The following is a 56,145-nucleotide window of genomic DNA, read 5'->3' as shown; positions in this document are numbered from 1 at the left end:
CTTCCTGCCGTTGGAACGATTTCGAAAATAGCGCGTTCTCGCCCGTGGGGAAGTACCAGCGGGGATCAGGTGAAATGGCGGCGGCAAGCCGTTCAAGGGCAACGCAAGGAGCAGTCGATGGGCATGGACAGGGCTGGATTGGGGGGCGAAGCCATGATGTTGCGGGCTGCGTCGCGCGCGCCTTACCTGGAACGGGGAGAGGAACTTGCGCTTGCCATTCGCTGGAAAGAGAAACGCGACCAGCAGGCGCTCGATCGCATAGCAACCGCCCACATGCGGCTTGCCATCTCGATGGCAGTCAAGTTTCGTCGATACGGTCTACCGATGGGCGATCTTATCCAGGAGGGTCATGTCGGCCTGCTTGAAGCTGCCGCGCGTTTCGACCCGGATCGCGACGTGCGTTTCTCGACCTATGCCACCTGGTGGATCAGGGCGTCGATGCAGGACTATGTGCTGCGCAACTGGTCGATCGTGCGCGGCGGAACAAGTTCGGCGCAAAAGTCGCTGTTCTTCAATTTGCGCCGCATGCGCGCCCGGCTGTCGCAAAGCGGAGAGCCGGTCGGCGCATTGTCGGCCTACAAGCAGATTTCAGTCGCCCTTGGCGTGTCCGAGGCGGATGTCGCCCTCATGGATATGCGGCTGTCGGTGCCCGACACGTCCCTCAATGCTCCGTTGAACGTCGAAAACGATTCCGGTGAGCGCATGGATTTGCTGGTTTCCGATGCGCCGCTGCCGGACGAGCAGGTTTGCGAGACGATCGACATCGAGCGACGCTCCAGCTGGCTGCGCGACGCGCTGTCGGTGCTGAACGAGCGCGAGATGCATATCATCGCGCAGCGCAGGCTGAGCGAGAACGGAGCCACGCTCGAAGAACTTGGCTCGCTTCTCGGCATATCGAAGGAACGCGTGCGTCAGATCGAGACCCGCGCCCTGGAGAAGCTGAAGTGCGCGCTGGTCAAGGAAAACAGCGCGTTCTGCGTCTTCTGACTATCTGTCCGTCACGATCTTGACCTTGTCGCCCGCCGACAAGGTCGCGCCGGGGGCCAGCGCATTAAGCACCCGGAACAGGTCCAGCTTGCGGTCGACGCCCACCATGCTGGCCGCGAGCGAGCCCATCGTCTGGCCCGGCTGAACCGTGACAACGCGGATACGCAGCGGCTTGAGCGCCGCCTTCTCCGCGGCCGTCATGACGTGGAAGCTCGAGCTTACCGAACGGGCAACGCTGTCGAGTTCGGTGCTCGCGGTCGGGGCGGCAGTCAGCAGGCGATAGACCTGCGCGCCGGCGCGGATGACCATGATGTCGAACTTCCAGCCCTCGGCGCTTGCGCGCGCAAATGCTGCTTCATTGCCGTTGATCGTTTCCGCTCTGATGCTTGACGGGTCGAGACCCGCAACCCAGCCGCTCTTGATGTAGTCGGAAAGCGAAAGCTTGCTGTCGATGGTCACGCCGTCGAAGCGGATGGCGATGTTGCCGGGGCCTGTCGCGGTCACGGCGGCGGCGGTGTTGTCGATGACAAAACCCTGCGGCACGGCGAACGAGATGCCGAGCTTGGGATGCAGGAACGTCGTGCCGCGCACATAGCCTTCGTCGGGCGTATCGCCGAACAACAGGCCATCGATGCCGGCAAGGAAGGATTCGCGGTCACGCTGGCCGATGCCCGGCGCGCCGAACTGGCGGGCGTGACGTTGCGCCAGATCGATGCGCTGTGGCGCGTTGGGGTGGCTGGCGAGAAAGTCGAGGCTGGCGTCGGTGGCGCCGCTGACGGCGCGCAGGTCGCTATAGGCGGCCATCGATTGCAGGAAGCGTCCGGCGGCGAATGGATCGTAGCCGGCCTGGCCGCTCATCTTGATGCCGATGCCGTCAGCTTCGAGCTCCTGGTTGCGCGAGAATTGCGCCAGCCTGAGCTTGCCGCGGATAAGCGCTGCCTTGGCTGTCGGGCTTTCGCCGAGAACATCGGTGACGACCTTGGTCGCCAGAACCTCCTCGGCCTCCTTCTGCTGGCGCTGGACGCCATGGTTGGCGGTGACGTGGCCCATCTCGTGGGCGATGACGGCGGCGAGTTCAGCCGAATCGTTGGCGAGCGCCAGCAGGCCGCGGGTCACGTAGAGATAGCCGCCAGGCAGCGCGAAGGCGTTGACGTTGGGCGAATTGAGGATGGTGATGCGGTAGGTCTGGTTCGGGTTTTCCGAAACCGTGGTCAGGCTGCCCACCACCTTGGCGACCATGCGCTCAAGCTTGGGATCCGAATATTCGCCGCCATAGGTGGCGAGGATACGCGGATGCTGGGCCTTGGCGATTTCAGCCAGCTTGTCGTTGCGCGAAACGTTGTCGACCGTCACCGGATTGTTGGACGGCTGAAAGCCCGACTCGCGCAAATCTGTCGAATTGAGTGCCTGGCAGCCGGCGACAAGCGCCAACAGCGCTACGGCGACGGCTAGTCGCGTGTGGCGTGACATGCGCATTTCGGGACGGCCGTGGCGGCGGGTAGGCAGGGCAGTTTCCTTTCGGCATTCCTGGCAGAGAGCGAAGCAACCGCCGAATATCTAGCTTGGACCTAGCCACACTCTCCCGGCAGACTCAATAAGGCGTACTTCACCAGACTGGCGATTTGGCCGTAAATTATGTCGGCTTCCGGGCAATCTGGCGTGAATATGTCAGCGGTTTGCCTCGCCGACATAGCGCCGGAACGCCTCGGGTCCAGATTCGCCAAAGAAATCAGCGGTCTTGCCAGTCGCCGCAATGGCGCCAGCTTCGATGAAGACCATGTTTTGCGCGAGTTTTCGCGCATCCTCCGGCTGATGTGTCACGAAAAGCACTGTCATGTTGCGTTCGGCCTGAACGCTTTCGACAAGGGCGAGCATGTCGTCGCGGAGCGCTGGGCCAAGCGAAGCGAACGGTTCATCCAGCAGCAGGATCGGCCGATCGCGTACCAGCACGCGGGCGATCGCCACGCGCTGGCGCTCGCCGCCGGACAGTTCGCGCGGCAGGCGGCTTGCCATGTCGCCAAGTCCTACGCGGGCAAGAGCTGCCGCAACGTCCTGCCGGTCGGTTGGCGTCAGGCGCAGCGAGGGCGAACGGCCCAGCCCGACATTGGCGGCGACGTCGAGATGGGCAAACAGATTGTTTTCCTGAAACACCATGGAGACAGGCCGGCTGGCGGGCGGGAGGCCGGTTACGTCGATTCCGCCAATCAGCACGCGGCCCTCGCGCGGCGTTTCGAAGCCGGCGACGAGGTTGAGCAAGGTCGATTTGCCCGCGCCGCTCGGTCCCATCACCGCAGTGATCTCGCTGGACTCGAAGGTGACATTGAAGCGGACCATCGTCTCGCCGTAGCTGAACACGACATCGTCGAGTTGCACGGATGCGCTGGAAGTCATTTGGAAGTCTCTTTCCCGAGGCGATCGGCGAGCATCATGAGGGCCAGGCACAACATGCCCAGCATCAGCGCCAGTCCGGCCGCGTCGTCGGTTCGGTAGCTGCCCATGCGAGCGAGCAGAAGATAGGGCAGCGTCTGCACGGCGTCGGATCCGAACAGGGCGATGACCCCGAGGTCGCCGAGCGACAGGGCCGTCGCAAAGGCAAACGCCGTGGCAAGCGGGCGCCGGAGCACTGGCCAGTCGATCAGGCGCAGCCGGCTCCAGCCGGAAATGCCGAGCTGGGCGCACAGCCGCTCGTGCCGTTCCGCCGCCGCATCGTGTGCCGGACGGATGGCGCGGACGGCAAACGGCATCGCCATCACCGCGTTGACCGAGACGACCATGAAAGGCGCGAGCGCGAACACGTCGACGCTCTGGCGCACCAGCACGAACCAGCCGGCGCCGATCACCACGGGCGGTACAACCAGCACGAAGCCGGCGCCGGTGTCGGTCATGCTCTCGAGCAGGGTTTTGGGGTGGTTACCGCGAGTCGCCGCCAGCGCGCGTCGCGCCATGACCAGGGACAAGGAGAGCGTACAGCCGAGCGTTGCCGACAGCGTGGCAAGCGCGATGCTGGTCGCTGTAGCGCGATGAACGGCTGCCTCGCCGGCCAGCCGAACAAGGTCCGCCTTCAGCCCGGAGGCGACAGTCGCCAACATCGGCCCGCCGACGAAGCCGAGTGCAAGGGCGACGACGGCGGCATTGAGCAGCTTTTCGCCAAAGCCCGCCGAGATGTAGCTGCGGCGCGCCACTGACAGATTGGCGTCGCCCGTCGTGTTGGCGCCGAGCCGCAGCAGCGCCAGCACGACGGCAGCCGTCAACGCGATCTGTAGCAGGGTCAGGGCGACGGCGCGCGCGGGGTCGAAGTCGAAGCGAAGCGCCTGGTAGATGGCGACCTCCAGCGTTGTCGCGGCCGGGCCGCCGCCGAGCGTCAGGACGATGGTGAAGGAGGTGATGCAGAGCATGAACACCAGTCCTGCGATGCCGGGCAGGGCGGCGCGGATGGCCGGCCATTCAACCAGCCTGAAGCTGGCGCGCGCACCCATGCCGAGCTGGCTTGCCAGCCGCCATTGGTCGGCGGGGACGGTCTGGAGCGCTTCAAGCAGCAGCCGCGTCGCCAGCGGCAGGTTGAAGAAGACATGGGCAACGAGAATACCCGACAGACCATAGATGCCCGGCCAGGTTCCGCCGGTCAGCGCTGCCAGCGGTTCGGCGAAGTAGCCGGCGCGGCCATAGAGCGACAGGATGCCGAGCGCGGCGACGATCGCCGGCAAGGCCAGCGGTACGGCAAACAGGCGCAGGATCAGGCCACGGCCGGGAAAGGCGGGATGCCGCGACAGGGCGCGGGCGACGAGGATTGCCGGGCCGACCGACATCAGCATCGACAAGAGCGCCTGCCACACGGTGAAGCGCGCGACGCGGAACAGGTAGTTATCGAAGGCGGCCGCCGCGCCTTGCGGGTTGCGCACGGCCTCGATGCCGAGCCCGGCGAATGCACCGCCGATCAGGATGCCGATGGCCGCAAGCGCAATGACGCCGGCGGCGATGCGGGGGTCGGTGGCAGGTCTGGCCAAGGTTGCGCTGCCCCTCACCCTTACCCTCTCCCCGTGAACGGGGAGAGGGGGGCGCCGGCGTTGCCGCTTGTCCCTTCTCCCCGTTCACGGGGAGAAGGTGCCGGCAGGCGGATGAGGGGCAGCGCAGTCACCTCAGAGATAGCCTTACTTGCTCATCACGCCGAGCCACTCGTCGACCCAGGCCTTGCGGTTGGTGGCTACTTCGTCGGGGCTGAAGATCAGCGTCTTTGACGGCTTCACCAGTCTGTCGAAGGCGGGGTTGAGCGGCTTGTCGGTCTTGCCGGCGGGCAGCATCCAGTTGGTCTCGGGAACGGCATCCTGGAAGCCGGGGCCGGTCATGAAGGCCATGAACTTCTCCGACAGCGGGTTGTTGGCGCCCGTCGTGGTGATGCCGGCGACCTCGATCTGCAGGTAGTGGCCTTCCTCGAACGGCGCGGCCTGGTAGCGCTCCGAGTTCTCGGCGACCATGTGGTAGGCCGGCGAGGTGGTGTAGGACAGCACCATCGACGCTTCGCCCTTGGTGAACAGGCCGTAGGCCTCGCTCCAGCCCGGGGTGACCGTCAGCACGCGGCCCTTGAGCTTCGCCCAGGCCTCGGGCGCCTGGTCGCCATAGACCGACTTGACCCAGAGCAGCAGGCCGAGGCCCGGCGTCGAGGTGCGCGGATCCTGGATCGCGATCTTCTGCTCGGGGTCGCCCTCGACCAGTTCCTTCAGGCTCTTCGGCGGGTTCTTCAGCTTCTTGGTGTCATAGACGACCGCGAAGTAACCGTAGTCGTAGGGCACGAAGGTGTCGTCCTTCCAGTCGCCCGGAACCTTGACGTCGGCGCTGACCGCGCCGTGCGGCGCAAACAGGCCGGTCGCCTTGGCCTCGGCGGTCAGGTTGGTGTCGAGGCCGAGCACGATGTCGGCCCTGGTCGAGGCGCCTTCGAGCTTGACGCGGTTGAGCAGCGCCACGCCATCGGCGACCGACACAAAGTCGACGGTGCAGGCGCAATCGGCCTCGAACGCCTTCTTGACCTGCGGGCCGGGACCCCATTCGGAGGTGAAGCTCTCATAGGTGTAGACGGTCAGCTTGCCCTCGGCCGAAGCCGGGAAGGCCATGGCTGTCAGCGCCACGGCGGAAGTCAGGGACAGGATCAGCGAGCGCATCGGCGCCTCCTTCATGGGTGTTGAAAGGGAATTTGAAGCGCCGGGCGTCCGAAGCATCTAATCCCTCCGCCGGTACAAACCGGATCAGGTTCAGCGGGTTGGCAGGTATCATCCTTGCCTCTCAGCCGGCCCCGCTTGCGCGTGACAGGCACCCCGTTAGAGCGCTCCAAGGAATAGAGCCGGCGAAGAGGCCGCGCAAGCGGTAGTTTTACCGCGCCTGCCCGGCCTTCCGTTTCGGTTGCCGGGCTGGTAAGGCGCATGCCATGAGCCGTTTCACCATCCTTCTCGGCGGCGACCTGTTGCCGACGCCGCGCCTCGACCGACAGGTCGCGGGCAGCCGCGTCATTGCGGCCGATTCCGGCATTCGTCATGCGGGCGCGCTCGGGCTGATGCCTGAGCTCTGGCTCGGCGATTTCGACTCGGCGCCGGCGGAGGTGGACCCTGCCTTCGCAGCCGTGCCGCGCGAGGTATTTCCCGCCGAAAAGAACAAGACAGACGGCGAGTTGGCGATTGCGGTCGCCCTGGAGCGCGGGGCGACATCGCTCGTGCTCGTCGGCGCCTTCGGCGGTGCCAGGTCCGACCACGCCTTCCTTCACCTCACGCTGGCGCTTCGCCTGGCCGAAGCCGGCAGCGAAGTCCTGCTGACCAGCGGTCACCAGGAGGGCGTGCCGCTGCTTCCCGGCACCGCAAGCTTCGACTATGACGACGGCACGCTGTTTTCGGTGCTGGCCTTCTCAGAGCTGACCGGCTTGACCGAAGAAGGCGCGAAGTGGTTGCTCGACGGCGTCGACGTGCCGTTCGGCTCTTCGCTCACCCTCTCAAACGAAGTCCAGGGAACACTCAGGATTTCGCTCGGCAGCGGCCGCGCCCTGCTCCTCGCCCATCCCTTTCCTGCCTCGGAATTCTGATCATGGCGCCACCGCTTCTCAATCTCGACGGCATTCGCCTGACCTTCGGTGGCACGCCGCTGCTCGACGGAGCGTCGCTGTCTGCCTCTTCAGGCGACAAGATCGCGCTCGTCGGACGCAACGGTTCGGGCAAGTCGACGCTGCTCAAGATCGCCGCCGGCATGATCGAGCCGCAGGACGGCGAGGTGTTTCGCCAACCCTCCTCGACGATCCGCTACCTGCCGCAGGTGCCCGACATGGACGGCTTCGCCAGCGTGCGCGCCTATGTCGAAGCCGGCCTCGGGCCTGCCGACGATGCCTACAGGGCGACCTATCTGCTCGATCATCTCGGCCTGACCGGCGAGGAAAAGCCGGGCGACCTGTCCGGCGGCGAGGCGCGCCGCGCGGCGCTTGCCCGCGTCATGGCGCCGGAGCCGGACATCCTTTTGCTCGACGAGCCGACCAACCATCTCGACCTTGCCGTCATCGAATGGCTGGAAGAAGAGCTGATCCGCACCTCCTCGGCGCTGATCCTGATCTCGCACGACCGGCGCTTCCTCGAACGTGTCAGCCGCAACACGGTGTGGCTCGATCGCGGCCAGACGCGCCGGCTCGACCGCGGTTTTGCCCATTTCGAGGAATGGCGCGACCAGATCCTCGAGGAGGAAGAGCGCGAGCAGCACAAGCTCGGCCGCCAGATCGTGCGCGAGGAGCATTGGCTGCGTTATGGCGTGACGGCGCGGCGCAAGCGCAACATGCGCCGCCTCGGCGAATTGCAGTCGATGCGCCAGAAGTTCCGCAGTCATCGCGGCGCCGAGGGCGTGGCAACGATGGTGGCGAGCGATGCGGCGGAATCCGGCAAGCTGGTCATCGAGGCCAAGAACATCGACAAGAGCTTTGGCGAGCTGACGGTCGTCAAGGGCTTCTCGACCCGTATCCAGCGCGGTGATCGCGTCGGCCTCGTCGGCCCCAACGGCGCCGGCAAGACGACGCTGCTCAAGATGCTGACCGGCGAGCTGGAGTCTGATGCCGGCACGATCCGTCTCGGTGTCAATCTCGAGATCGCCACCCTCGACCAGAAGCGCGAGGCGGTCGATCCGAACGAAACACTGACGAGCTATCTGACCGACGGACGCGGCGAAAACCTCGTCATCAATGGCGAGCAGCGCCACGTCGTCTCCTACATGAAGGACTTCCTGTTCAAGCCGGAGCAGGCGCGCACCCCGGTGCGCGAGCTCTCCGGCGGCGAGCGCGCCCGGCTGATCCTGGCCCGCGTGCTGGCGCGCCCTGCCAACCTTCTGGTGCTCGACGAGCCGACCAACGACCTCGACATGGAGACGCTGGAGCTGTTGCAGGAACTGGTCGCCGGTTTCGCCGGCACCGTCATCCTGGTCAGCCACGACCGCGATTTCCTCGACCGCACGGTGACCAGCATCATTGCCCCCGACGGCGATGGCAAATGGATCGAATATGCCGGCGGTTACGCCGACATGCTGGCGCAGCGCGGCGGCACCAAGCTCGAAGACCGCAAGTCGCGCAAGGCCGGTACTGAAACATCGAGCGCGGCGCGCAGCGAGCCCGAGGCGCCAAAGGGGCCGGCCAAGAAGCTTTCGTTCAAGCAGAAATTCGCACTCGAAAACCTGCCCAAGAAGATGGAGGCGGTGACGGCCTCGATCTCGCGGTTGGAAAACCAGATCGCCGACCCAGCCTTCTACGAACGCGACCCGCACGGCTTCCAGAAGACCATCGCCGCGCTCGACAAGGAGCGGGTGACGCTAACCTCGCTCGAGGAAGAATGGCTGGAGCTGGAGATGCTGCGCGAGGAACTGGAAGGCTGAACCTCTCAGGCAGGCTCGCCGGCCGCCGCGCCAACGCCCAAGTCCGTTCGCAAGCCGACAAATGTGACGATCGATTCCGCGCTGGTCGAGGAAGCCAAGGCGCTCGGCCTCAACCTGTCGCAGCTTGCCGAGGAAGCGCTGGCCAAGGCGGTGTCGGAGGAGAAGTCGCGGCTCTGGCGCGAGGAAAACAAGGAAGCTATCGAAAGCTCGAACGAGTACGTGCGGCGCAACGGCCTCCCGTTGGCGAAGTACCGGATGTTCTGATGGCTCGCTTCGATCTGTAGCCGCTTACAGATCAGGATGGCTTCCTACTCGACGTGCAAACCCACCTGCTTGTGCATCTCAACACAAGGATCGTCGTTCCGCTGTTGTTGCCGCATGCAGCACCGCTGCCTGCGCCAAGGCTGAATCCCAGCTTTGACATCGAAAGTAAGCGCTATGTGATGGTGACGCAGTTCATGGCTTCGGTCCCATCGTTTGAACCAAACGACGTGGCCGGCAATCTGGGACATCATCACGACCAGATCGCGGCAGCCCTGGACATATTGTTCCAGGGCTTCTGACGCGGTCTCTGCCCGCGTCAGAGCGCAGTGACTGGCGAGGCTTAGCCGGCCGCCTTTTCCTGCCAGGACTTCATGGCGTCCTCGAAGACCTTTTCGCCGGGGATGCCCTTTTCCAGCGTGAACAAGGCACGGCGGCCCGACTTGTAGACAACGGGGACGTCGATCCAGCTCTGGCGGCGCAGAAGGTTCAGGTTGGCGTCCATGCCGGCCTTGGTGTCGTCGAGCGCAACGAGGAAGAAGCCGTCGGCGATCTTCGCGGGAATGCCGATCAGCGGATTGCCGGCATCCTGCTCGGAACCCTTCAGCGCGACGCGCAGGATGTTCTCGATGCCGCCGCCTTCGAAGCCTTCTGGCGTCAGGAAGATCATTTCGAGGATGTGGCTCGCCGGCAGCGTCTTGTCGGCGTTGCGGCGGATGGTCATGCGCAGCTGGATGTCCTTGCCCGGGATCGTTGCCTCGGCGCGGATCGCCGGCTCCGGCGGAAGGTCGCCGCCCGGCGATTCCTGAACCACGGTCCACACGACCGAGCCGGGCTCAGCCGAGCCCTGGGCCACGTTGGTGCGCTCTTCGTAGAAAATGGCCTTCTGGCCGACAGCCATGGGCGCCGTTTCTCCGGCCGCAGGCGTGGTTGTTGCTGACGCGGGCGGCGTGACCGGGACCGGTTCGGCCGGCGTCGCGGCTTCTGGCGCTGGCGGCGGAGCCTGCGTCAGGGCGGCAACGGACGTGCCTTCGCCAACGGTCGTGGAGCCACCGGCCGGACCCGGATCGACTTCCTTGCCGTCCTCGGTCATGCGCTGGGTGAACTTCTGCTCGCCTGTGGCGGGCGCCTGGGCGTTCTGGCCGCCGTTTGCCGGCGGGTTCGCCGCGGCATCACCTGCGGGCGCCGGCGTTTCGGCAGGCGTATCGCTGTCCGATCCGACAAATGCGTCACGGTTCGACCACAGCGCATAGCCGCCGGCGCCGACGACCACGACCGCGAGAGCAGCCGCGATCAGACCACCGCTGATGCGCTTGCGCGGCTTCTGCCGCGTTTTCTGGAAGGGATCGATATCGCTGGCTGCGGCCTGCGGAAATTCTTCGTCTTCGGCGGGCAGGGCGGGCTCGTCGTCATGGTCGTAGCTCGCCGCAAGATCGGGCTCGCGCTGCTGCGGCGCGGCTGCCGGGGGCGCAACAGGCGCGGGAGCGGGCTGCGGGACAACCGGCGTGACCGCGCGGACTGCCTCCGGTTCGGGTGCGCGCGGCGTATAGACCGGCTGGTTCTTGTTGCGATCGATCGACGAGAAGACGTTTTCGAGTTCGGCAAGCGGATCGTCCAGCACCGGCGCTGCCGTGTAGCCGGCCTCGACCGTGGCAATCGCGTCTTCCAGCGACTTGGTCTGGCGTTCGGCCACGGCTGCCGGCGGCTGCGGGTTCAGCGCAGCCAGCTTCGCCGCGATCGTTGAGCGCGCCTTGTCGTAGACGCGCGCGCGCATGGCAGGCGTGGTTTCGCCCATGCCGTCCAGCGTCTTCTTCAGAACCGCTACGAAGTCTGCCATTCTATCGTCGACCTATGTTCGTCCGAGGGCCGCGCAACCGCATGGTTCGCGGCCCAATTGTATGTGTCTAGTCTTCAAACGGGTCGGTCACAAGTATGGTGTCGTCACGTTCGGGGCTGGTCGACAGCATCGCCACGGGCGCGCCGATCAGTTCCTCGATGTATCGGACATACTTGACCGCCTGCGCCGGCAGGTCGTTCCAGCTCCGGGCGCCCGCAGTCGTTCCCTTCCAGCCTTCGAGGGTTTCGTAGACCGGCTCGACGCGCGCCTGCGCGCCCTGGCTCGCGGGCAGGTAGTCGATCAGTTCGCCATCGAGCATGTAGCCGGTGCAGACCTTGATCTCGTCGAGGCCGTCGAGCACGTCGAGCTTGGTCAGCGCGATGCCCTTGATGCCGTTGACGGCGACGGCTTGGCGGACCAGCACGGCGTCGAACCAGCCGCAGCGGCGCTTGCGCCCGGTAACCACGCCGAACTCATGGCCGCGGGTGCCCAAGAACTCGCCGACTTCGTTCTGCTGCTCGGTCGGGAAGGGGCCTTCGCCGACGCGGGTGGTGTAGGCCTTGGTGATGCCGAGCACATAGTGGATCGAGCCCGGTCCCATGCCCGAACCCGCTGCCGCCTGCCCGGCGACCGTGTTGGACGAGGTGACGAACGGATAGGTACCGTGGTCGATGTCGAGCAGCGTGCCCTGCGCGCCCTCGAACAGGATGCGCTCGCCGGCGCGGCGCTTGTCGTCCAGCACCTTCCAGACGCGGTCCATGTAAGGCAGGATCTGATCGGCGATGGAGGTCAGTTCGGCCATGATGACGTCGTGCGTCACTTCGGCGTGGCCGAGGCCGCGGCGCAGCGCATTGTGGTGCGTCAGAAGCCGCTCGACCTTCAGGGGTAGAGTTTCCAAATCCGCCAGATCCATCACCCTCACCGCGCGGCGGCCCACCTTGTCCTCGTAGGCGGGGCCGATGCCACGGCGCGTCGTGCCAATCTTGGTACCCGAATTGGAAGCGGCGTCCTCGCGGAAGCCATCCAGTTCGCGATGCAGCGACAGGATAAGCGCGGTGTTTTCGGCTATTTTCAGGCGATCCGGGCCGATCTCGACGCCCTGGGCGCGGATCTTTTCCAGCTCAGCCACGAATGCATGCGGGTCGAACACCACGCCGTTGCCGATGATCGACAGCTTGCCGCCGCGCACGACGCCGGAAGGCAGCAGCGACAGCTTGTAGACCACGCCGTCGACCACCAGCGTGTGACCGGCATTGTGCCCGCCCTGGAAACGCACCACGACGTCGGCGCGTTCCGACAGCCAATCGACGATCTTGCCCTTGCCTTCGTCGCCCCACTGGGAGCCGACGACCACCACATTGGCCATGATTTTTTCCTTCAGATTTCGCGCAGCAGGTCGCGAACAGTTCAAAATGACAGGCCTCTATAACGCCAAGCAGTTGGAAGCGCGACCTTTCTTTGCCCTTCGAGGCACAACAAAATGCCGCGTTGGACGCATTTACATGCCTTGCTTGGACACTTAGGCCGGATGCCAGACACATTGTCAGCGAGAGCCCGCCTGCATGTACCGAAACGCCTATGTCCTGTTGCTGCTGACCGCCCTGTTCTGGGGCGGCAACGCCGTATCGGGCAAGCTTGCCGTCGGCCATGTCTCGCCGATGCTGCTGACGGCGATGCGCTGGGGCTTCGCCGTCGCCATTCTCGGCCTCATCGGCTGGCCCAGGCTGGTCGTCGACTGGCCGGTGGCGCGCAAGCATGTGCCTTTGCTTTTCGGCCTTGGCGCGCTCGGCTTCACCCTGTTCAACGCCGCCCTCTATTCGGCGCTCAACCACACGTCGGCGATCAATGCCAGCATCGAGCAGGCCGGCATCCCGATGGTCATATTCGCGGCCAACTTCATCCTGTTCCGCATCAAGGTGACCATAGTCCAGGTCCTCGGCTTCCTGCTGTCATTGACCGGCATCGCGCTGACGGCGAGCCATGGCGACCTGTCGACCCTGGTCAAGCTGGACATGAATTTCGGCGATGCGCTGATGTTGATCGCCGTCCTCGTCTACAGCGGCTACACGGTGGCGTTGCGTTTCAAGCCCGATATCCATTGGCAGAGCCTGATGATCGTGCTGACCGGGTCGGCTTTCGTGATGTCGATCCCCTTCGTTATCTGGGAATACGCCGCCGGCCGCTTGATCGCGCCTGATCCGACCGGCTGGGCGCTCGCCGCCTATATCGTGATCTTCCCGTCGATCATCGCCCAGATCTTCTACATTCGCGGCGTCGAGCTGATCGGCGCCAACCGCGCCGGGCTGTTCATCAACATGGTGCCGATCTTCGGCACCATCCTGTCGGTGCTGATCATCGGCGAGGACTTCCAGCTCTATCACGCGGTCGCCTTCGCCCTTGTGCTCGGCGGTATCTGGCTGGCCGAGCACAGCGGGCGCAAGATGGCTGCGAGGCAGCAAAGGGAGCTTGGATACCTGCCGGACTGAGGTGGCTGGCCACGCGTTATTCAGCGGCAACAACCAGCTTCATGCGAATGTCTCCAAAGTGGGAAATATCCTGCTGCGGAAGATGAAAAGAAAAAGGCGCGGGGACAGCCGCGCCTTCCTTCGCCTTGGGAGGCTATTACTTCCGAGAGATTGCTCAGAAGCCGTTGACGTCGAACTGTAGGCGCTTGGCCGAGTCGATCGACTTGTGGTCGCGCACCTTGGCAAGCACGTCCTCCGGGAAGGGCGCGTCGAGATAGAGCAAGGCGATGGCGTCGCCGCCCGGGCGGTCGCGACCGAGCTGGAAGTTGGCGATGTTGACGCCGCTTTCGCCGCACACCGTGCCGAGCAGGCCGATGATGCCGGGCGCGTCGGCGTTGGTGGTGTAGAGCATGTGCTGGCCGACCTCGGCATCGAGATTGATGCCCTTGATCTGGATGAAGCGCGGCTTGCCGTCGGAGAAGCAGGTGCCGGCGATCGAACGGGTCATGTGCTCGGTCTTGACCGACAGCTTGATGTAGCCGTCGAACACGCCCGACTTGTCGCGCTTGACCTCGGCGACGATGATGCCGCGCTCCTTCACCATGATCGGCGCCGACACCATGTTGACGTCGGAAACCTGCGGACGGATCAGGCCGGCAAGGGCTGCGCTGATCAGCGCCTTGGTGTTCATCTGCGCGGTCTGGCCGTCAAACAGGATTTCGACCTCGGTGATCGGGTCTTCCGTAACCTGGCCGACAAATGCGCCGAGCACCTCGGCAAGCTTGACGAACGGCTTCAGCCGTGGCGCTTCCTCGGCGGTGATCGAGGGCATGTTGATGGCATTGGTGACCGCACCCTTGACCAGATAGTCGGCCATTTGCTCGGCAACCTGCAGGGCGACGTTTTCCTGCGCTTCCGAGGTCGAGGCGCCGAGATGCGGGGTGCAGACGACGTTGTCCATGCCGAACAGCTCGTTGCTCTCGGCCGGCTCGACCTCGAACACGTCGATGCCGGCACCCGCCACCTTGCCGCTCTTCAGGCCGGCGATCAGGTCCTTCTCGACGATCAGGCCGCCGCGGGCGCAGTTGATGATGCGCACGCCGGATTTCATCTTGGCGATCGACCCGGCGTTGATGATGTTGCGCGTCTTGTCGGTCAGCGGCGTGTGCAGCGTGATGAAGTCGGCACGTGCGAACAGCTCATCGAGCTCGACTTTTTCGACGCCCAACTCCTCGGCGCGATGCTCCGACAGGAACGGGTCGAAGGCAACGACGTGCATCTTGAGGCCGACGGCGCGCGTGGCGACGATCGAGCCGATGTTGCCGCAGCCGATCAGGCCGAGCGTCTTGCCGGTGATCTCGACGCCCATGAAGCGGTTCTTCTCCCACTTGCCGGCATGCGTCGAGGCATTGGCCTCGGGTAACTGGCGGGCGACCGCGAACATCAGCGCGATGGCATGCTCGGCGGTGGTGATCGAATTGCCGAAGGGCGTGTTCATGACGATGATGCCGCGCCGCGAGGCGGCGGGAATGTCGACATTGTCGACGCCGATGCCGGCGCGGCCGATGACCTTCAGGTTGGTCGCCGCAGCGATCAGCTTTTCGGTGACCTTGGTCGCCGAGCGGATGGCAAGGCCGTCATACTGGCCGATGACTTCGAGCAGCTTTTCCTTGTCCTTGCCGAGGTCGGGCAGGTAGTCGACCTCGACGCCGCGATCCTTGAAGATCTGGACGGCGGTGGTGGAGAGCTTGTCGGAAACGAGAACGCGGGGCATGGGCGTGTCCTTGATTGTCTGGTGTCTGGACTGCCCCTCATCCCCCTGCCGGGACCTTCTCCCCGTCTGGACGGGGAGAAGGAGGCTGGCCGCTACGTTGGCGACCCCCTCTCCCCGTACTTGACGGGGAGAGGGTAAGGGTGAGGGGCATGCAATACTTGTAGGTTGGCTCAGGCCGCAGCCTTGAGCGCTGCCTTCTGATTGGCGAAGGCCCAGTCGAGCCAAGGCATCAGGGCAACGAGGTCGGCAGTCTCGACGGTCGCGCCGGCCCAGATGCGCAGGCCGGGAGGGGCGTCGCGATAAGCGCCGATGTCGAAGGCAACGCCTTCCTTTTCGAGCGCCGTGACCATGGCCTTGGCAAAGGCCGCCTGGCCGTCCTTGTCGAGGCTGGCCACTTCCGGGTCGACGATCGACAGGCACACCGAGGTGTTCGAGCGTGTTTCCGGCGCGACGGCGAGGTTGGCGAGCCAGCCCGACTTCTGCACGAAAGCGTCGATTGCCGCGAAGTTGGCGTCGGCGCGGGCGATCAGCGCACGTAGGCCGCCCAGACCCTTGGCCCAGGTCAGCGCATCGAGATAGTCCTCGACGCAGAGCATCGACGGGGTGTTGATCGTCTCGCCCTTGAAGATGCCCTCGATCAGCTTGCCGCCAGAGGTCAGGCGGAAGATCTTGGGCAGCGGCCAGGCCGGCTTGTAGGTCTCGAGCCGTTCGACGGCGCGCGGGCTGAGGATCAGCATGCCGTGCGCGCCTTCGCCGCCCAACACCTTTTGCCAGGAGAAGGTGACGACATCGAGCTTTGCGAAATCGAGGTTCTGGGCAAACGCCGCCGAGGTGGCGTCGCAGATGGTCAGGCCCTTGCGGTCGGCGGGGATGAAATCGCCATTGGCGACGCGCACGCCGGACGTCGTGCCGTTCCAGGTGAAGACCACGTCGCGGTCGAAATCGACCTTGGCGAGATCGGGCAGCTCGCCATAGGCGGCCTCGAACTTGCGGACGTCTTCGAGCTTGAGCTGCTTGACCACGTCGGTGATCCAGCCGGCGCCGAACGATTCCCAGGCGACCATGTCGACGCCGCGCTCGCCGAGCAGCGACCACAGCGCCATCTCGACGGCGCCGGTGTCGGAGGCCGGAACGATGCCGATGCGGTAGTCGGCGGGAACCTGGAGAACTTCGCGGGTCAGCGCGATGGCCTGCTCGAGCTTGGTCTTGCCGACCTTGGCGCGGTGCGAGCGGCCGAGCGGCGCGTCGGCGAGGCCCTGAAGCGACCAGCCGGGACGTTTTGCGCAGGGACCTGAGGAGAAATTGGGGTTTGCCGGACGGAGTCCGGGCTTGGCGACGATCGTCATCGTGGTTCTATCCTTCCAGATAGTTGGCCCCTCGTTGGGGAGGGGTGGCCCACGGACGGCGATATGCGTTTAGCGTTCGGGCGTCAAGAGGAATGTTTCTGTCGCAAAGAGGACATGCTGCGATAGCGCCGTATGGGGGCGCCAGACTATGGGCCGCGATCGGCAACGCCCGAAGACTGCAAGCCCCGCTTGCTCGCCCGGCAGCAGATAGCCTGCATGCACCAGGTGGTCGTGCAGCAACTCGCTGACAGCATCCTGCCAGATGCCTCGCTCTGCCTGCCGCGGCGATACTCGTCCGCCGCGTCCAGAACGGCCGATGGAAACCTCATATGCACGGCCTCAGTCTCCGCCGGCCGCCACCCTCGGGATGACGCTGGCGGAGTTGGTACGTGTCCAATGCTCATCGTGGGCACTGGAAGATCAACTTGAGGCGCACGCCGATGCTTGTTTGGCGATGCAAATTAACGCAGAACCGGCATCGGCTTGTGGAACTTACATCAGGGGACGGGTTGTGGCCTACGTGTTCTCACTCGGTCCTCGATTTCAAGAGCGACTTGTCGCCCGTCCGGCAGCATTGACTGTGGCCTCGCTGGCGGCAATCGTCGGCATCTCTCTGGCCCTCGGATTCTACAATTACGACTTCCTCTACGGCGCCCATGCCGACGAACCGATGAAAGTGGCGCTGGTTGTCGACAAGCCCCACAACTATTTCCATCCGCCGTTGCTGATCGTTCTGGCAAGGCTGGTTGCCTGGTTTGGGTCGGCTTCCAGCGACCTCGAACGGCTTTGGGCCGGTCGCTTCGTCAGCGTCATGGCGATGGCAGCTGGCAGCGCGCTCTTCTACCTCGTATTGAAGCGTTACGCTGATAGTCTGCAGGCCTTCATCTGGAGCTGCGTTTTCGCGACCTCTCCGGCAATCGCGGTGCACGCTCACTTCTTCAAGGAGGATGCGCTGCTCGTGTTCGCTATCTGCCTTGGCCTCCATGCGCTGGCGCGGCTCGCGGAAAGAATGGATCTGCGAAACCTGGTTTATTTCGGCATTGCTCTTGGTCTTGCACCGTCGGCCAAGTATGTCGGTCTTCTGAACAGCGTCGGGCTGTTCGCCTTTGCCCTGTGGCACTGCCGGCCAGGCACGAGGGGCGCCGCAATAGTCGTCGTCTCGGCCCTCGCCACCATGCTTGCCGTTCTGCTTGCCTCCCTGGCGAGCGAAAGCGGGACCGGTCTTGGCGATGTGCTGGCGGGTTTGGCAAGGGAACTCAAGCACGCCGAAGACGGTCACGACCTCAAGGAATGGTTCTGGGCAGGCTATGGACTCACCCATCTGCGCCATCACCTGCTTGCTGGCATCACGGCGATGACGTTTCTGATCGGTCTCGGGGCAATCTGTCTCGCCCTCGCCAGGGACCGGAACCGGCAGGTCGCAGCCTTCGCGGCCGGGGCGCTCATTTGGTTGTTCCTGCTTGAGCTCTCGCCGCTCAAGATCGTCGGGCAGATGCGCTATGTGCTTCCAGTTGTCATTTACTTCCTGCTGGCCGCTGGGATTGCGAGTTCGTGCTCAGTTGCCTCGCGGAGCCGGGCCGGCGCCATGGCGTTGGCTCTGGTTGCGCTGACGGTCACCGCACATGCGGGCATTTCCTATGTTCGGAACATGAACCCCAGCAGGGACACGCGGACGAAGGCTGTCGAGTTCCTGACTGCCAGCGGCACGGTCAATTTCGTCTCCGACTATCCGATCGGTTATCCGGTGGCGCAGACATGGGACTATCGAACGCTGGCCTCGCATGACTATCTGCTGTCGCTTAGGTTCGAGCGCTATCTGCGTGGCGGCGAATTGAGAAGACAGGACGCGCAAGTCTACGCCCTGGCGTCGATGTACCATTGTCTCAACGGATATGTCGTCGCAACGTTTTCCCAGCTCTATGGGGACTACGGCTTCGTGGCGCCAACTGTGAAGATTTACGATCTCAAGCGTGGCGCTTCATGCATCCCGCCAGCCTGGCCGGCGTCTGGCTGGTGACGGCCTTGGCAAGTCCCGGCGCCCGCCCGGGGCATAGGTGCCAAATCGCCCCTCGCTCTCAGAGTTTGCTTCCCACGTTTTGTCTCGGCCGCAGGTAGCCGTTCGTCACAAGATGCTCGTGCAGCAGCTCGCGGATGGCATCCTGACGGCTCGCCTGGTGGAGTTTGTCGCGCCGATATTCGTCGACTGCATCAATAACCTCCGCCGGAAACCTCATATGCACTGCCTCGGTACCGACTGGTCGCCGTCCCCGTTTCGGTAAGTCGTTCGCCAATTGCAATTTCCCGAATTTTATCTGCAGGAAAAATAGTTTCCTAAATTTGAGTTGGCAAGGTGGCCTTTTGCAATTGGCCGGAAAAAGTCCTGCGCGGACGCCGGGCGCTCCAAAAGCGCAAATGGCGGGCCGAAGCCCGCCATTGCCGTTCGCCGTGACTGGAAGCGACTACCAGAGATCGTAGCGCAGGCCGACCTTGACCTGATGGTAGTCGACACCCTTCTTGACCGTAAGGGTGTTGACGTCGACATATTCGAGGTCTGGTGAGGTCAGATACTGATAGCCGACATCGATGGAAGTGTTTTGGGCGACCTGGTAGGCAACGCCGGCGCCAACCGAATAGGCCATCTTGTATTGCGTGTCGTGGGCGTAGAAGTCGAGCGGCGGAACAGCCGCCGGGTCCGTGTCCTTGACCGTATGGCTGGAGTAGATCAGGCCGATGCCGGCGCCCACATAGGGCGTGAAGCCAGCGATCGTACCAAGATCGACATAGGCGTTGGCCATGCCGTTCCATACATTGTTTTCGAGCGACAAGGTCTCGGTGCCGAAAGTCGCGTCATAACGGTCATTGGACAGGAAGCCGAGATTGAGTTCACCGCGGAAATAGTCGGTGAAATGATAACCTGCGCCGATGCTGCCCGTGATGGACGTGTTGCGCGTTTCGACACCCAAAAGCGTGAAGTTGTAGGGCGACTTGTTGATGTTGTAGCCAACGTCGCCGCGCAGGTACCAGCCCGAGCCGACTTCCACCGGCACATATTCAGGCGCTTCCTCGATGACGATTGGCGGGTCGTAGTCGGCGGCATGTGCCGCCAGCGGCGAAAGCAAGGTCGCGGCCAGTGCCATGGCTGCCCGAGAAGTGATGGTCATGATCGCATTCTCCCGAAATGGCGCCAGGGTGTTGCCCGAGAATCCAGCAGCCGTTCGAGGCATTGTTAACCATAGAGGTTAAGTCGCGGTTAAGCATAACAAGGGGTTGGCAGGCCGCGCCGGGACGCCTGGCGCCAGCAAAAAACCGCCCGGCATGCCGGGCGGTTCGCGGTTGCGGTGTGTATCGAGCAGCCTAGTTCAGCGAGTAACGGACGCCGAGCTTCAGGTCGTGCGAAGCGATGTTCTTGAAGGTGATGCCGGAGACGGGAGCATAGGAAGGATCGAAATTGTAGATCGTCCCCGTCTGTGCATCACCCAGGTTGACGTAGCTGTAGCCCAGATCGATGGTCATCCGCTCGGTCGCCTGGATGCCGATGCCTGCGTGAAGTGCCCAGGCGAGGTTCCATTTCGACGTTGTGTTGGCGTAACCGCCGCCGTTGAAAAGTTCGTTGACGTCGCGGAAGTTCGAGATCGTGTTGCGGGATGCGCCCAAACCGGCGCCGACATAGGGGGTAATGCCGTAGAACGTGCCGAGATCGGCATAGGCATTGGCCAGCAGCAACCACTCGGATTTCTTGCCGCTGTAGTCGTTGGTGTAGACGTTGCCCGGGCCGCCGGGGGTCCTCTCGACCCTGTCGAGGGCATTGAAGTCGGCCGCGCCCCGGTATTCGACCCCGATGTCACCGCGCAGGTAGTCGTTGAACTTGTAGCCGACGCCGACGCCCATGATCGGGGCCGAGGAGAAGCTGCCTTTGTCGAGCCACGTGTGGGACATGATCGTGGGGCCGCTGAAGGCGTCGGCCTCGAGGCGGTCGAGCCTCTGGTTGCTCATGCCGATGTGGCCGCGCAGATACCAGCCGCCGTAAACCGGCGCCGGGACCTCGATAATCGGGTCTGGCATGTCGGCTGCGTAAACCGGTGCACTGACGCCGGCAAGCAACGCGGCAGCGACCACCCTTCTTCCAATAAAGTGCATGATGAATAACCCCATACTTACGGACCCGCTACGCGCCCGACCATCACTAACCGGCGTGGATAATGCTTCGTATAGGTTAAGGTGTACTTAACCCTGCTGGTTAACCACGACAGGTTGCAAAGGCAGGGCTTGCCGCAAACAAAAAAGCCCGCCTGGGGGCGGGCCTTCAGGTCGGTGGATTGCAGCCGGATCAGGCGGCGGTGCGGCTTTCCGCGATAACGCCGACGATGTCGTTGACCACGGCCTCGACCAGTTGGGGATCGTCGCCCTCGGCCATGACGCGGATCAGCGGCTCGGTGCCGGATGGGCGGATGACCAGGCGGCCCGTCTTGCCCAGGCGGTTGCGCGCTTCCTCGATCGCTGCCTTGACCGGGGCTTCCTCGAGCGGCTGGCCACCGGCAAAGCGCACATTCTTGAGCAACTGGGGCACGGGCTCGAAGGTGCGGCTCAGCTCGCTCATCGGCTTGTTGGAGCGCTTGATGCAGGCGAGTACCTGGAGCGCCGCCACCAGTCCGTCGCCGGTGGTGGAGAAGTCGGACAAAACGATGTGGCCGGACTGTTCGCCGCCGATGTTGAGGCCGTGCGCGCGCATGTGCTCGACGACATAGCGGTCGCCGACCTTGGTGCGGTGCAGCTCCAGCTTGAGATCACCCAGGAAGCGTTCGAGGCCGAGGTTCGACATGACCGTCGCAACGACGCCGCCGCCGGCCAGGCGGCCGCTCTGCTGCCACGACTGGGCGATCAGGCCCATGATCTGGTCGCCGTCGACGATGGTGCCGTTCTCGTCGACGATGACGACGCGGTCGGCGTCGCCGTCGAGCGCGATGCCGATATCGGCACGCACCTCGTGGATCTTCTTCTGCAGGGTGGCCGGATGGGTCGAGCCGCAGTCGTCATTGATGTTGAAGCCGTTGGGCTCGACATTGATGGGGATGACCTCGGCGCCGAGTTCCCACAGCACCGCCGGCGCGACCTTGTAGGCAGCACCATTGGCGCAGTCGACGACGATGCGCAGGCCCGACAAGGACATCGAGCGGGGCAGGGTGCGCTTGGCGAATTCGATGTAGCGGTCATGCACGCCGTCGACGCGCTTGGCGCGGCCGAGACCGTCGGAATCGGCGAGCATGGTGCCCACGTCCTGGTCGAGCATCGCCTCGATGCGCTGCTCGATCTCGTCGGACAGCTTGTAGCTGTCGGGGCCGAACAGCTTGATGCCGTTGTCGTAATAGGGGTTGTGCGAGGCCGAGATCATGACGCCGATGTCGGCGCGCAGCGAGCGCACCAGCATGGCCACAGCCGGCGTCGGGATCGGACCGAGCAGGAACACATCCATGCCGGCGGCGCAGAGGCCGGCGACCAGCGCGTTCTCGATCATGTAGCCGGACAGGCGCGTGTCCTTGCCGACCACGACGCGATGACGATGGCTGCCGCGCTGGAACGACAGGCCGGCGGCCATGCCGACCTTCATGGCGATCTCCGCCGTCATCGGAAATTTGTTGGCCCGTCCGCGAATGCCGTCGGTGCCGAAATAGCGTCCAGCCATGTTTAGCCTGTCCCCGTGGAGTCCACCCGCGCTTGCTTTGCCACAACCTGGGGCGACCAACGCATCACATTTAGTGAGTTTATGTCACAAAACCTTAGGAAAGGGTTGGGGATTTTGGAGTGTCAGCGCTCGAACACAGCGAACCTCACCTCGGGCGGATCGGAGCGGACTAGCGCTCCGGTTCCGTCTTTGCCGTAGAAGAAAAGCCTGATGTTGGCGGCAACGAACGTTCGCTTCGTCACGTATGCCACCGCTTCGGGACGAAAGGGGTGGGCGGGAGGCTCGTGATGAGCGTCTACAATGACCTCGTATTCTGAAGCTAGAAACTCACAAAATGTAGCAATGGAATTCACCAAATCGAATTCGCCAAATCTATCGTTGTGTGCCCAGACCTCGGTTCGCAGGAAGCGGAATCCAAGGTTGGGGTCCGCTTCAAAGGCTAGGCCCGCATACAGCGTCGCTTGCCGGCTTTGATTCCTTAGTTGGCCATGCTTCGCAGTGTCTGCGACATCTCCCAATCGCTGTCGAAGGTCTTCGGCCGCCGGTGAGAACATAGCCTTGGCTGAGCCACGCACTGTCTCGGGAAAGTGGTAGGCGGCAATTGCTAGTTTCGCGGTCTGAGCCGTGACGTCGTTGATTTCGGATTGAATGCACACATTGTCAGCTAATCGGGTCCTGAGCTCCTGCAACGGAGCGATCAATTCATGATGAAGCCGAGCAGCGATCATACAAACTCCATAGCATCTTCTTAGATTGACAGAAGTACGGCCGAGTTACTTTGGCGGCGTTGTCACGCACATACCAGCATTTTGGTTTCTGCAGCGTGCCGACGACTTCGGAGAAAGCTTGGCGGAAGCGATCGTCTGCCTGGAGGTCGCCTGCGGCCGGCTCCAGAATGCAAAAACGCCGCTGAGTTTCCCCAGCGGCGTTTTTCATTCAGTCGGCGTTTGATGCCTCAGTTCGACGGCTGCGGTTCCATGCCGCCTTCGGGCTCGGAGCCTTTCTTCTTGCCGCGGGTCGAGCCGGCCTTTGGTACTGCCGAGCCGCGCGAGGTCGGCGTATCGTCGCCCATGTCGCGCGAGGGCTTGTTGCCGGCGATCAGTTCCTTGATCTCGTCGCCCGACAGCGTCTCGTATTCGAGCAGGCCTTCGGCAAGCGCGATCCAGTCCTTCTTCTTCTTGGTCAGGATGGCGCGGGCGGTGGTGTAGGCGTCATCGATCAGGCGGCGCACTTCGGCGTCGATGATCTGGGCGGTCTCTTCCGAGACGTTCTGGGTGCGCGCCACCGAATGGCCGAGGAACACCTCTTCCTGGTTCTCGCCATAGGCAACCTGGCCGAGCTTGTCGGAGAAGCCCCAGCGGGTAACCATGGCGCGGGCCAGCTTGGTCGCCTGCTCGATGTCGGAGGACGCGCCGGAGGTGATGTTTTCCTTGCCGAACTTGATCTCCTCGGCGACGCGGCCGCCCATCATGATGGCGAGGCGCGAGACCATGTACTTGTAGCTCATCGAGTAGCGGTCGCCCTCGGGCAGCTGCATGACCATGCCGAGCGCGCGGCCGCGCGGGATGATGGTCGCCTTGTGCAGCGGATCGGCCGCCGGCACGTTGAGCGCCAGGATGGCGTGGCCGGCTTCGTGATAGGCGGTCAGCGCCTTCTCGGCCTGGGTCATGGCCGAGGAGCGGCGCTCGGCGCCCATCATGATCTTGTCCTTGGCGTCCTCGAACTCCTGCATGGTGACGAGGCGCTTGTTGCGGCGCGCCGCCATCAGGGCGGATTCGTTGACGAGGTTCATCAGGTCGGCGCCGGAGAAGCCCGGGGTGCCGCGCGCGACCACCTTGAGGTCGACATTGGGCGCCAGCGGGACGTTGCGGACGTGCACCTTGAGGATCTTCTCGCGGCCGACGATGTCGGGGTTCGGCACCACGACCTGGCGGTCGAAGCGGCCCGGACGCAAGAGCGCGGGGTCGAGAACGTCGGGACGGTTGGTCGCGGCGATCAGGATGATCGATTCATTGGCCTCGAAGCCGTCCATCTCGACCAGCAGCTGGTTCAGCGTCTGCTCGCGCTCGTCGTTGCCGCCGCCGAGGCCAGCACCGCGATGACGGCCGACGGCGTCGATTTCGTCGATGAAGATGATGCAGGGCGCGTTCTTCTTGGCCTGTTCGAACATGTCGCGGACGCGGGACGCGCCAACGCCGACGAACATTTCAACGAAGTCGGAGCCGGAGATGGTGAAGAACGGCACATTGGCTTCACCGGCCACCGAGCGGGCCAGCAAGGTCTTGCCGGTGCCGGGAGGGCCGACGAGCAGCACGCCGCGCGGAATCTTGCCGCCGAGGCGCTGGAACTTCTGCGGGTCGCGCAGGAACTCGACGATTTCCTCGAGGTCTTCCTTGGCTTCGTCCACGCCAGCGACGTCGGCGAAGGTGACGCGGCCATGCGCTTCGGTCAGCAACTTCGCCTTCGACTTGCCAAAGCCCATGGCGCGGCCGGAGCCGGACTGCATCTGGCGCATGAAGAAGATCCACACGCCGAGGATCAGGATCATCGGCAGCCAGGACAGCAGCACCGAGAAGATCGAGCCGGAGCCGTCATTTTCAGGACGGGCGTTGATGGTGACGTTCTTTTCCTCGAGACGCGAAACCAGCGACGGGTCGCCGGGCGAATAGGTCTGGAAGCCGTTGGAGTTGTCGACATAGGTGCCGCTGATCCGGTCGCCGGCAATCGTCACCGTCTTGACACGGCCCGACGAAAGCTCCTGCAGGAACTGCGAATAGGGCACATCGCTCGACGCGCCGCGTGTTTGCGGTGTCTGGAACAGATTGAACAGGGCGATGAGCAGAACGGCTATGATCGCCCACAGCGCGAAGTTGCGATAGTTCGGATTCATCGAATGTCCCGTTGGCGTCCACGGGGAACGCGCATGGTGAGAGTAAGCTTGTCCCTAACATAGGGAGAGGCTGCCACATTGCCAAGCTCGTCCCTAAGTCGAGGTTAAGCTCCGATGCCAATGTGGCCACGGCGTGGCGAGGGCGGAATTGCCGCCGCGCCGAGCAGCTTCGACATGGCGATTGCCGGCGCCAGGTCGAAGCCCGGCAGGAAGCGGACCCAGGGTGCGGCAACCGGCACGGCGTGTGTGGCGGACAGCAAGCCGACAAGGCTTTCGCCGCGCCACAGCGCGGGCTCCGCCACAAGTGCAGTTCTGGCAAGACTTTCCGGGATGCCGGCTACCGAAATCGCTTGTCTGCTAGCGGCGTTGCCGAGCGGCGCGATGCTCAACCCTGCCGCGTCCTGCGGCGGTGAAATGCGATACCTGCCATCCCAGATGCCCTCTGCGATCTGTTGCGGGGCGGGCAGGCTGCGTGTCTCGCGCAGCAGGAAGATGCCAGTTTTCCGGCATTCGACGAGCGCGCGCGACAATGTGGCGCGGCGGGGATTTTCCACCGGGCCGGCGAGGTGCCTGTGCAGCGCGACGGCACGCGCGGTGTCGGCAAGCTGCGTTGCGCCGCCGGCTGCGGCGACCAGCAGGCGCAGCGCATACATGGCCGCTTCGCCATCGGCGGCCTCGGCGAATGCCGGCTCGAGCCGGATCAGGCCGGGCATGGGGCGGCTGGCGAAGTCGACGATCAGCTTGGCGGCGCGCTCGCCGATCCCGCTTCGCTCCGTTCCGGCGAGCCGCGCGCCGGCCAATGCCGCGTCGACAGAGGCGTGGTCCTCGCGCAACGACAGCCGCAGGCGCGGGCGCTCGTAGGTCTCGTTGATGTTGGTCGGATCGTCGAGCCAGCTTTCGCCGCGCGCGCGGAGAACTTCGCGCAGGGTTTCGCGACGGGTGGTGAGAAACGGCCTGGCGATCCAGATGTCGCCGTCGAACAGGGTTGCCGGCGCCATGCCGGCGCTGCCCCGGCCGGTGCCGCGCGCCGCGCGCATCAGCACGGTTTCAGCCTGGTCGTCGGCGGTGTGGCCGGTCACGACAACAGTTGCGCCAGCCTGCCGTGCGGCGGTTGCCAGCAGGTCGTAGCGGGCGTCGCGCGCGGCGGCCGGAATGCCTGCGGTCGGCTTCTCGCCACGCCATGCCATCGTGCGGTGCTCGATGCCGTGGCGCGCGCACGATGCGGCGACCGCGCCTGCCTCGGCGTCGGATCCGGGCCGCAGCCCATGGTCGACGGTGACAGCGAGCAGCCGCACGGTGGCCGCGTGCCTGTCGAGATGGTCTTTCAGGAGAAGGAGAAGGGCTGTCGAGTCACTGCCGCCCGAAACGGCTGCAACGACGGTTCGCTGCGCGGCGAAGTCAAACTCGGAAAAGCCTTGATGAAAAAAACGCATGGTCGGGCTGCGTCAGCACGCGGCGAGCGCCCGTTCCTGCTTGACGCGCTCCTTGATGGCGCCGGAGGCGTCGGGGTAGCGCTTGCCGATTTCGTTGAAGGTGGCGCAGGCGACTTCGCGCTGCTTGAGGCCGACGAGCGAAACGCCGAGTTTCAGCATCATGTCGGGCGCCTTCTTGGACTTCGGATATTCCTTGCTGGCGGCGAGGAAGATTTCGGCCGCGTCGCGGTACTTCTTTTGCCCGAGCAGCGATTCACCAAGCCAGAAACGCGCGTCGGCGGTCTTGGGGTCGGCGGGAAAGCGCGAAATGTGGTCGCGGAAACCCTGCTCGGCGGTGTTGTAGTCGCCGGAGAGCACGAACTGGTAGGAGTTGCGGTAGAGCTCGTCGGGATCGTCGGTCGAGGGCAGGGCGGCCACGGCGGCACCGTTCGAGCCGCTTGCTGCGGGTGCCGAAGCTGCCGGTTGCCGGGTGCTCGGAGCGGGGGCCAGGGCGGCATTGTCCTCGGTCGAGGTGGAGACGACGTTGCCGTTCTTGTCGACGGTGATGGTGCCGAACGTCGTCGGAGGCGCGCCGGTGCCGCCGCCGACGGTTGCGCCCGGGTCGCCGGTGCCGCTTTCGACGATCACGTCCTCGACGCTGGCTCCGCCGGCGGCGGGGGCGGTTGCCCCGGCAGACTGCTGTGTGTTGGGTTGAGGCGCCGCAGGCGCCTCAACGATCGAGGAGTTGGAATTGCCGGAAGCGTCGGACTTCTTGGGCTGTGCGCCGCCTTCGAGTTCCTGGAAGCGGAATTCGTTGTCTTCCTGCATTTTCCGCATTTGCTCCTGCATCTGCAGGATCTGGAAGTTCAGTTCCTCGATGCTGCCGTTGAGCTTGCGGATTTCCTCTTCGAGCGAAGTCACGCGCGGATCGCCCGCCTGGGCGAGCTGGATCGGTGCTTCGGTGCTTTCAGTCTTGCTGCCGAAAACGCCCGGCAGGCCGATTTTTGGGAAATCGATGCCGATGCCGTCGCGCGCATGCGCCGCGGCCCCGGACAAAAGGAAGATGGCAAGTGTGCCACTCAGGATTGATCGAAAATGCATTAGCCTCTCGCGGTGGAACGGAACGGGTTGCTTTGCGCCGATGCGCTTTCGTCATTTATCAGGACGCGAGACTTCGGCCAAATTTTGTTTCAGACCAACAGATAAGCAAAAGGCGGCCCGAAGACCGCCTTTCGATATTTCCGTGTGGCAGTTTTGCCGATCAGCTGCCGGCGCCCGAAAGCGTGGTGACGGCGCGACGGTTCTGCGACCAGCAGGAGATGTCGTCGCAAACCGCGACCGGACGTTCCTTGCCATAGGAGATCGTCTTGAGGCGGTTGGAAGCGACGCCCTGCGAGATCAGGTAGTCGCGGGCGGCGGCGGCGCGACGTGCGCCCAGCGCCAGGTTGTACTCGCGGGTGCCGCGCTCGTCGGCATGGCCTTCGACGACGACGCCATACTGGCCGTACTTGTTCAGCCACTGCGCCTGACGGGCGAGGATGCCCTGGGCGTCAGCGCGGATCGACGAGGAGTCGGTGTCGAAGAAGATACGGTCGCCGACATTGACGGTGAAGTCCTGGGACGAACCCGGGGTTGCCGCACCGGCGCCGCCGCCGAGGCCGAGGTCGGCCGCGCTGTTGGGGGTCTTCTTCGAGGCACAGCCGGCGATCGCCAGCGACGCGACGAGCGCCACCATCACGGGGTTGGTTGCAAGTTTTGCGATACGGCGCATCCCGCCTCTCCTTCGCATTCAAGTGATTTCGTTGAACAAGCAGTAACCACGTTGCGGTTAACCGGCATTCAAGAAACATGGTTAAAATTTTGTTGCCGCCTGCCCATGCGTCCCAGCACTGCGGCTTCAGTTCAACTCGTACTTCGCCGCGCACCGTAGGCGGAAATACGGCGGAAAGGCGGCATCATTGGGCAAATGACGCCGCCTGGTCCTTTAGGCTCGCCTTCGGGCAAAGGTTAATGGCGACCGTTGCAAAAGCGCCGCGCATCCCTGGGACGCGCGGCGCTTTGCAGTGCTCGTATCGTGCCCGGACAAAGCCCGGTCCGGAGCTTAGGTCCGAAGGTTAATCGAGAAGCGGCGACCAGGCCGGATCGGAAGCGAAGCCCTGCGTGGGGATCGCCTGCTCGTTGCGGCCGGTCAGGTCGACCGAGTAGAGCTTGGGTCCGCCGCCGCCGGGCTGGTCGCGGAAGAACATCACGACGCGGCCGTTGGGCGCCCAGGTCGGGCCTTCCTGCTGGAAGCCGGTCGACAGGATGCGTTCGCCCGAACCGTCGGTCTTCATCACGCCGATCTGGAACTGTCCGCCCGACTGCTTGGTGAAGGCGATCAGGTCGCCGCGCGGCGACCACACGGGCGTCGAATAGCTGCCGCCGCCGAAGGAGATACGGGTCTGGCCCGAACCGTCCGCGCCCATGACGTAGATCTGCGGCTGGCCGCCGCGGTCGGAGGTGAAGACCACCTTGGAACCGTCGGGCGAATAGGATGGCGAGGTGTCGATGGCGCTGGAATTGGTCAGGCGCGTGGTGGTGCGGCTGCGCAGGTCCATCGAGAAGATGTTGGAATTGCCGTCGTCGCGCAGCAGGCTCATGATCACCTTCTGGCCGTCGGGCGAGAAGCGCGGCGCAAAGGTCATGCCGGGGAAATTGCCGACAAGCTCGCGCTGGCCGGTTTCGATCTGCAGCAGGTAGACCTGCGGCTGACCGCTTTCATAGGACATGTAGGTGATTTCCTGACGCGTCGGCGAGAAGCGCGGTGTCATGGCGATCGAGCGGCCGTCGGAAAGATAGCGCACATTGGCGCCGTCCTGGTCCATGATGGCGAGGCGCTTCTTGCGCGCGGTCTTGGCGCCGGTCTCGTCGATGAACACGACGCGGGTGTCGAAGTAGCCCTTCTCGCCGGTCAGGCGCTCATAGATGGCGTCGGCGATGATGTGGGCGATGCGGCGCGAATTGGCCTTGTTGGCGAAAAACTGCTCGCCGGCGAGCTGCTGGCCGGCAAAGGTGTCCCACAGCCGGAACTCGGCCTTCAGCCTGCCGTCCGCTTCCTGGCTGACCCGGCCGGTGACCAGCGCCTGGGCGTTGATGACCTTCCAATCCTCGAAGCGCGGCGCGACGTCGGGGTTGGAGATCTTCTCGATGAAGGCGCCCTTGTCGATCGGCGCGAACAGGCCGGAGCGCTGCAGGTCGGCGGCGACGATGCTGGCGATTTCCGCGCCGACGCCGTCACCCGACAGGAAGTCGGTGATGGCGATGGGCAGCGGCTCGACATTGCCCTTGTTGACGTCGATCTCGACCAGAGCGCGCGCCGGCAAGGTGGCGAATGCGGTCATGCCGCTGGCCATCGCGCTGATCAAAAGAATCGCTTTGACAATATGCTTCATTACACAGGCCTCTTAGTTCCTTGTGAGCGCAGGCGCTCAGAACATCTCGCTCGGGTCGAAATTGACGATGACTTGGTCCCAGCCACCAGCGTATTTGTCGGCCGGCAGATTGTAGGGCGCGCATTGGAGCACCGCGCGGCGCGCCGATTCGGCGGCTGCACGCTCGATGCCGGCCGAACCGCCGCCAGAGATGATCTCGGGACGCCCCTCGACCTCGCCGGTCGGGGTCAGGCTGAACTGGATGGAGACTTTCAGATTGCCGCCGTCCATGGCACCGGCAGGCACGTTCCAGCAGCGCTGGATCGCGCCACGCAGGGCGTCCATCTCGCTTTGGCTCAGCTTGTTGCCGCCAGTGTCCTTCTTGCCGCCCAGCGATGCCTGTTCGGTCGAGCGCTTGGCGCCGCCGCCCGAAGGCTTCTGCTTGTTGAGAAGGGCCGCCACCTCGTCGGCGTTGAATTCCTTCTCCTCGGACTTCGGCTTGGACGCGGCTTCCTGGGTCTTTTTGTCTTCCTGCTTGCGCTCGGGCGTCTTGGCCGTCTGTGCCTGCGGCGGCTGCGGCTTGGCCTCGGGAGCCGGCGCGTTTTCCGGCAGCTTGACGGCTTCCGCCTCGGCCTGGTCGGAGACGATGGTCTCGGCAACCGGGTCGGGCTTGACCTCCTGCTTGGGCTGCGGCTGCGGCGTCACTTCGGTCGCCGGCACCGGAACGGGCTTGGGCTCGGCCTGCTTGGCCGGCTCGGGCTTGGGCTGCTCGACCGGGGTCGGCTTCGGCTCGGGCTTGGGCGAGGGCGGCGGTGCCGCTGCGGCGTCCACGTCCTTCTGGGTCGGTTCGGGCGTCGGCGGCTTGTCGCTGTCGATCTTGTTGTCGCCGACGTTCTGTGCGTCGGCGACGATGTCGGGGCGCGTGGTGGGCGTCGGCGCCGGCTTTTCCCTGGCGGGAGCCTTCTTGTCGCCCTTCTGGATCTGGGTGATCGCTTCCACCGGCACGATGTCGACCGGAAACGCCTCGACGTCGGCGACTTCGAGGGCGCTCGGGGCCGACAGGGTGAACAGGCCGAAGCCGAGCACCGCTGCATGCAGGACCACAGATGTCGTGAGGCCGGTCTTCATTTTCGCGGACTACTGGTCCTGTTCCTGAAGGGTGACGAGACCGAGGTTCTTGTAACCAGCGGCCGAGATACGGGCCATCACCTGCATCACCGTGCCGTAGTCGGCGGTCTTGTCGCCGCGCACATAGATGCGCTCCTCGTAGCCGGTCTTGGAGATGGCTTCGAGCTTCGGCACGACTTCATCCAGCCCGATCTCGGTTTCCTGCAAGTAGATCTGGCCGCCCTGGTTGACCGAGACGGTGATCGGCTGCGTGTCGGAATTGAGTGCCTTGGCCTGGGTTTCCGGCAGGTCGATGGGCACGCCCACGGTCATCATGGGCGCAGCCACCATGAAGATGATGAGCAGCACCAGCATGACGTCGACCAGCGGGGTGACGTTGATCTCGGACACCAGCGTGTGACGGCGTCCCCGCCGTCCGCGTCCGCGGCCACCGCCGCCTGCGCCAACTGACATTCCCATCGTCTACTCCTCAGGCCGCGCGCTGCTGCGCGACTTTTTCATCGATTTGGCGCGACAGTATGGCGGAGAACTCGTCGGCGAAGCCTTCCATGCGCCCGGCCAGCTTGCCGGCGTCTGACGACAGCTTGTTGTAGGCGATGACCGCCGGGATGGCGGCGAGCAGGCCGATTGCGGTTGCCAGCAGCGCCTCGGCGATGCCGGGGGCGACGACAGCCAGGTTGGTCGACTTCGAACCGGCGATGGCCTGGAACGAGGTCATGATGCCGATGACGGTGCCGAACAGGCCGATGAACGGAGCGGCCGAGCCGATGGTGGCGAGGAAGCCGAGGCGGCCCTCCAGCTTCTCCATCTCGCGCGTCAGCGCCAGATCCATCGCCTTGTCGATGCGGGTCTGCAGCGCCAGCGGCGATTTCGCGCCCTTCTCGAAGCTCTTCTTCCACTCGCGCATGGCGGCGACGAAGATCGCGCTCATGCCCGTGGTCTTGCGATCCGACAGGTTGCGGTACAGCTCTTCCAGAGACTGGCCCGACCAGAAGATCTGCTCGAAGCGGTTCAGCGCGGCGCGCATGCGATTATAGGAGATGACCTTGTCGACGACGATCGCCCAGGTCCAGACCGATGCGCCGAGCAGGCCGATCATGACCAGCTTGACCACCCAGCCGGCCTGCCAGAACAGGGCCCAGATCGACATATCTGCGCCATGCTGGGCGAGAGGTAGGTTTTCCATCTTGAAACAGTCCTTAAGATTTCCGGGCCTGACCACGAAGCCTGCTTTGAGTTCCGGATAGGTCCGCGAGGCTGCCGATTTCGCTCGTCGCTATCCCAAGTTCAAAACAGGCTCATTGCTGGCCCTGGCGCATCCCCGTTGTGGTCCGTTCGCGCGAAGCTTCCGGAAGTGCCCCAAAATGCGCTTTCGCGGCCTTTTCGGGGCGAAATTTGGTGAAAGGAAGGCCGCTGGCATTCCTGACGAATTTCACTTCGCCCTTAATGGACCGTTATGGTTAAGGATGGGTTAGGAAGTTGGACCCCGGGCGGTGACTCACGGTCATCTCCGCGAAGCGGGGCGTCGGCCAATCCCGGGGCCTGGCGCCGGTTTCCCGCCAAGCAGGAAACGGTCAGGCGTTGATGCTGGTTCTGCCGACATCACACAAACTTGTGATCGGCCAAAACTCCGTGAGGGTGCGGCGGACGATGGCGGCGAGCGCGCAACTGGAATTTAGGTGGCAGCCTCGCCCGCGTTGCATCGTCAACAGGCACTGTCATGGGCGCCCGGGGGCACGTCGCCATGCGGCCAGGCTGGCGGTCCTCGCCGCAAGGCGCGTCACGGTCTCTCAAACAACCTCGGGCATAAAGGCTTCGATCCAGTCCTTGGGGAAACGCCTCGGGCGGCCGTTCTCGCCGATGATCGCCGCTTCGACCTTGGCTTCGACCAGCATCTCGTCACCGCGCTTCAACTGCTGGGCCATGGTGATGCGGGCGCCTGAGATGTCCTTGGTCCGGGTCTCTATGGTCAGGATGTCGTCGATCTTGGCCGAAGCGCGGAAATCGATCTCCATGCGGCGCACCACCCAGACGATCTTCTCGCCATGCTTGCCGTCGGCCAGTTCGGTGTGGTGCACGCCGGCAAGGCGCAGGAAGTCGGAGCGGCCGCGCTCGAAGAATTCGAGATAGCGGGCATGGTAGACGACGCCGGAAAAATCGGTGTCGGCATAATAGACCCGCGCCATCAGCCGGTGGCCGAACGACGTCAGTGCGCCGGAAAGTCCTGCTGCAAGCGCGTCCTGTTCACCATGATCGGCCATGGGGCTTTCCTTTTTCTTGTCTTGCGGGCACGTCTCTTGTCGATACCGAACCGGATGGCAGCAATGGCGGCGATGATCAAGACCTGTGTGGCGGCGCTGCTGGCTGTAGCCTTGTCGGTCGGTTCGGCTGCGGCAGCAAGCTTCTCGATGAAGCGCGGCATCAATCTCGACATCTGGGAAACATGGCCAGGCGAGGACCGCTGGAGCGAGGCGGAGGTGATCCTGCCCTTCCCGGAATGGCGCAAGCGCCTGACGGAGGCCGACCTCAAGGCACTGGCCGCCGACGGCTTCGACTTTGTCCGCATCCCCGTCGACCCGTCGGTGTTCCTGTCGGGCAAGACGGAGGCGCTGCGCAAGCAGCTGTTTGCGAGCGTTCTCGAAGCGGCCCGTGCGGTCAACGCCGCCGGCCTCAAGGTGGTGGTAGACCTCCACCTCATTCAATCAGGCGGCAACGGCCAGATCGGCATGACCGAGGTGATGGCCGACCCCGAGCAGTTCGACCGCTATGTCGAGATTGTCAGGCAGATGGCGCAGACCCTGTCCAGGCAGGATCCCCAGCGGGTGGCGCTGGAACTGATGAACGAACCTGTCGTCGACTGCGAGCCGGGCGAGGTGAAGGTCTGGCCGGAGCGGCTGCAGCGGCTTTATGCAGCGGCCCGCGCGTCGGCCACGCGGCTGACGCTAGTGCTCTCGGGCGGCTGCTGGGCCAGCGCCGAGGGACTGGCGGCGATCGACCCCAAGGCCATCCCCGATGACAATGTGATCTGGACTTTCCATTCCTACGCGCCGTTCCTGCTGACCCATCAGGGCGCGACCTGGGCCGGCGACTTCATCCCCTACGTCACCGGATTGCCTTATCCGCCCTATGATGTCCCCCGCGCCGAGCTTGACACGGCGCTCGACAAGATCAGGAAAAAGATCCGCGCCGAGGCTCCAATGCTGCGGCGCTCGGGCCTCCTCAGCTATCTCGACGAGCAGGTCGCGACCGTCGACAGCAAGGAAAAACTCGCGGCCGAACTGGATGCGCCCTTCGCCCTGGTCGCGGCGTGGGCTGCGAAAAACGGCGTCGCCAGTGACGACATCTATCTCGGCGAGTTCGGCATGATCCGTCAGGAATATGGCAACCCCAACGTCATGCCGGGCCGATGGCGGGCGGCTTACGTGAAGGACATGATCGCCCGCGCCGAAACCCATGGCTACGCCTGGTCCGTCTGGGGCTATGGCGGCGCCTTCGGCATCGTCGACGAATTCGAGGGCCGCAAGGCCGATCCCGATGTGCTGGAGGTGGTCAGGGGGCTGAAGTAGCGACCGGGCTTTCTGTCATTGATTGTAGGAATATTTAGGCCGAAAACCGCCAGTCGCGCGCATGATATTCGGCGTGCAGCCTGACGATGTCGGCTATCAGTCCTGGACGATGGCCGAGCATGTGTCAGTCCTCTTCCTGGAACAGGTTTATCTGTTGCACCGCGAGTTCTCTTGGCACGTCAAGGCCGAGGTGCTTCCAGGCGTTGGCCGTCAGCATGCGGCCGCGCGGCGTGCGCTGGATGAAACCCTGCTGGATCAGATAGGGCTCGATGATATCCTCGATGGCGTCGCGCGGCTCGGACAGGCCGGCGGCTATCGTCTCGATGCCGACAGGGCCGCCGCCGAAATTCATCGCGATCATCGAAAGGTAGCGCCGGTCGAGCGAATCGAGACCAAGCGCGTCGACCTCGAGGCGCGACAGCGCCTCGTCGGCGATGCGGCGGTCGACCGGGCCTGAGCCGGCGACGGCGGCGAAGTCGCGGACGCGGCGCAGCAGGCGGCCGGCGATGCGCGGCGTGCCGCGGGCGCGGCGGGCGATCTCGATGGCGCCGTCGTCGGCCAGCGGCATGCCGAGGATGCGGGCGCCGCGGCGCACGATCAGCTCGAGCTCCTCAACCGTATAGAAGTTGAGCCGGGTCGGGATGCCGAAGCGGTCGCGCAGCGGATTGGTCAAAAGCCCGAGACGCGTCGTGGCGGCGACAAGCGTGAACTTGGCGAGGTCGATCTTCACCGAGCGCGCCGCCGGGCCTTCGCCGATGATCAGGTCGAGCTGGTAGTCCTCCATCGCCGGATAGAGGATTTCCTCGACCGCCGGGTTGAGCCTGTGGATCTCGTCGATGAACAGCACGTCGCGCTCTTCGAGATTGGTGAGAAGGGCGGCAAGGTCGCCGGCCTTGGCGATGACCGGGCCCGAGGTCGAGCGGAAATTGACGCCGAGCTCGCGCGCCATGATCTGGGCGAGCGTCGTCTTGCCGAGGCCGGGCGGGCCGACGAACAGCACGTGGTCGAGCGCCTCGCCGCGCCCCTTGGCCGCCTCGATGAAAATCTTCAGATTGGCGCGCGCCGCCGCCTGGCCGACAAAGTCGTCCAGTGTCTGCGGACGCAGGCTGTTGTCGGCATCCTCGCCGCGTTTTTCGGGAGTGATGAGACGGTCGGGCGAATTCATGCGCCCGTCCTCGCACGACGCCGGGCTGCAAGCAACATACTCACCGCGCCAGCTCCTTCAGGCCGAATCGGATCAGCTTGGAAGAATCGGCGCCCTCGCCGGCGCTCTTCATGGCGGCGGCAATCGCGTTGGCGGCGATGTCGCGGGAATAGCCGAGATTGACCAGCGCCGAGACCGCGTCCGCGATCGGGGCAGGGGCGACGCCTTCGCCGAGTTCCTGCTTCAAGCCGATCGTGCCCGTTGCCTCGCCGGCAAAAGCGGGGGCCTTGTTCTTGAGTTCGGTGACGATGCGCTCGGCGACCTTCTTGCCGACGCCGGGCGCCCTGGAGACCATGGCGATGTCGCGCAGGGCGATCGCATTGGCGAGGTCGGAGGGCGCCAGCGTCGACAGGATGGCCAGCGCAACCTTGGCGCCGACACCCTGGACATTGGCCATCAGCAGCTTGAACCATTCGCGCTCGAGTTCGGTCTTGAAGCCGTAGAGGCGGATCATGTCCTCGCGGACATAGGTCTCGATGAACAGGATGGCGGCTTCGCCGGCGCCGGGCAGGGCGGCGAGCGTGCGTGTCGAACAATAGGCGATGTAGCCGACGCCATGGACGTCGAGCACGCAATAGTCCTCGCCGATCTCGTCGACGGTGCCCTTCAACTTGCCGATCATGTGCTGCGTTCCGTCATGCGTGGGAGTCAGGTGCGATGAATTGGCAACAAGAATAAGTCAAGAACATCAGGCCTGCGCGGCAGAGGCAAGGGCCGCCAGCCTGTAGGCCGGGCTCTGGCGGTGGTGGGCATGGCAGATGGCGATGGCCAGCGCGTCGGCCGCGTCGGCGGTGTCGAACAGCGACTTGGGCAGCAGCACCTTGACCATCATGGCGATCTGCTTCTTGTCGCCGTGGCCGACGCCGATCACCGCCTTCTTGACCGCGTTGGGCGAGTATTCTGCGACCGCCAACCCCGCGCGCGCCGGCACCAGCATGGCGATGCCTCGGGCCTGGCCGAGCTTCAGCGTGGCGGTGGCGTCCTTGTTGACGAAGGTCGCCTCGACCGCGGCCTCGTGCGGCATCTCACGGTGGATGACGTCGGCGAGCCCGTCGTGCAACTGGCACAGCCGGCTGGCGAGCGCGGCCTTGCTGTCGGAGCGCACGGTGCCGGCGGCGACGAAGCGCAGCGAATTGCCGAGCGATTCGATGATGCCCCAGCCGGTGCGTTGAAGGCCCGGGTCGATGCCAATGATACGAATCGTCTCTCTCATCCGCGAACTCTATCTCCACGGAGGCAAGACGCCAGAAAAATGTGAACAAAACAGAAACAATCCCCGCTGATCGCGGGGAGCACGCCAAAGGCCCGGCGCTAGTTGCGGGCGAAAGCCGTGTTGAGCAGGCTGATCTGGTCGGAAACCGGGTTGCTGCGACGCATGGCCTGCATCGGCATAACGGTCGCGCCGTTGCCGTAGATCTCCTCGTCCATGCGGCGCACATGCGCCTGGAGGCGCAGCGAGCGGCGCACCAGATCGACAAAGTCGGCCGGCAATTCGTTCCAGCCGGCGGCGTCGTCATGGGCGGAGGCGGTGTCGAGCCGCACCTTGGACTTTTCGGAAGCGACCTGGTCGCGGGTCATCTCGCCGGAATTGGCGGCGCGTTGCAGCAAGAGCCAGGAGGCGATCTGCATCAGGCGCGTGGTCAGCCGCATCGATTCGGCGGCGTAGAGCGTGGCGGCAAGGCGCGACAGCTTCTTGGCCTCGGCACGGCCGGCCCCGTCGAGGTATTCCGCGGCCTGTTCGACCAGCCCCATGCCCTCATTGTACAGGGGTTTGAAGGATGGCGAAAACACCCGCCTTTCAGCGAGCTTGATCGTATTCGCGCTTTCCCTCGAAGGCTCGTTCATCATCGGTACCCTGCATCCCTGGCCGCGTCGTGTCCGTCTTTGCCGACGGATTCTGCGAGCCCACTCCTATACGCTATGCCCATTGAAAATGCGCTTCCCGCCGGCTGAACGCAAGCGCATGTTTAACAAAGGGTTAACGCGCCGTCGCCGGACGCTTGTGGAAGGCGTTGGTCATCGTGGCGCGCGAAAAAAAAGAGCCGCGAAAAATGCGCGGCTCTCAGGAGTTTAACAGGGAGGCGTCAAACAAAGTGGCTCCAACCACTCGGTAAGAATCCAGATCACTGGATATGCACATTAAACACATGGAATGCTTAATGGAGCCTTAAGGTTACCGGCGGTCGACGGTTGACTGTGCCGTACCGGGACAGTCAACCGAAGCAGCCCCGGTGTTCGCCGGCTACAGATTCGAACGGCCCCTTACCGGCAAACGCTTCCGCTTCCCTAGGATTTCCAGATCACCGGCAGCGCGATGAAGGCAAACAGCAGCATCGCTGCGTAAAAGCCCATTGACGAAATTGCGACCACCGGCTCGATTGCAGCGTTGCCGCCGAGCAGGAAGAACAGCCCGACAAGCAGGCCGATGCCGCTGACGGCGGTCAGCCAGAAATGCAGCTTGGCCAGCATCTTGTCCCGCGCCACCGGAAACAGATGATAGAAGACGGCGAAGACCGCCGACATCAGCCAGCCCGCGACCATGGTGTGGGCGTGGACCGGCATCTGGCTGTGATCCTGGCTGATCGACATATGCAGGCCAAGCGCCATGCCAGCCAGCGCATAGACGATGGCGAGCGTGAAGAAATTCCGTGCTACCCCTTGCATGATTTGCTCCAAATGCCTTCCCCCCGCAGGGAATGGGTTGTTGTCCGCGAGCCGCGCGGTCGGTCGGCGTCTGCTCTAATATCGGCAGTGTTTCCAGCGCATGCCGCACTGTGCTGCGATGTGCAGGCAGACAGTTACATTGAAAGCTTGAAAGCCCGGCCGCCTCCCTGCCGCCGGCTGTGCACGCACGCGCCGTCCCCACGGCGCGGCCGACGATAGCATTGTTCCTGGCGCGATGTCGCTTCGACTGGAGGTCCCGCGCATCCACCTTCCGGGCGCAGCGCCCTCCCAAGGCATCGGCGCGGAAACACAGCGATTTTTCGCCGACACACGGCAGATACAGCGCGAGCGCTATGTGCCGCCGCCAAAGATTAGCCGCGCCTGAAACGAGCGCTGCGATCTCAATCAGGCGAAAGGTACTGTTATGGATTGGTACTCCCTCATCAAGTTCCTGCATGTCGTGGCCGCGGTCGTGTGGGTCGGCGGCGGCTTCGCGCTCATGCTCCTGGCGGTGCGGGCCGACCGCGCCGGCGACACCGACGGCATGCTGCAGGTCATGCGTTCGGTCGGCGAACTCGGCAACCGGTTGTTCATGCCTGCGTCGCTGGTCACGCTTCTGCTCGGGCTGGCCATGTGCTGGTTCTGGGTTGGCTTCAGCGATCTGTGGATCGTCATCGGCCTTGCCGGCTACGCGACGACCTTCATGATCGGCACGTTCGTGTTCAAGCCGACAGCCGACCGCATGGCCGCGATCATCGCCCGCGACGGCGTCACGCCCGCAGCGCTCGACCAGGGCCGGCGGATCCTCAAGGTGGCGCGCTTCGACTATGCGATGATGCTGGTCATCGTGGCCGACATGGTTCTCAAGCCGACGCTGTCGGATGGCCCGATCCTGGGGGCGATGGCGGTCGTGTTCATCGCCGGTCTGTGGGCGGCGTTCGACGGCCTGCGCCCGGCACCTGCCGCCGCTGTGTGAGTTGACGAGGCGGCGCCACTGCGCCGCCTCGCGCCTGTCAGTCCCTGGCCATGTCGCGCAGGCGGAATTTCTGGATCTTGCCGGTCGAGGTCTTGGGGATCTCCGCGAAGATCACCGCCTTCGGCACCTTGAAGCGGGCGAGCAGGCTGCGGCAATGCTCGACGATCTCGGCCTCGGTCGCCGCCTTGCCGGGCTTCAGCTCGACATAGGCGACCGGCACCTCTCCCCACTTGTCGTCGGCGCGGGCGACCACGCCGCAGGAGGCCACCGACGGGTGCTTGTAGAGCGCGTCCTCGACCTCGATGGACGAGATGTTTTCGCCGCCCGAGATGATGATGTCCTTGGAGCGGTCCTTGAGCTGGATGTAGCCGTCGGGATGCATCACGCCGAGGTCGCCCGAGTGGAACCAGCCGCCGGCAAAGGCCTCTTCGGTGGCCTGCCTGTTCTTCAGGTATCCCTTCATGACGATGTTGCCGCGGAACATGATCTCGCCGATGGTCTCGCCATCGTCGGGGGTCGTTTCCATGGTCTCGGGGTTCATGACGGTCAGGTCTTCGAGGGCGGCGTAGCGCACGCCCTGCCGCGCCTTTTTCGCCGTGCGCGGTCCTTTTTCGAGCTCGTCCCATTCGCCATGCCATTCGTTGACCACGGCGGGTCCATAGGTCTCGGTCAGGCCGTAGAGATGGGTGACGGCAAAACCGGCGTCGGCCATGCCCGCCAGCACGGCTTCCGGCGGCGGCGCGGCAGCGGTGTTGAAGGTGACCAGTTGCGGAAACGCGCGCTTGTCCTCGTCCTTGGCATTGATCAGCAGCGACATGACAACAGGCGCCCCGCACAGATGGGTCACGCCATGGTCGGCGATGGCGTCGTACATCTGCTTGGCGCGCACCCAGCGCAGGCAGACATGGGTGCCAGCCTGCACGGCAAGCGTCCACGGGAAGCACCAGCCGTTGCAGTGGAACATCGGCAGCGTCCAGAGATAGACGCAGTGCTTGCCCATGCCGGCATGGATCGTGTTGGAGTAGGCCATCAGCGCCGCGCCGCGGTGATGGTAGACCACGCCCTTCGGGTTGCCCGTCGTGCCCGAGGTGTAATTCAGCGAGATGGCGTCCCACTCGTCGTCCGGCATCGACCAGACGAAATTCTCGTCACCCGAGGCGACGAAGTCCTCGTAGTCGATCGTTCCGAGGCGCTCGCCCTTGGGGTAGGGGGCGTCGTGGGGATATTCGAGGTCATCGTAGTCGATGACGAGCGGCTTCACCGTTGCCAGCGCCAGCGCCTCCTTCATCACGCCGGAGAACTCGCGGTCGACGATCAGCAGGCTGGTTTCGGCATGGTCGAGCTGGAAGGCGATGATCGCCGCGTCGAGGCGCGTGTTGAGCGAATGCAGCACCGCCCTGGTCATCGGCACGCCGAAATGCGCTTCCAGCATCGGCGGGGTGTTCGACAGCATCACCGTCACCGTGTCGCCCTTGCCGATGCCCCTTTTGGAGAGCGCCGAGGCGAGCTTCAGCGAGCGGCGCCAGAAATCGCGATAGGTCAGGCGCTGGGCGCCGTGGATCACCGCGACATGATCGGGGAAGGTCCTGGCGGCGCGTTCGAGAAAGGTCAGCGGCGTAAGCGGCTGGTGGTTGGCGGGGTTCTTGTCGAGGTTTTCCGCGTACTTGCCCATCGCATGTCTCCCTGGTGCATGACCCAGCGCCGACCCTAGATCAGAGGCCCCGACGGGTCATCTTCACATAAAGTCGCGTACCCCATCGTAAAGGAGTTTGACCGCCACGATCGCCACGGTGACGTAGGTGAAGGGGTAGAAAATCTCCGGCCGCATCCGACGGACCAGCCAGGCGCCGGCAAGGGTGGCCAGCGGCGCGATCGGCATCAGCGCCAGCGACGCCGTCAGGTTGGCGGTGTCGAACTGGCCAAGCGCGAAATAGGGAACCAGCTTGATGGCGTTGGTGACGGCAAAGAAGATGACGCCGGTGCCGGTGAGGACTTTCGGGTCGAGCCGCAGCGGCAGCGTGTAGACCTGGAACGGCGGGCCGCCGACATGGGCGACAAAGCTGGTGAAGCCGGCGACCGAGCCCCAGAAGGCGGCGGCGATGCTGTTCGGTTCGGCCTTGTGGTCGGCGCCGTGGCGCAGGCTGGCATGGATCCAGCGCGCCACGAAGACGATAGCGATGGCGCCGACGATGAAACGCACATTGTCTGCGGTCACCACCGAGGCCATCAACCAGCCAATGCCAATGCCGACAATCGAGCCGGGCAGCATCTGCCACAGGATCGAGCGGTCGTAGACGCCGCGCCAGGTCCACAGCGACACCAGGTCCATCAGGATGAGAATCGGCAGCAGGATGGCCGCTGCCTGCACCGGCGAGATCACCAGCGCCATCAGCGGCACGCCGACGAAACCGACCGCGCCGCCAAAGCCGCCCTTGGACAGGCCGACGAGAATGACCGCCGGGATGGCCGCCGCATAAAACCACGGGTCGAAAAGGAGCGCTGTCATGGAGAGCCTTTCGCTTCGGAAATAGCCCGATCGCGGCGGCTTGGCGAGAGCCGCTCCAATCTTTTCATGTGCTTGGGTTGGGCTGCGCGTCCTGTTCAACGGCAACACTTTGTTCTATGCCCCAATGCAAACATGATCGCCTTGCATAGGCGACAAGCATCCGGACCGAGGAAGATGAACGCAAACACGCCGCCCAATCGCTGCCGCATCGTCCTGATCGCGCCGCCCTCGGTGAAGCCTGAGGCTGTCGCGGCCGCATTGTCGGGTGGGGATGTCGCCTCGCTGATCCTGCCGGACGAGGGCGTTGACGCCGTCTCCTTCCAGAGCTTCGCCGAAAAGGTCGCCGCCGCAGCGCGCGCGGCCGGCGTCGCCGTGGTCGTTGCCGGCGACACGCGCGTCGCCGGGCGCATCCATGCCGACGGCATCCATGTCGACGGCAACAAGGATGCGCTCGCCGAAGCCGTCGAAAGCTATCAGGACCGCATGATGGTCGGCGCCGGCGGTGCCAAGACGCGCGACGACGCGCTTGAACTTGGCGAGGAGCGTCCAGACTACATCTTCTTCGGTCGGTTCGGTTTCGACAACAAGCCAGAGCCGCATTCGCGCAATCTGTCGCTCGGCCAGTGGTGGGCCGAGATGATCGAGATCCCCTGCATCGTCATGGCAGGTTCGGACATCGCATCGGTCGCGGCCGTCGCGGCGACGGGGGCAGAGTTCGTCGCCCTGTCGTCGGCGGTGTTCGGCGACGGCATCGACCCTGGCGAAGCTGTGGCCCGCGCCAATGCGCTGCTCGACGAGACTGCGCCGCATTTCGAGGGCTAGCAATGAACAGGTCGCGCCTTCTCGCTTCATTGTTGTGCCTGGGCTTCGGGCTCGAGCCCGCGATGGCTGTCGAGAGCGCGCCGCTGACTGCGTCCGATGCGGGTGCCGTGCCCTCGCTGGGCAAGCCGGCAGACAGCATCGACCCCAGCCGTTTTGGCCCCGCGCCGATGCCGCTCGACGCGGTCATGCCGATGGTTCCGCCGCTTCCGCAGGGCACGCCGGCCAGCGAGACGGCTCCCGGACAGGCGCCAGATCTTGGCGCCAACCCGACGGCCAAGCCGAGGGATGGCATCGACCCCAACCGCTTCGGCGGCAAGCCGTCCGACGAAGCCTATGGCGCGTTCCAGCGCGGGCTCTACAAGACCGCCTACAATCTTGCTGTTCCGCGCGCCGAAGCCGGCGACGCCGCAGCCCAGACGCTGGTCGCCGAAATCCTGTCGCGCGGCCTCGGCGTCGCGCGCAATGATGGCGCTGCTGCCAGGTGGTATGAAGCGGCAGCCGAACAAGGCGTGCCCGAGGCGCAATTCCAGTACGCCCTGCTGCTGCTCGACGGGAAATACGTCAACCGCGATGACAAGGCCGCCAGCGCGCTGATGCAGGCAGCGGCCGAAGCCGGCAACCGGCTCGCCCAGTTCAACTATGCGCAGATGCTGATCCAGCGCGAGCCCGGCTCCAAGGGGCTCGAAAAGGCGGTGCCCTATTTCGAACGCGCCGCGGCCACGGGGCTGGCCGACGCGCAATACGCGATGTCGCAGGTCTACGCCAACGGCGTCGGCGGGCGGCTGCGCGACGACAGGCGGGCCAGGCTGCTGCTGGTCCAGGCGGCGCGGCAGAACTACGACACGGCGCAGTTCGACCTGGCCTTGTGGATGGTCGGCGGCCGCGGCGGCGAGCGCGACCTCAAGTCGGCTTTCGGCTGGATGAAGCTGGCTGCCGAAGGCGGCAATGTCGCCGCGCAAAATCGCCTTGCCAAGTTCTACATGGGCGGCATCGGGGTCGATCCCGATCCGATCCTGGCCGGCGCATGGTACATCAATGCACGCCGCGCCGGGCTGACCGACCCGGAGATGGACGACTTCCTGCGCGGGCTGACGGATGTGGAGATGAAGCAGGCGCTGGAGCGGGGAAACCGCATCCGCTGATATCAGCGAAAATCGCGAGTTCTCTTGCCTCGAAGGGCATTTTGTGGTCTTGGAGGCGCCGATAGCGCCCCTTCCGGCGCGAACCTCTCTTCCGGAACCCAAGCATGGCCAAGATCAACGGCAACGAAATCCGTCCCGGCAACGTCATCGAGCATGACGGCGGCCTGTGGGTGGCGGTCAGGACCAATCACGTCAAGCCCGGCAAGGGTGGTGCGTACAATCAGGTCGAACTGAAGAACCTCATCAACGGCACCAAGCTCAACGAGCGTTTCCGCTCTGCCGAGACGGTGGAGAAGATCCGCCTCGAGCAGAAGGACTTCTCGTTCCTCTACGAACAGGGCGAGGCGCTGGTGTTCATGGACACCGAAAGCTACGAACAGCTCGAGTTGCAGAAGGACTTCGTCGGCGACCGCGCCGCATTCCTGCAGGACGGCATGATGGTCACCGTCGAGCTGTACGACGAGCGTCCGATCGGCATCGCGCTGCCCGACCAGGTGACGCTGACGATCACCGAGGCCGACCCGGTCGTGAAGGGCCAGACGGCTGCTTCGTCCTACAAGCCGGCCGTTCTCGAGAATGGCGTCCGCGTTCTGGTTCCGCCATTCATCTCCTCGGGCGAGCGCATTATCGTCGACACCAACGAGCTCACCTACGTCCGCCGCGCGGACTGAGCACGGCAACGGAGAGTTCTAGATCATGGCGCGTTCAGCGATCCTAAATGTCATGGTGCAGGCCGCCATGAAGGCCGGCCGTTCGCTGGCGCGCGACTTCGGCGAAGTGCAGAACCTGCAGGTTTCGCTGAAGGGACCGGGCGACTATGTCAGCCAGGCCGACCGCAAGGCCGAAGACATCATCTTCGCCGAACTGTCGAAGGCGCGTCCCGGCTACGGCTTCCTGATGGAAGAGCGGGGCGCCGTCGAAGGCGAGGACAGCCAGCATCGCTGGATCGTCGATCCGCTCGACGGCACCACCAACTTCCTGCACGGCATTCCCGTGTTCTCGATCTCGATCGCGCTGGAGCGTCAGGGCCAGATCGTCGCCGCCGTCATCTACAACCCGGCGATGGATGAGCTGTACACGTCCGAACGCGGCGGCGGCGCCTTCCTCAACGACCGCCGCCTGCGCGTCTCCGGCCGCGCCAAGCTGTCGGACGCCGTCATCGGTTGCGGCGTGCCGCATCTCGGCCGCGGCCATCACGGCAACTTCCTGCTCGAACTGCGCAACGTCATGGGCGAAGTGGCGGGCGTCCGCCGGCTCGGCTCGGCCGCGCTCGACCTGGCTTATGTCGCTGCCGGTCGCATGGATGGTTTCTGGGAAACCGCGCTGTCGCCATGGGACGTCGCTGCCGGCATCCTGCTCGTCCGCGAGGCCGGCGGTTTCGTCTCCGATGGCAAGGGTGGCCAGGACATGCTCGACGGCGGCTCGATCGTCGCCGGCAACGAGACGATCCACCGCTCGCTGCTGAAGACGCTGAAGAAGCCGGTCACACCGCGCTGATCCGCCGCGTTCGCGGCTTCTTGCGCCCAAGCCCTGCGCCTGCCCATAGTGGAGGCCGCGCAGGGACGGGCCATGTCGGACAATCAACATCAACGGACTGCTGTGCCTTTCATCGGGCGCTACAGTCATTCGCGCGCCGAACTGATCGCCGACGGCATTGTCCATGCTGTCGGCATCGTTCTTGCGGTCGCGGCTGGCGCGGTACTGCTGTCGATCTCGGCCGTCCATACCGCGGCTGGCGAATATCTCGCCGCCGTGGTTTTCGTGGTGGCGCTGCTCACCGTGCTGACGGTCTCCCTGATCTACAATCTCTGGCCCATCTCGCCGGCCAAATGGGTGCTGAGACGCTTCGACCACGCCGGCATCTATTTGCTGATCGCGGCGACCTACACGCCGTTCCTGACCCAGCTCGACCGCTCCACGGCGATGTGGATGGCCTGCATCGTCTGGTCGGCTGCTGCTGCGGGCATGTCCATCAAGCTGTTCTTGCCCGGCCGGCTCGACCGTCTGGCAATCGCATTCTATCTCGCCATGGGCTGGAGCGGCGTCGTCATCCTGCGCCCTTTGATCGTCACCCTGCCTACGACGACCTTGTGGCTGCTCTTCGCCGGCGGCGTGGTCTACTCCTGCGGCGTGGTGTTCTACGCCTGGCAGCGCCTGCGCTTCCAGAGCGCGGTCTGGCATGGATTTGTGGTCACGGGCGCGGGGCTGCACGTCGCGGCGATGATCGATCTGCTGGTCGTTGCCCGGCTTTAGCCGGGGCATCGACGGCGCAGGCCGCGCAAGCGCCTTTCATTTTCGTCACATTTCCGCTTACAGTCATGGGCGAGTATTCGCGGGAATTGGAACCGGGGCGCCGATGGCATTGCTGAAAACACCAGGGGCTGGAAAAGGCTCCGACGTCCTTAGCTACGATCCGTACCGGCTGTCCTCGCCTCAGGTGTTCCTGCTGACGATGATCATCTTCCTGGCGATCGTGGCGTTCATAGCGGCGATCCTGACGCGGCAGATTTCCGGGGCTTTCGGCACCAATCCCGGCCTCAACGGCCTGATCCTCGGCGTGCTTGTCGTCGGTATCGGCCTCGCCTTCGCACAGGTGATGCGCCTGTTCCGGGAGGTTCGCTGGGTCAATTCGTTCCGCGCCGGCACCGAAGCGACGGAGCCGGTGCTGCTTGCGCCGATGAAGGCCATGCTCAGCCGCTCGTCGTCGATGGCGTTTTCGACCAGCTCGATGCGGACGATGCTCGACTCGATCGCCACCCGCCTCGATGAAAGCCGCGACGTATCGCGCTATCTCGTCGGCCTGCTGGTCTTCCTCGGCCTGCTCGGCACCTTCTGGGGCCTGCTGGCGACCATCGGCTCGATTGGCGACACCATCCAGTCGCTGGATCCCGGCACGGGCGACGCGGCCGCCGTGCTCGAGGCGCTGAAGGCCGGTCTTGCCGCGCCATTGCAAGGCATGGGCACGGCATTCTCGTCATCGCTGTTCGGTCTCTCCGGGTCGCTGGTTCTGGGCTTCCTAGACCTGCAGGCCGGCCGCGCCCAGACGCGCTTCTACACCGAACTGGAAAACTGGCTGTCTTCGGTCACCGACCTGTCCTCCGATATCGTCGGCGCCGACAGCAAGGGCGGCTCGTCCGACGAGATCCGCGCGCTGTCCGAGCGGCTGCGCAACATGCAGGAGCAGGGCGGATCCAATCCGCGCGTCGCTGCCGCCATGGCCAATCTCGCCGACGGCATATCCGGTCTGGTCAAGAACATGCGCAGCGAGCAGCAGATCATGCGCGACTGGGTCGAGGCGCAGTCCGACGAGCAGAAGGCGATGCGCAACACGCTGGAGAAAATCGCCGACGCCCTCAAGAAAGAGGGAGTCCACTAAGTGGCTCTGGCGCGTGGGCGGCGAGGTGATCGCCGTATCGACTATTGGCCCGGTTTCGTCGACGCACTGTCGACCCTGCTGCTTGCCATCATGTTCCTGCTCTCGGTTTTCGTGCTGGCGCAGTTCCTGCTCAGCCGCGAAATATCGGGCAAGGACGAGGTGCTGAACAGGCTCAACTCGCAGATCAACGAGCTGACCCAGCTTCTGGCGCTGGAAAAATCCAATGCCCAGGACACGGAGGACACGCTGGCCAACCTGCAGGCGTCGCTGTCTGCCGCCGAATCGGAAAAGAGCCGGCTGGAGCAACTGCTGTCGCAAGGGACGGGCGCCGGCGAGCAGGCGACCGCGCGTATTGGCGCGCTGTCGGGCGAACTCGAAAACGAACGCCAGGTCAGCCAGCGCGCGCTCAGCCAGGTCGAACTGCTCAACCAGCAGATCGCCGCGCTGCGCCGGCAGATCGGCGCTCTCGAAGAAGCGCTCAATGCCTCGGAAGCGCGCGACAAGGAGTCCAACACCAAGATCGCCGATCTCGGCCGCCGCCTGAACGTGGCGCTGGCCCAGCGCGTGCAGGAGCTCAACCGCTACCGCTCCGATTTCTTCGGCCGCCTGCGCGAGATCCTGTCGGACCGCGAGAACATCCGCATCGTCGGCGACCGCTTCGTGTTCCAGTCGGAAGTGCTGTTTCCGACCGGCTCGGAAGAGATCAACGAGGCCGGCAAGGGCGAGATGAAGAAGCTTGCCGACGCCATCATCGAGCTGCAAAAGGAAATCCCGCCCGAGATCAACTGGGTGCTGCGGGTCGACGGCCACACCGACAACATTCCGCTGTCGGGTACCGGCCGCTACCGCGACAACTGGGAGCTCTCCTCGGCGCGTTCGACCTCGGTTGTGAAATTCCTGATTGAAAACGGGGTGCCGGCCAACCGCCTGGTCGCCGCCGGCTTCGGCGAATTCCAGCCGCTCGACCCCGCCGACACGGCAGATGCGCGTTCCAAGAACCGCCGCATCGAGCTCAAGCTGACCGAACGCTAGAGCATTTTCGCTTTTCCTCGAATCGCGAAAACGCTCTATCTCCTTGCCTTGACGCAATTCCGAACGGAAAACCGCGTCACACTTTTCCTGGAATTGCTCCAGATCAAAATCCCGTGCGCGAAAAACCCGCCACATGTGAGGCGGTAGAGGCTTCGCGCAGTTTGAAATATGGCGGCCAACATTATCTTTTCTTAATTGGGAATGCCTGCGCCGCGGTCCTAACGTCTGGGCGCAGTCCGGGTGCCGCCGGCGATGACCTCCCACCGCGACGCGACGGAACTTGACGGGCTGAACAGTCCAGGGTGCCGACGGCATCCTGCGAACTCGGGAGACGCAGCCATGCGCTCTTTGATCGTCCAGGCGGCAGTTGCCGCAATCCTTGTTTCGACGCCTCTCGCATCGGCCCTTGCACGCGACCATGACATGCACGGAGTCAGGGAGCCGCGCATATCCGATCACTCCGGCGACGGCGATTCCAGCAATTCGTCGGCGCCGATCTCGGGGCAGCCGCAATTGCGGCCGGTCGGCGTGGTGTTGAGCGAGCTTCGCAGCGACGATGCCAGGATTGCCGCGGATCGCCGGATGAAGCTCATCACGGCTGTGGACGCGCGCAACCTTCGCGCCGAAGACGCGGCAATCCGCAAGGCGGCAGTCAGCGACGCAGGGTATGGCGGCATGCTGTCGGCGGGCCAGTTCAGCCAGTTGCAGGCGCAGGTCACCGGCCTCGCCGACCAGATCAATCGCGACGCCAGCCGCGGCTAGGTCCGATAACGCAAGCTGGCCGGCGTCCGATCGACCATCGGGCGCCGGTTGGCCGTCAGTAGCCTCCGGCCATCCTGGTCGAGACTTGAGCATGGCGGCTGCCGTTCCGGCAGGTGGTGGACCACCTGAACGGCCTTGCGAAGGGGCGCGGTTTGGTATCCTCTCGCCGCGATTTGAGACAGAGGAGAAGCCATGTCCTTCGCAAAACTCGACGAACTCGGCCGCAAGCTGGAAGCGCTGGAGCATGCGCTCGCAATTCTCGGCGCCGACGAGGCCACACACATGGCTGTCGGCGGCGGTGAAAAGCGCGCCGAGGCGCTGTCGGCGCTCGCCGGCATGCACCACCGGCAGGCAACTGCACCCGAGATCGTCGACTGGATTGCGGCGGCCGAGACCGAAACCCTTAACGAAGAGCAGATGGCCGCGCTCGGCGAATTCCGCCGCCAGTACACCAATATGACCTGCCTGCCGTCGGAATTCGTCGAACGGCAGACGTCGGCGCGGCTGCGCTGCGAGCAGCTGTGGCGCGACCTCAGGGCCAAGAATGACTGGGCCGGGTTCCAGCCGGCGCTCGAAGGCATTGTTTCGCTGGTGCGCGAAGAGGCGGCGCTGCGCTCGGACGCGCTCGGCCTCGCTCCCTACGATGCGCTGATGGAGCAGTACGATCCGGGCAATCGCATCGCCGACATCACGCCCGTCTTCACTGATCTCAAGGCCTTCCTGAAAGGCTTCGTGCCCGAGGCGCTGGCCGTCCAGCAAGAACGTCTCGCCAAAAATCCGCAACGCGCGCTGTCGGGCATCTATGCCATCGAACGCCAGCGCGAGCTCGGCCTTGCCATGATGGGCGCGGTCGGCTTCGACCTGACGCGCGGCAGCCTGTCTGTGTCGCACCACCCGTTCTGCGGCGGCGTGCCGTCGGACGTGCGCATCACCACGCGCTACAAGACGTCCGATTTCCTGTCGGCGCTGATGGGCGTTCTGCATGAGACCGGCCATGCGCTCTACGAGCAGAACCTGCCCGAAGCCTGGTCGCACTGGCCGCTCGGCAAGGCGCGCGGCATGGCCGTGCATGAGAGCCAGAGCCTGTTCGTCGAAAAGCAGCTCGGCCGCAATCCGGCCTTCTGGCACTGGGCGCTGCCGCTGGTCGAGCAGCATCTCGGCGAAAGCTGGACGATCGACGAGATCCTGCCGCATGTGCATCATGTCGAGCGCGGCCTGATCCGCGTCGACGCCGACGAGGTGACCTATCCGCTGCATGTCATCTTGCGTTACGAGCTTGAGCAGGAACTCGTCTCGGGCCGGCTGTCGGTCGCCGACCTGCCCGAGGCCTGGGACGCCAAGATGCGCGACTATCTTGGCCTGTCGACCATCGACAACCCCGCCGATGGGCCGATGCAGGACGTGCACTGGCCAAGTGCCGCCTTCGGCTATTTCCCATCCTATACGCTGGGCGCGATGATGGCCGCCCAGCAGTGGGCGACGATCGTTGAGGCTCATCCCGCAGTCAACGAGGAGATCGCGCGCGGCCATTTCGAGACGGTCAACACCTGGCGCCGCGACAACATCTGGTCGCAGGGCTCACGCTGGTCGACGCCGCAACTGCTCGAACGCGCCACCGGCGAAAAGCTCAACGCGGCTTATTTCACCGAGCATCTGAAGAAGCGGTACGGGGCCTGATTGATCCAGACAAACTGCCTCTCCGCGTAAACGGGGCGAGGGGTCGTCGGCGTTTCGGCCAGCCTCCTTCTCCCAGTCGTACGGGGAGAAGGTCCGGCAGGGGAGAGGGGCAGCTGCCTCGTTCCGCGAGGTAACTGAGTCAACCTGGTTTCTCCTTGATCGCGACGATGCTTTTGTCGGAAACTTGACCAACAAAGGGCTTGGGAGGGGCAGGTGGCGGATCATGCAGATGCGATCGTCATAGGCGGCGGGCTCGCCGGCCTCGTTGCCGCGGCCGAGCTGGCGGACGCCGGAAAGCGCGTCATCATCCTCGAGCAGGAGAGCGAGAATTCGCTCGGCGGCCAGGCCTTCTGGTCGCTCGGGGGCCTGTTCTTCGTCGACAGCCCCGAGCAGCGCCGCATGCGTATCAGGGACAGCCGCGACTTGGCGCTGCAGGACTGGATGGGCTCGGCACAGTTCGACCGCGCGGAAGATTTCTGGCCGCGCAAGGTGGCCGAGGCCTTCATCGATTTTTCCGCCGGCGAGATGCGGTCCTGGCTCCATGCCCAGGGCATGCGCTGGTTTCCCGTCGTCGGCTGGGCCGAGCGCGGCGGTGCCCAGGCACATGGCCACGGCAATTCGGTGCCGCGTTTCCACGTCACCTGGGGCACCGGGCCGGGCGTGCTGGCACCGTTCGTCCGGCGTGTCCGGGAGCACGCCGCCGTTGGCCGCATCGAGCTGAAATTCCGCCATCAGGCGAGCCGCCTGATCAAGACCGACGGTGCCGTCACGGGTGTCGCCGGCGAGGTGCTCGAGCCGTCGAGGGTCGAGCGCGGCCAGCAGTCGGGCCGCGCCGTGGTCGGCGATTTCGAGATCCGCGCTGCCGCAGTGATCGTCACCTCCGGCGGCATCGGCGGCAATCACGATCTCGTCCGCAAGGCGTGGCCGGTCGTGCGTCTCGGGCCGGCGCCGAAGAGGATGGTCGCCGGTGTGCCGCATCATGTCGACGGCCGCATGATCGCGGTCACCCAGGCAGCGGGCGGCGCGGTCATCAATGGCGACCGCATGTGGCACTACACCGAGGGTGTGACCAACTGGAACCCGATCTGGCCCAACCACGGCATCCGCATCCTGCCGGGGCCGTCGTCGCTGTGGTTCGATGCGCTGGGGCAGCGGCTGGAGGCGCCGTTCCTGCCCGGCTTCGACACACTCGGCACGTTGAAGCGCATCCTGTCTGTCGGCTACGAATATTCATGGTTCGTGCTGACCCAGAAGATCATCAAGAAGGAATTCGCGCTGTCGGGCTCCGAACAGAACCCCGACCTTACCTCCGGCCGCTGGATTGAGGTGCTGAAGAGCCGCCGCGCCAAGGGCGCGCCGCCTTCGGTCGAGGCCTTCAAGCGGCATGGCGAGGATTTTGTCGTGCGCGACAATCTCCGCGACCTGGTCGCGGGCATGAACGCGCTTGCCGGCAACGACCTCATCGACCACGACCGGCTGCACGCCCAGATCGGGGCGCGCGACCGCGAGATCGACAATCCGTTCTGCAAGGATATGCGCAGGTCACCGCCATCCACGGCGCGCGCCGCTATCTCGGCGACCGGCTGGTGCGCACGGCCAAGCCGCATAAGATCCTCGATCCTGAAAACGGTCCGCTGATTGCGGTGCGTCTCAACGTGTTGACGCGCAAGACGCTGGGCGGGCTGCACACCAATCTCGATGGTCAGGTGCTGGACGCGTCGGGCGAACCGGTGCCGGGCCTCTACGCGGCCGGCGAGGTCGCTGGCTTCGGCGGTGGCGGCTATCACGGCTACAATGCGCTTGAAGGAACCTTCCTCGGCGGCTGCATCTTTTCCGGGCGCTGCGCCGGCAGGCACGCGGCGGGGTAGCGGGAGCCGGCAGTGGCACCGTCGGCATCCAGTTGACGCAGGCAGGCTATTTGAAGATTGTCCGGGCGAAGTTCCAGCAACGCGCGAGCAATCCGATGACCATCTCGTCCCGCCACAGCTACCGCACGCTTCCCTTGCCTGATTACAAGGAGAAACCCCTGGACGAGATGCGCGCCGGCGCGCAGTCGTTCTACGACGAGATCAGGACACGCCACACGGTGCGCGATTTCTCAACGCGTCCGGTGCCGCGCGACATCATCGAAACCTGCATCATGGCTGCCGGCACCGCGCCCAACGGGGCCAATCACCAGCCCTGGCACTTCGCCGTCATCGGAAATCCCGACATCAAGCGGCAAATCCGCGAAGCGGCCGAGATCGAGGAACGCGCCTTCTACGAGGGACGTGCCGGCGAGGAATGGCTGAAGGCGCTGGCGCCGCTTGGCACCGACGCGTCGAAGCCGTTCCTCGAGGAGGCGCCCTGGCTGATCTGCATCTTCGGCGAGCGCAAGAGCCGGTCGGCTGACGGGGTGATGCGCAAGAACTACTACGTGCCGGAATCGGTGAGCATCGCCACCGGCTTCCTGATCGCGGCGCTGCACCGCGCAGGCCTTGCGACGCTGACGCATACACCCAATCCCATGAGCTTTCTCAACGAGATTTGCGGCCGCGATCCGCACGACAAGCCGTATATCCTGATGGTCGTCGGCTACCCCAAGGAGGACGCCACGATCCCGGTGCACGCCACCGAGAAGCGGCCGCTGGCGGAGATCGCGACGTTCTTGTGAAGATTGGCTTGTAAGGCGAGGGCCTATTTGCCCTCGTTCACGGCGAATGGATTGACGATCCGCAGACGACCTTCGATTACCCTGCCGTGCTGCATGTCTTCCGACCACAAGACAGTGCAGTTCGCGCAAAGAGCCGTAGCAACCACAAGCGCGTCGTAGAACGACAGGCCGTCGTGTTCGGCCAGTCTCAAGGCTTCCGTGTGGATTTCCGCATTCAGCGGCAGCACGCGTGGACACAGCGTGCGAATGATCGCGATGGCGTCGCCGATCTCGGCCCAACTCATGCCCAGCTTGCGATGCGCGACATTGGCGAACTCGTTGAGTCCCTGGACGCTGACGCTGCAGCCCCTGGCCAGCAGCTGTTCGGCCGTCTTACTGCGTGGGTCCGTGGTGAAGGCGTAGACAAGGATGTTTGTGTCGAGCAGCTCGTCCGCCGCAGCCATCACCTTACGTTTGCCTCGTCGCGGTCGAACCGCCACCCGGCGGGCAGCGGCTTGCGCAGCCCGTTGAGGCGTTCCAGCGCGCGCGCGCGGCTTCTGTCGAGAGCGATGTCGAAGGCGCGGTCGCCGGCAACCCGGATGTCGATCTCGTCGCCTTCCTTCAGGTCAAGCGCCTCGACGACCTGGGCGGGCAATCTGATAGCGAGGCTGTTGCCCCATTTCGAAACCTGCATGCAAGCCTCCATGATATACAAGATCAATGTATATCACATGCATTGCAATTCCAAGAGAAGCCTACTCCGCGGCACCCTTGAAGGCGCTGGCGCCGGTGTCGAACTGCAGCTTGGCGAGGCGGGCATAGACGCCGCCCCTGGCCACGAGGCTCTGGTGCGTGCCTTCCTCGACGATCTGGCCGCCATCGACGACCAGGATGCGGTCGGCCTTGAGCACGGTCGCCAGCCGATGCGCGATGACGACGGTGGTGCGGCCCCGCATCAGGTGCTCGAGCGCCTGCTGGACCTGCTTTTCGCTTTCGGCGTCGAGCGCCGATGTCGCCTCGTCGAGCAGCAGGATCGGCGCGTCGCGCAGGATGGCGCGGGCAATGGCGATGCGCTGGCGCTGGCCGCCTGACAGCGTCACGCCACGCTCGCCGACTTCGGTTTCGTAGCCGTCCTGCAGCTTTTCGATGAATTCGTCTGCGAGTGCTGCCTCAGCGGCCCTGACGATGTCGACCTTCGCAGCGCCGGGGCGGCCGAAGCCGATGTTGTCGGCTGCGGCGCTGGCGAAGATCGTCACGTCCTGCGGCACGATGGCGATGCGCTCGCGCACGGCCCGCGGATCGGCCGTTGCCACATCGACGCCGTCGATCAGCACGCTACCCTTCTCCGGGTCGTAGAAGCGCAACAGCAGCGAAAACACCGTGCTCTTGCCGGCACCCGATGGCCCGACGATCGCCACCGTCTCGCCGGGCTTGACGGTGAAGCTCATGCCATGCACGGCAGCCCTGTCGGGCCTGACCGGATAAGAGAAGGTCACGTCGCGGAATTCGATCGCGCCGGTGCTCGTGGCGGGCAGCGCCACCGGCGCGGCGGGAGCGGCGACCGTCGGCTCTTCGGCCAGGATCTCGGTGATGCGTTCGGCCGCGCCGGCAGCGGCGCTCAGTTCGCCCCAGACTTCGGACAGGGCGCCGAGCGCGCCGGCGGCAAATACCGAATAGAGCAGGAACTGGCCGAGCGTGCCGGGCGAGACGACGCCTTCGAGCACGTCGCGCGAACCGAACCACAGCACGGCCACGACCGAGGCGAAAATGGTGAAGATGGCAAAGAAGGTCAGCACCGAACGCGCCAGAACCGAGGCGCGGGCTGCGTTGAAGGCGGTTTCGACGGCGGCTGCGAACTTGCCGGTGACCAGCTTCTCGTTGGTGAAGGCCTGCAGCGTGCGGATGGCGCCGATCTGCTCGCTGGCGAATGCGGTGGCATCGGCCAGCGTGTCCTGGGCGAGGCGCGACTTGCGCCTGACCGAGCGGCCGAAGGCGACCAGCGGCAGGACGATGAGCGGGATGGCGCCGATCACCAGCCCCGACAGCTTCGGGCTCGTCACCACCATCATGCTGAGCGCGCCGAGGCCGAGGATGACGTTGCGCAGGGCAACCGAGGCGGTGGCGCCGACTGCCGACTTGATCTGGGTGGTGTCGGCGGTCAGGCGCGAGACGATCTCGCCGGACATCGCCGTGTCGAAGAAGGCTGGCGACAGGTTGGTGACATGGGAGAAAACGTCGCGGCGAATGTCGGAGACGACGCGTTCGCCAAGCGTGATGACGAAATAGTAGCGACAGGCCGAGGCCAGCGCGAGCAGTGCTGCGATCGCCACCAGCATGGCGAAATAGTTGGCGATGAAATCCGAATCGGCGGACGAGAAGCCATGGTCGATCATCCGGCGCACCGCGATCGGCAAGGTCAGCGTGGTGACGGCTGCGGCGATCAGCGAAACGATGGCGCCCACCACCAGTTTGGGATAGCGGTAGAGATAGGGATAGAGCCTGCCCAGCGGGCGAAGCGAACGCCGGCGCTCTTCGTTAGCGGCCGTTGTGGTGTTCGCCATGACATTTCCCTCTCGGCCGCTGCCCTTTGCCGGCTGGGCGGCCTTGTGATTCAATTTCGGCTGATGTATAGGCACGCCGACCGTTTCTGAAGCCGTGGTCTATCTAGCTGCGGCTTCGAATTTTCGAAAGAGGCGCATCGCCGCAGGATACCTGCGC

General features: G+C 64.5%; 49 protein-coding genes, 3 pseudogenes and 1 riboswitch. Of the genes and pseudogenes, 20 read left to right on the top strand and 32 right to left on the bottom strand.

From position 1 onward, the window contains the following. Window positions 1-117: 117 nt before the first annotated feature. Window positions 118-987 carry an RNA polymerase factor sigma-32 gene (locus PCJ21_RS10990; RefSeq protein ID WP_269931437.1) on the top strand — a complete coding sequence of 290 codons (870 nt, stop codon included), beginning with the start codon at window positions 118-120 and terminating at the stop codon, window positions 985-987. Here the strand turns inward: PCJ21_RS10990 and PCJ21_RS10985 are convergent, their stop codons facing one another. The 4 genes from PCJ21_RS10985 to thiB form a co-directional block, all read right to left on the bottom strand. Then, window positions 988-2,457: a M48 family metalloprotease gene (locus PCJ21_RS10985; protein ID WP_269931436.1), complete on the bottom strand. Its 1,470-nt coding sequence runs from the start codon at window positions 2,455-2,457 to the stop codon at window positions 988-990. Window positions 2,458-2,655: 198 nt separating this feature from the next. Continuing rightward, window positions 2,656-3,378: a thiamine ABC transporter ATP-binding protein gene (gene thiQ / locus PCJ21_RS10980; RefSeq protein ID WP_269931435.1), complete on the bottom strand. Its 723-nt coding sequence runs from the start codon at window positions 3,376-3,378 to the stop codon at window positions 2,656-2,658. After that, window positions 3,375-4,991, bottom strand: a complete 1,617-nt coding sequence (gene thiP, locus PCJ21_RS10975) for a thiamine/thiamine pyrophosphate ABC transporter permease (protein WP_269931434.1) — start codon at window positions 4,989-4,991, stop codon at window positions 3,375-3,377. Before thiP ends, thiQ begins: the two co-directional genes overlap by 4 nt. A 144-nt stretch (window positions 4,992-5,135) precedes the next feature. After that, window positions 5,136-6,140, bottom strand: a complete 1,005-nt coding sequence (gene thiB / locus PCJ21_RS10970; RefSeq protein ID WP_269931433.1) for a thiamine ABC transporter substrate binding subunit — start codon at window positions 6,138-6,140, stop codon at window positions 5,136-5,138. Between the two features lie 44 nt (window positions 6,141-6,184). Next, window positions 6,185-6,306, bottom strand: a riboswitch (TPP riboswitch). A gap of 97 nt (window positions 6,307-6,403) precedes the next feature. Between thiB and PCJ21_RS10965 the strand changes: the two genes are divergently transcribed. From PCJ21_RS10965 to PCJ21_RS10950, 4 genes and pseudogenes are all read left to right on the top strand, one after another. Continuing rightward, on the top strand, window positions 6,404-7,048 hold the full coding sequence (locus PCJ21_RS10965; RefSeq protein WP_269931432.1) for a thiamine diphosphokinase: 645 nt from the start codon (window positions 6,404-6,406) through the stop codon (window positions 7,046-7,048). Between the two features lie 2 nt (window positions 7,049-7,050). Then, window positions 7,051-8,865, top strand: coding sequence for an ABC-F family ATP-binding cassette domain-containing protein (locus tag PCJ21_RS10960; protein ID WP_269931431.1), 1,815 nt, complete (start codon window positions 7,051-7,053; stop codon window positions 8,863-8,865). Window positions 8,866-8,925: 60 nt separating this feature from the next. After that, a pseudogene (locus tag PCJ21_RS10955) lies at window positions 8,926-9,129 on the top strand (type II toxin-antitoxin system CcdA family antitoxin); the annotation flags it as partial. A gap of 47 nt (window positions 9,130-9,176) precedes the next feature. Beyond that, a pseudogene (locus tag PCJ21_RS10950) lies at window positions 9,177-9,428 on the top strand (CcdB family protein); the annotation flags it as partial. 41 nt (window positions 9,429-9,469) lie between these two features. On the opposite strand, the gene PCJ21_RS10945 reads toward PCJ21_RS10950, so the two are convergent. Then, entirely contained in the window at window positions 9,470-10,963 is a 1,494-nt protein-coding gene (locus PCJ21_RS10945; RefSeq protein ID WP_269931430.1) for a hypothetical protein, read from the bottom strand. A gap of 67 nt (window positions 10,964-11,030) precedes the next feature. Next, window positions 11,031-12,329, bottom strand: coding sequence for an adenylosuccinate synthase (locus tag PCJ21_RS10940; protein WP_269931429.1), 1,299 nt, complete (start codon window positions 12,327-12,329; stop codon window positions 11,031-11,033). 196 nt (window positions 12,330-12,525) lie between these two features. On the opposite strand from PCJ21_RS10940, the gene PCJ21_RS10935 reads away from it, so the two are divergent. Further along, the gene (locus PCJ21_RS10935; protein WP_269931428.1) at window positions 12,526-13,449 is read left to right on the top strand and encodes a DMT family transporter; all 924 of its coding nucleotides are present in this window, start codon (window positions 12,526-12,528) and stop codon (window positions 13,447-13,449) included. Window positions 13,450-13,603: 154 nt separating this feature from the next. Here PCJ21_RS10935 and serA read toward each other — a convergent pair whose 3' ends face one another. Beyond that, window positions 13,604-15,202, bottom strand: a complete 1,599-nt coding sequence (gene serA / locus PCJ21_RS10930; protein WP_269931427.1) for a phosphoglycerate dehydrogenase — start codon at window positions 15,200-15,202, stop codon at window positions 13,604-13,606. A 170-nt stretch (window positions 15,203-15,372) separates the two neighbouring features. Beyond that, window positions 15,373-16,548 carry a phosphoserine transaminase gene (locus PCJ21_RS10925; RefSeq protein ID WP_269931426.1) on the bottom strand — a complete coding sequence of 392 codons (1,176 nt, stop codon included), beginning with the start codon at window positions 16,546-16,548 and terminating at the stop codon, window positions 15,373-15,375. A 316-nt stretch (window positions 16,549-16,864) separates the two neighbouring features. Here PCJ21_RS10925 and PCJ21_RS10920 point away from each other — a divergent pair, with 316 nt between their 5' ends. Continuing rightward, window positions 16,865-18,565 carry an ArnT family glycosyltransferase gene (locus PCJ21_RS10920; protein ID WP_269931425.1) on the top strand — a complete coding sequence of 567 codons (1,701 nt, stop codon included), beginning with the start codon at window positions 16,865-16,867 and terminating at the stop codon, window positions 18,563-18,565. A 58-nt stretch (window positions 18,566-18,623) separates the two neighbouring features. Here the strand turns inward: PCJ21_RS10920 and PCJ21_RS10915 are convergent, their stop codons facing one another. The 14 genes from PCJ21_RS10915 to ybgC all read right to left on the bottom strand — a co-directional run bounded on the left by PCJ21_RS10915 (window position 18,624) and on the right by ybgC (window position 33,329). Beyond that, window positions 18,624-18,782 (bottom strand): hypothetical protein, encoded by a 159-nt coding sequence (locus tag PCJ21_RS10915; RefSeq protein WP_269931424.1) that lies wholly within the window; start codon window positions 18,780-18,782, stop codon window positions 18,624-18,626. A 225-nt stretch (window positions 18,783-19,007) separates the two neighbouring features. Next, a complete protein-coding gene (locus PCJ21_RS10910; protein WP_269931423.1) occupies window positions 19,008-19,709 on the bottom strand; it encodes an outer membrane protein in 702 nt (233 codons plus the stop codon). A gap of 193 nt (window positions 19,710-19,902) precedes the next feature. Next, complete coding sequence (locus tag PCJ21_RS10905; protein WP_269931422.1) at window positions 19,903-20,685, bottom strand: outer membrane protein; 783 nt, start codon at window positions 20,683-20,685, stop codon at window positions 19,903-19,905. A gap of 190 nt (window positions 20,686-20,875) precedes the next feature. Continuing rightward, window positions 20,876-22,228 carry a phosphoglucosamine mutase gene (gene glmM / locus PCJ21_RS10900; protein WP_269931421.1) on the bottom strand — a complete coding sequence of 451 codons (1,353 nt, stop codon included), beginning with the start codon at window positions 22,226-22,228 and terminating at the stop codon, window positions 20,876-20,878. A gap of 122 nt (window positions 22,229-22,350) precedes the next feature. Then, window positions 22,351-22,956 (bottom strand): hypothetical protein, encoded by a 606-nt coding sequence (locus PCJ21_RS10895; protein WP_269931420.1) that lies wholly within the window; start codon window positions 22,954-22,956, stop codon window positions 22,351-22,353. A gap of 227 nt (window positions 22,957-23,183) precedes the next feature. Beyond that, window positions 23,184-25,118 (bottom strand): ATP-dependent zinc metalloprotease FtsH, encoded by a 1,935-nt coding sequence (gene ftsH / locus PCJ21_RS10890; RefSeq protein WP_269931419.1) that lies wholly within the window; start codon window positions 25,116-25,118, stop codon window positions 23,184-23,186. A gap of 104 nt (window positions 25,119-25,222) precedes the next feature. Next, a complete protein-coding gene (gene tilS, locus PCJ21_RS10885) occupies window positions 25,223-26,551 on the bottom strand; it encodes a tRNA lysidine(34) synthetase TilS (protein ID WP_269931418.1) in 1,329 nt (442 codons plus the stop codon). Between the two features lie 12 nt (window positions 26,552-26,563). Then, the gene (ybgF, locus tag PCJ21_RS10880; protein ID WP_269931417.1) at window positions 26,564-27,631 is read right to left on the bottom strand and encodes a tol-pal system protein YbgF; all 1,068 of its coding nucleotides are present in this window, start codon (window positions 27,629-27,631) and stop codon (window positions 26,564-26,566) included. Between the two features lie 160 nt (window positions 27,632-27,791). Continuing rightward, entirely contained in the window at window positions 27,792-28,301 is a 510-nt protein-coding gene (gene pal, locus PCJ21_RS10875; protein WP_269931416.1) for a peptidoglycan-associated lipoprotein Pal, read from the bottom strand. A gap of 343 nt (window positions 28,302-28,644) precedes the next feature. Further along, window positions 28,645-29,961, bottom strand: a complete 1,317-nt coding sequence (gene tolB, locus PCJ21_RS10870) for a Tol-Pal system beta propeller repeat protein TolB (protein WP_269931415.1) — start codon at window positions 29,959-29,961, stop codon at window positions 28,645-28,647. 36 nt (window positions 29,962-29,997) lie between these two features. Next, the gene (locus PCJ21_RS10865; protein ID WP_269931414.1) at window positions 29,998-31,068 is read right to left on the bottom strand and encodes a hypothetical protein; all 1,071 of its coding nucleotides are present in this window, start codon (window positions 31,066-31,068) and stop codon (window positions 29,998-30,000) included. Window positions 31,069-31,077: 9 nt separating this feature from the next. Continuing rightward, window positions 31,078-31,527 (bottom strand): protein TolR, encoded by a 450-nt coding sequence (gene tolR / locus PCJ21_RS10860; RefSeq protein ID WP_269931413.1) that lies wholly within the window; start codon window positions 31,525-31,527, stop codon window positions 31,078-31,080. Between the two features lie 10 nt (window positions 31,528-31,537). Continuing rightward, window positions 31,538-32,254, bottom strand: coding sequence for a protein TolQ (tolQ, locus tag PCJ21_RS10855; protein ID WP_269931412.1), 717 nt, complete (start codon window positions 32,252-32,254; stop codon window positions 31,538-31,540). 604 nt (window positions 32,255-32,858) lie between these two features. Then, window positions 32,859-33,329: a tol-pal system-associated acyl-CoA thioesterase gene (ybgC, locus tag PCJ21_RS10850; RefSeq protein WP_269931411.1), complete on the bottom strand. Its 471-nt coding sequence runs from the start codon at window positions 33,327-33,329 to the stop codon at window positions 32,859-32,861. A 54-nt stretch (window positions 33,330-33,383) separates the two neighbouring features. On the opposite strand from ybgC, the gene PCJ21_RS10845 reads away from it, so the two are divergent. Next, a complete protein-coding gene (locus PCJ21_RS10845) occupies window positions 33,384-34,634 on the top strand; it encodes a glycoside hydrolase family 5 protein (protein WP_269931410.1) in 1,251 nt (416 codons plus the stop codon). 124 nt (window positions 34,635-34,758) lie between these two features. Here the strand turns inward: PCJ21_RS10845 and ruvB are convergent, their stop codons facing one another. The 5 genes from ruvB to PCJ21_RS10820 all read right to left on the bottom strand — a co-directional run bounded on the left by ruvB (window position 34,759) and on the right by PCJ21_RS10820 (window position 38,502). After that, entirely contained in the window at window positions 34,759-35,799 is a 1,041-nt protein-coding gene (gene ruvB / locus PCJ21_RS10840) for a Holliday junction branch migration DNA helicase RuvB (protein WP_269931409.1), read from the bottom strand. 40 nt (window positions 35,800-35,839) lie between these two features. Further along, window positions 35,840-36,460, bottom strand: coding sequence for a Holliday junction branch migration protein RuvA (ruvA, locus tag PCJ21_RS10835; protein ID WP_269931408.1), 621 nt, complete (start codon window positions 36,458-36,460; stop codon window positions 35,840-35,842). Window positions 36,461-36,526: 66 nt separating this feature from the next. After that, on the bottom strand, window positions 36,527-37,051 hold the full coding sequence (gene ruvC, locus PCJ21_RS10830; RefSeq protein ID WP_269931407.1) for a crossover junction endodeoxyribonuclease RuvC: 525 nt from the start codon (window positions 37,049-37,051) through the stop codon (window positions 36,527-36,529). Between the two features lie 98 nt (window positions 37,052-37,149). Then, entirely contained in the window at window positions 37,150-37,683 is a 534-nt protein-coding gene (rcdA, locus tag PCJ21_RS10825; RefSeq protein ID WP_269931406.1) for a protease adaptor protein RcdA, read from the bottom strand. Window positions 37,684-38,124: 441 nt separating this feature from the next. After that, window positions 38,125-38,502, bottom strand: coding sequence for a hypothetical protein (locus PCJ21_RS10820; RefSeq protein ID WP_269931405.1), 378 nt, complete (start codon window positions 38,500-38,502; stop codon window positions 38,125-38,127). A gap of 424 nt (window positions 38,503-38,926) precedes the next feature. Between PCJ21_RS10820 and PCJ21_RS10815 the strand changes: the two genes are divergently transcribed. Further along, complete coding sequence (locus PCJ21_RS10815; RefSeq protein WP_269931404.1) at window positions 38,927-39,478, top strand: DUF2269 family protein; 552 nt, start codon at window positions 38,927-38,929, stop codon at window positions 39,476-39,478. 37 nt (window positions 39,479-39,515) lie between these two features. Here PCJ21_RS10815 and PCJ21_RS10810 read toward each other — a convergent pair whose 3' ends face one another. Next, a complete protein-coding gene (locus tag PCJ21_RS10810; RefSeq protein ID WP_269931403.1) occupies window positions 39,516-41,150 on the bottom strand; it encodes an acyl-CoA synthetase in 1,635 nt (544 codons plus the stop codon). A gap of 63 nt (window positions 41,151-41,213) precedes the next feature. Continuing rightward, the gene (locus tag PCJ21_RS10805; RefSeq protein WP_269931402.1) at window positions 41,214-41,984 is read right to left on the bottom strand and encodes a sulfite exporter TauE/SafE family protein; all 771 of its coding nucleotides are present in this window, start codon (window positions 41,982-41,984) and stop codon (window positions 41,214-41,216) included. A 174-nt stretch (window positions 41,985-42,158) separates the two neighbouring features. On the opposite strand from PCJ21_RS10805, the gene PCJ21_RS10800 reads away from it, so the two are divergent. From PCJ21_RS10800 to PCJ21_RS10750, 11 genes and pseudogenes are all read left to right on the top strand, one after another. Next, window positions 42,159-42,806, top strand: coding sequence for a thiamine phosphate synthase (locus PCJ21_RS10800; protein ID WP_269931401.1), 648 nt, complete (start codon window positions 42,159-42,161; stop codon window positions 42,804-42,806). Window positions 42,807-42,973: 167 nt separating this feature from the next. Then, window positions 42,974-43,948, top strand: coding sequence for a tetratricopeptide repeat protein (locus PCJ21_RS10795; RefSeq protein WP_442866002.1), 975 nt, complete (start codon window positions 42,974-42,976; stop codon window positions 43,946-43,948). 104 nt (window positions 43,949-44,052) lie between these two features. Then, window positions 44,053-44,619: an elongation factor P gene (gene efp, locus PCJ21_RS10790; protein ID WP_269931399.1), complete on the top strand. Its 567-nt coding sequence runs from the start codon at window positions 44,053-44,055 to the stop codon at window positions 44,617-44,619. Between the two features lie 25 nt (window positions 44,620-44,644). Beyond that, window positions 44,645-45,445, top strand: a complete 801-nt coding sequence (locus tag PCJ21_RS10785) for an inositol monophosphatase family protein (RefSeq protein ID WP_269931398.1) — start codon at window positions 44,645-44,647, stop codon at window positions 45,443-45,445. Window positions 45,446-45,517: 72 nt separating this feature from the next. Continuing rightward, a complete protein-coding gene (gene trhA, locus PCJ21_RS10780) occupies window positions 45,518-46,201 on the top strand; it encodes a PAQR family membrane homeostasis protein TrhA (RefSeq protein WP_269931397.1) in 684 nt (227 codons plus the stop codon). Between the two features lie 103 nt (window positions 46,202-46,304). After that, window positions 46,305-47,324, top strand: coding sequence for a MotA/TolQ/ExbB proton channel family protein (locus PCJ21_RS10775; protein WP_269931396.1), 1,020 nt, complete (start codon window positions 46,305-46,307; stop codon window positions 47,322-47,324). Further along, the gene (locus PCJ21_RS10770; protein WP_269931395.1) at window positions 47,325-48,356 is read left to right on the top strand and encodes a peptidoglycan -binding protein; all 1,032 of its coding nucleotides are present in this window, start codon (window positions 47,325-47,327) and stop codon (window positions 48,354-48,356) included. A gap of 339 nt (window positions 48,357-48,695) precedes the next feature. Next, on the top strand, window positions 48,696-49,118 hold the full coding sequence (locus PCJ21_RS10765; protein ID WP_269931394.1) for a hypothetical protein: 423 nt from the start codon (window positions 48,696-48,698) through the stop codon (window positions 49,116-49,118). A gap of 192 nt (window positions 49,119-49,310) precedes the next feature. After that, a complete protein-coding gene (locus PCJ21_RS10760; protein WP_269931393.1) occupies window positions 49,311-50,795 on the top strand; it encodes a carboxypeptidase M32 in 1,485 nt (494 codons plus the stop codon). 213 nt (window positions 50,796-51,008) lie between these two features. Beyond that, window positions 51,009-52,663: pseudogene (locus PCJ21_RS10755) on the top strand (FAD-binding dehydrogenase). 95 nt (window positions 52,664-52,758) lie between these two features. Then, window positions 52,759-53,448 carry a nitroreductase family protein gene (locus PCJ21_RS10750; protein ID WP_269931392.1) on the top strand — a complete coding sequence of 230 codons (690 nt, stop codon included), beginning with the start codon at window positions 52,759-52,761 and terminating at the stop codon, window positions 53,446-53,448. 23 nt (window positions 53,449-53,471) lie between these two features. Here the strand turns inward: PCJ21_RS10750 and PCJ21_RS10745 are convergent, their stop codons facing one another. From PCJ21_RS10745 to PCJ21_RS10735, 3 genes are all read right to left on the bottom strand, one after another. Continuing rightward, complete coding sequence (locus PCJ21_RS10745) at window positions 53,472-53,891, bottom strand: PIN domain-containing protein (protein WP_269931391.1); 420 nt, start codon at window positions 53,889-53,891, stop codon at window positions 53,472-53,474. Then, the gene (locus tag PCJ21_RS10740; protein WP_269931390.1) at window positions 53,891-54,121 is read right to left on the bottom strand and encodes an AbrB/MazE/SpoVT family DNA-binding domain-containing protein; all 231 of its coding nucleotides are present in this window, start codon (window positions 54,119-54,121) and stop codon (window positions 53,891-53,893) included. Before PCJ21_RS10740 ends, PCJ21_RS10745 begins: the two co-directional genes overlap by 1 nt. Before the next feature lie 61 nt (window positions 54,122-54,182). Further along, window positions 54,183-55,988, bottom strand: coding sequence for an ABC transporter transmembrane domain-containing protein (locus PCJ21_RS10735; protein ID WP_269931389.1), 1,806 nt, complete (start codon window positions 55,986-55,988; stop codon window positions 54,183-54,185). Between the last annotated feature and the right edge of the window lie 157 nt (window positions 55,989-56,145).

The organism is Aminobacter sp. HY435, from assembly GCF_027568395.1.
Taxonomy (GTDB): domain Bacteria; phylum Pseudomonadota; class Alphaproteobacteria; order Rhizobiales; family Rhizobiaceae; genus Aminobacter.
This window is presented reverse-complemented; position numbering and strand designations above follow the sequence as displayed.

Excerpts from the sequence above, each read along its gene's own strand:
- PCJ21_RS10990 (WP_269931437.1), top strand. The coding sequence starts at position 118 with ATGGGCATGGACAGGGCTGGATTGGGGGGCGAAGCCATGATGTTGCGG.
- PCJ21_RS10985 (WP_269931436.1), bottom strand. The coding sequence starts at position 2,457 with ATGTCACGCCACACGCGACTAGCCGTCGCCGTAGCGCTGTTGGCGCTT.
- thiQ (WP_269931435.1), bottom strand. The coding sequence starts at position 3,378 with ATGACTTCCAGCGCATCCGTGCAACTCGACGATGTCGTGTTCAGCTAC.
- thiB (WP_269931433.1), bottom strand. The coding sequence starts at position 6,140 with ATGCGCTCGCTGATCCTGTCCCTGACTTCCGCCGTGGCGCTGACAGCC.
- PCJ21_RS10965 (WP_269931432.1), top strand. The coding sequence starts at position 6,404 with ATGAGCCGTTTCACCATCCTTCTCGGCGGCGACCTGTTGCCGACGCCG.
- PCJ21_RS10960 (WP_269931431.1), top strand. The coding sequence starts at position 7,051 with ATGGCGCCACCGCTTCTCAATCTCGACGGCATTCGCCTGACCTTCGGT.
- PCJ21_RS10945 (WP_269931430.1), bottom strand. The coding sequence starts at position 10,963 with ATGGCAGACTTCGTAGCGGTTCTGAAGAAGACGCTGGACGGCATGGGC.
- PCJ21_RS10940 (WP_269931429.1), bottom strand. The coding sequence starts at position 12,329 with ATGGCCAATGTGGTGGTCGTCGGCTCCCAGTGGGGCGACGAAGGCAAG.
- PCJ21_RS10935 (WP_269931428.1), top strand. The coding sequence starts at position 12,526 with ATGTACCGAAACGCCTATGTCCTGTTGCTGCTGACCGCCCTGTTCTGG.
- serA (WP_269931427.1), bottom strand. The coding sequence starts at position 15,202 with ATGCCCCGCGTTCTCGTTTCCGACAAGCTCTCCACCACCGCCGTCCAG.
- PCJ21_RS10925 (WP_269931426.1), bottom strand. The coding sequence starts at position 16,548 with ATGACGATCGTCGCCAAGCCCGGACTCCGTCCGGCAAACCCCAATTTC.
- PCJ21_RS10920 (WP_269931425.1), top strand. The coding sequence starts at position 16,865 with ATGGAAACCTCATATGCACGGCCTCAGTCTCCGCCGGCCGCCACCCTC.
- PCJ21_RS10915 (WP_269931424.1), bottom strand. The coding sequence starts at position 18,782 with ATGAGGTTTCCGGCGGAGGTTATTGATGCAGTCGACGAATATCGGCGC.
- PCJ21_RS10910 (WP_269931423.1), bottom strand. The coding sequence starts at position 19,709 with ATGACCATCACTTCTCGGGCAGCCATGGCACTGGCCGCGACCTTGCTT.
- PCJ21_RS10905 (WP_269931422.1), bottom strand. The coding sequence starts at position 20,685 with ATGCACTTTATTGGAAGAAGGGTGGTCGCTGCCGCGTTGCTTGCCGGC.
- glmM (WP_269931421.1), bottom strand. The coding sequence starts at position 22,228 with ATGGCTGGACGCTATTTCGGCACCGACGGCATTCGCGGACGGGCCAAC.
- PCJ21_RS10895 (WP_269931420.1), bottom strand. The coding sequence starts at position 22,956 with ATGATCGCTGCTCGGCTTCATCATGAATTGATCGCTCCGTTGCAGGAG.
- ftsH (WP_269931419.1), bottom strand. The coding sequence starts at position 25,118 with ATGAATCCGAACTATCGCAACTTCGCGCTGTGGGCGATCATAGCCGTT.
- tilS (WP_269931418.1), bottom strand. The coding sequence starts at position 26,551 with ATGCGTTTTTTTCATCAAGGCTTTTCCGAGTTTGACTTCGCCGCGCAG.
- ybgF (WP_269931417.1), bottom strand. The coding sequence starts at position 27,631 with ATGCATTTTCGATCAATCCTGAGTGGCACACTTGCCATCTTCCTTTTG.
- pal (WP_269931416.1), bottom strand. The coding sequence starts at position 28,301 with ATGCGCCGTATCGCAAAACTTGCAACCAACCCCGTGATGGTGGCGCTC.
- tolB (WP_269931415.1), bottom strand. The coding sequence starts at position 29,961 with ATGAAGCATATTGTCAAAGCGATTCTTTTGATCAGCGCGATGGCCAGC.
- PCJ21_RS10865 (WP_269931414.1), bottom strand. The coding sequence starts at position 31,068 with ATGAAGACCGGCCTCACGACATCTGTGGTCCTGCATGCAGCGGTGCTC.
- tolR (WP_269931413.1), bottom strand. The coding sequence starts at position 31,527 with ATGGGAATGTCAGTTGGCGCAGGCGGCGGTGGCCGCGGACGCGGACGG.
- tolQ (WP_269931412.1), bottom strand. The coding sequence starts at position 32,254 with ATGGAAAACCTACCTCTCGCCCAGCATGGCGCAGATATGTCGATCTGG.
- ybgC (WP_269931411.1), bottom strand. The coding sequence starts at position 33,329 with ATGGCCGATCATGGTGAACAGGACGCGCTTGCAGCAGGACTTTCCGGC.
- PCJ21_RS10845 (WP_269931410.1), top strand. The coding sequence starts at position 33,384 with ATGGCAGCAATGGCGGCGATGATCAAGACCTGTGTGGCGGCGCTGCTG.
- ruvB (WP_269931409.1), bottom strand. The coding sequence starts at position 35,799 with ATGAATTCGCCCGACCGTCTCATCACTCCCGAAAAACGCGGCGAGGAT.
- ruvA (WP_269931408.1), bottom strand. The coding sequence starts at position 36,460 with ATGATCGGCAAGTTGAAGGGCACCGTCGACGAGATCGGCGAGGACTAT.
- ruvC (WP_269931407.1), bottom strand. The coding sequence starts at position 37,051 with ATGAGAGAGACGATTCGTATCATTGGCATCGACCCGGGCCTTCAACGC.
- rcdA (WP_269931406.1), bottom strand. The coding sequence starts at position 37,683 with ATGAACGAGCCTTCGAGGGAAAGCGCGAATACGATCAAGCTCGCTGAA.
- PCJ21_RS10820 (WP_269931405.1), bottom strand. The coding sequence starts at position 38,502 with ATGCAAGGGGTAGCACGGAATTTCTTCACGCTCGCCATCGTCTATGCG.
- PCJ21_RS10815 (WP_269931404.1), top strand. The coding sequence starts at position 38,927 with ATGGATTGGTACTCCCTCATCAAGTTCCTGCATGTCGTGGCCGCGGTC.
- PCJ21_RS10810 (WP_269931403.1), bottom strand. The coding sequence starts at position 41,150 with ATGGGCAAGTACGCGGAAAACCTCGACAAGAACCCCGCCAACCACCAG.
- PCJ21_RS10805 (WP_269931402.1), bottom strand. The coding sequence starts at position 41,984 with ATGACAGCGCTCCTTTTCGACCCGTGGTTTTATGCGGCGGCCATCCCG.
- PCJ21_RS10800 (WP_269931401.1), top strand. The coding sequence starts at position 42,159 with ATGAACGCAAACACGCCGCCCAATCGCTGCCGCATCGTCCTGATCGCG.
- PCJ21_RS10795 (WP_442866002.1), top strand. The coding sequence starts at position 42,974 with ATGCCGCTCGACGCGGTCATGCCGATGGTTCCGCCGCTTCCGCAGGGC.
- efp (WP_269931399.1), top strand. The coding sequence starts at position 44,053 with ATGGCCAAGATCAACGGCAACGAAATCCGTCCCGGCAACGTCATCGAG.
- PCJ21_RS10785 (WP_269931398.1), top strand. The coding sequence starts at position 44,645 with ATGGCGCGTTCAGCGATCCTAAATGTCATGGTGCAGGCCGCCATGAAG.
- trhA (WP_269931397.1), top strand. The coding sequence starts at position 45,518 with ATGTCGGACAATCAACATCAACGGACTGCTGTGCCTTTCATCGGGCGC.
- PCJ21_RS10775 (WP_269931396.1), top strand. The coding sequence starts at position 46,305 with ATGGCATTGCTGAAAACACCAGGGGCTGGAAAAGGCTCCGACGTCCTT.
- PCJ21_RS10765 (WP_269931394.1), top strand. The coding sequence starts at position 48,696 with ATGCGCTCTTTGATCGTCCAGGCGGCAGTTGCCGCAATCCTTGTTTCG.
- PCJ21_RS10760 (WP_269931393.1), top strand. The coding sequence starts at position 49,311 with ATGTCCTTCGCAAAACTCGACGAACTCGGCCGCAAGCTGGAAGCGCTG.
- PCJ21_RS10750 (WP_269931392.1), top strand. The coding sequence starts at position 52,759 with ATGACCATCTCGTCCCGCCACAGCTACCGCACGCTTCCCTTGCCTGAT.
- PCJ21_RS10745 (WP_269931391.1), bottom strand. The coding sequence starts at position 53,891 with ATGGCTGCGGCGGACGAGCTGCTCGACACAAACATCCTTGTCTACGCC.
- PCJ21_RS10740 (WP_269931390.1), bottom strand. The coding sequence starts at position 54,121 with ATGCAGGTTTCGAAATGGGGCAACAGCCTCGCTATCAGATTGCCCGCC.
- PCJ21_RS10735 (WP_269931389.1), bottom strand. The coding sequence starts at position 55,988 with ATGGCGAACACCACAACGGCCGCTAACGAAGAGCGCCGGCGTTCGCTT.